Origin of the sequence: Streptomyces sp. BoleA5, from assembly GCF_000373665.1 — a bacterium.
In the GTDB taxonomy this organism is placed as follows: Bacteria; Actinomycetota; Actinomycetes; order Streptomycetales; family Streptomycetaceae; genus Actinacidiphila.
In genome coordinates, this window is the sequence record NZ_KB892095.1 from 56,079 (window position 1) to 113,070 (window position 56,992).

The 56,992-nt window shown below is 73.5% G+C and carries 49 protein-coding genes and 3 pseudogenes (2 of these 52 only partly in view); 25 read left to right on the plus strand and 27 right to left on the minus strand.

All coding sequences use genetic code 11. The features are described 5' to 3' along the window. The 8 genes from B085_RS0110805 to B085_RS0110845 all read left to right on the plus strand — a co-directional run. A protein-coding gene (locus tag B085_RS0110805) for an alcohol dehydrogenase catalytic domain-containing protein (protein WP_018558586.1) crosses the window boundary here: on the plus strand, positions 1-332 show its final stretch. It extends 688 nt beyond the left edge of the window; the window shows 332 of its 1,020 coding nt (coding positions 689-1,020); the start codon falls outside the window, past its left edge; its stop codon occupies positions 330-332. Then, the gene (locus B085_RS0110810) at positions 329-1,090 is read left to right on the plus strand and encodes an SDR family oxidoreductase (RefSeq protein ID WP_018558587.1); all 762 of its coding nucleotides are present in this window, start codon (positions 329-331) and stop codon (positions 1,088-1,090) included. Before B085_RS0110805 ends, B085_RS0110810 begins: the two co-directional genes overlap by 4 nt. A gap of 909 nt (positions 1,091-1,999) precedes the next feature. Beyond that, a complete protein-coding gene (locus B085_RS0110820; protein WP_026250904.1) occupies positions 2,000-3,370 on the plus strand; it encodes an ABC transporter substrate-binding protein in 1,371 nt (456 codons plus the stop codon). 1 nt (position 3,371) lies between these two features. Further along, entirely contained in the window at positions 3,372-4,325 is a 954-nt protein-coding gene (locus B085_RS0110825) for a carbohydrate ABC transporter permease (RefSeq protein ID WP_018558590.1), read from the plus strand. Positions 4,326-4,327: 2 nt separating this feature from the next. After that, positions 4,328-5,230 (plus strand): carbohydrate ABC transporter permease, encoded by a 903-nt coding sequence (locus B085_RS0110830; protein WP_018558591.1) that lies wholly within the window; start codon positions 4,328-4,330, stop codon positions 5,228-5,230. A gap of 31 nt (positions 5,231-5,261) precedes the next feature. Continuing rightward, positions 5,262-6,443 (plus strand): mandelate racemase/muconate lactonizing enzyme family protein, encoded by a 1,182-nt coding sequence (locus tag B085_RS0110835; RefSeq protein WP_018558592.1) that lies wholly within the window; start codon positions 5,262-5,264, stop codon positions 6,441-6,443. Next, on the plus strand, positions 6,440-6,778 hold the full coding sequence (locus tag B085_RS0110840; protein ID WP_026250906.1) for an L-rhamnose mutarotase: 339 nt from the start codon (positions 6,440-6,442) through the stop codon (positions 6,776-6,778). The genes B085_RS0110835 and B085_RS0110840 overlap by 4 nt, the downstream gene beginning before the upstream one ends. Beyond that, positions 6,775-7,611 (plus strand): amidohydrolase family protein, encoded by an 837-nt coding sequence (locus B085_RS0110845; RefSeq protein ID WP_018558594.1) that lies wholly within the window; start codon positions 6,775-6,777, stop codon positions 7,609-7,611. The genes B085_RS0110840 and B085_RS0110845 overlap by 4 nt, the downstream gene beginning before the upstream one ends. On the opposite strand, the gene B085_RS0110850 is transcribed toward B085_RS0110845, so the two are convergent. Together B085_RS0110850 and B085_RS50650 are read right to left on the minus strand one after the other, a co-directional pair. Continuing rightward, positions 7,596-8,378 carry a FadR/GntR family transcriptional regulator gene (locus tag B085_RS0110850; protein ID WP_018558595.1) on the minus strand — a complete coding sequence of 261 codons (783 nt, stop codon included), beginning with the start codon at positions 8,376-8,378 and terminating at the stop codon, positions 7,596-7,598. The genes B085_RS0110845 and B085_RS0110850 overlap by 16 nt on opposite strands. Positions 8,379-8,463: 85 nt before the next feature. After that, positions 8,464-9,036: a hypothetical protein gene (locus tag B085_RS50650; protein ID WP_018558596.1), complete on the minus strand. Its 573-nt coding sequence runs from the start codon at positions 9,034-9,036 to the stop codon at positions 8,464-8,466. A 36-nt stretch (positions 9,037-9,072) separates the two neighbouring features. On the opposite strand from B085_RS50650, the gene B085_RS0110860 reads away from it, so the two are divergent. Both B085_RS0110860 and B085_RS0110865 read left to right on the plus strand, forming a co-directional pair. Next, positions 9,073-9,783 carry a response regulator transcription factor gene (locus B085_RS0110860; protein WP_018558597.1) on the plus strand — a complete coding sequence of 237 codons (711 nt, stop codon included), beginning with the start codon at positions 9,073-9,075 and terminating at the stop codon, positions 9,781-9,783. After that, positions 9,780-11,141, plus strand: a complete 1,362-nt coding sequence (locus B085_RS0110865) for a sensor histidine kinase (RefSeq protein WP_018558598.1) — start codon at positions 9,780-9,782, stop codon at positions 11,139-11,141. The genes B085_RS0110860 and B085_RS0110865 overlap by 4 nt, the downstream gene beginning before the upstream one ends. Positions 11,142-11,180: 39 nt before the next feature. Here the strand turns inward: B085_RS0110865 and B085_RS51405 are convergent, their stop codons facing one another. Further along, positions 11,181-11,951 (minus strand): CAP domain-containing protein, encoded by a 771-nt coding sequence (locus B085_RS51405; protein WP_018558599.1) that lies wholly within the window; start codon positions 11,949-11,951, stop codon positions 11,181-11,183. 335 nt (positions 11,952-12,286) lie between these two features. Between B085_RS51405 and B085_RS0110875 the strand changes: the two genes are divergently transcribed. From B085_RS0110875 to B085_RS0110895, 5 genes are all read left to right on the plus strand, one after another. Then, positions 12,287-12,757, plus strand: a complete 471-nt coding sequence (locus B085_RS0110875) for a cation:proton antiporter regulatory subunit (protein ID WP_026250909.1) — start codon at positions 12,287-12,289, stop codon at positions 12,755-12,757. Positions 12,758-12,761: 4 nt separating this feature from the next. Further along, positions 12,762-13,979, plus strand: a complete 1,218-nt coding sequence (locus B085_RS41995) for a cation:proton antiporter (protein WP_018558601.1) — start codon at positions 12,762-12,764, stop codon at positions 13,977-13,979. A 70-nt stretch (positions 13,980-14,049) separates the two neighbouring features. Beyond that, positions 14,050-14,997 (plus strand): sensor histidine kinase, encoded by a 948-nt coding sequence (locus tag B085_RS0110885; RefSeq protein WP_018558602.1) that lies wholly within the window; start codon positions 14,050-14,052, stop codon positions 14,995-14,997. Between the two features lie 2 nt (positions 14,998-14,999). Further along, positions 15,000-15,659 carry a response regulator gene (locus tag B085_RS0110890; RefSeq protein WP_018558603.1) on the plus strand — a complete coding sequence of 220 codons (660 nt, stop codon included), beginning with the start codon at positions 15,000-15,002 and terminating at the stop codon, positions 15,657-15,659. After that, positions 15,656-16,048, plus strand: a complete 393-nt coding sequence (locus B085_RS0110895) for a hypothetical protein (RefSeq protein ID WP_018558604.1) — start codon at positions 15,656-15,658, stop codon at positions 16,046-16,048. The genes B085_RS0110890 and B085_RS0110895 overlap by 4 nt, the downstream gene beginning before the upstream one ends. A 41-nt stretch (positions 16,049-16,089) precedes the next feature. Here B085_RS0110895 and B085_RS42000 read toward each other — a convergent pair whose 3' ends face one another. After that, positions 16,090-17,409 carry an acyltransferase family protein gene (locus B085_RS42000; RefSeq protein ID WP_018558605.1) on the minus strand — a complete coding sequence of 440 codons (1,320 nt, stop codon included), beginning with the start codon at positions 17,407-17,409 and terminating at the stop codon, positions 16,090-16,092. Between the two features lie 158 nt (positions 17,410-17,567). Between B085_RS42000 and B085_RS0110905 the strand changes: the two genes are divergently transcribed. Continuing rightward, positions 17,568-18,572 (plus strand): methyltransferase, encoded by a 1,005-nt coding sequence (locus tag B085_RS0110905; RefSeq protein ID WP_018558606.1) that lies wholly within the window; start codon positions 17,568-17,570, stop codon positions 18,570-18,572. Between the two features lie 18 nt (positions 18,573-18,590). Here the strand turns inward: B085_RS0110905 and B085_RS0110910 are convergent, their stop codons facing one another. Continuing rightward, positions 18,591-21,428, minus strand: coding sequence for a poly(A) polymerase (locus tag B085_RS0110910; RefSeq protein ID WP_018558607.1), 2,838 nt, complete (start codon positions 21,426-21,428; stop codon positions 18,591-18,593). 1 nt (position 21,429) lies between these two features. Then, positions 21,430-23,205, minus strand: a complete 1,776-nt coding sequence (locus B085_RS0110915; RefSeq protein ID WP_018558608.1) for an RNA ligase family protein — start codon at positions 23,203-23,205, stop codon at positions 21,430-21,432. A gap of 236 nt (positions 23,206-23,441) precedes the next feature. Between B085_RS0110915 and B085_RS42005 the strand changes: the two genes are divergently transcribed. Next, positions 23,442-24,716 (plus strand): hypothetical protein, encoded by a 1,275-nt coding sequence (locus tag B085_RS42005; RefSeq protein ID WP_018558609.1) that lies wholly within the window; start codon positions 23,442-23,444, stop codon positions 24,714-24,716. Here B085_RS42005 and B085_RS0110925 read toward each other — a convergent pair. From B085_RS0110925 to cobF, 3 genes are all read right to left on the minus strand, one after another. After that, positions 24,662-25,213 (minus strand): hypothetical protein, encoded by a 552-nt coding sequence (locus tag B085_RS0110925; RefSeq protein WP_018558610.1) that lies wholly within the window; start codon positions 25,211-25,213, stop codon positions 24,662-24,664. The genes B085_RS42005 and B085_RS0110925 overlap by 55 nt on opposite strands. A 9-nt stretch (positions 25,214-25,222) precedes the next feature. Continuing rightward, the gene (locus tag B085_RS0110930) at positions 25,223-26,632 is read right to left on the minus strand and encodes an MFS transporter (RefSeq protein ID WP_018558611.1); all 1,410 of its coding nucleotides are present in this window, start codon (positions 26,630-26,632) and stop codon (positions 25,223-25,225) included. A 101-nt stretch (positions 26,633-26,733) separates the two neighbouring features. Then, entirely contained in the window at positions 26,734-27,501 is a 768-nt protein-coding gene (gene cobF, locus B085_RS0110935) for a precorrin-6A synthase (deacetylating) (protein ID WP_018558612.1), read from the minus strand. A 448-nt stretch (positions 27,502-27,949) separates the two neighbouring features. Between cobF and B085_RS46795 the strand changes: the two genes are divergently transcribed. Next, on the plus strand, positions 27,950-28,681 hold the full coding sequence (locus tag B085_RS46795) for a CAP domain-containing protein (RefSeq protein ID WP_026250911.1): 732 nt from the start codon (positions 27,950-27,952) through the stop codon (positions 28,679-28,681). A 66-nt stretch (positions 28,682-28,747) separates the two neighbouring features. Here the strand turns inward: B085_RS46795 and B085_RS0110945 are convergent, their stop codons facing one another. The 4 genes and pseudogenes from B085_RS0110945 to B085_RS0110960 form a co-directional block, all read right to left on the minus strand. Beyond that, positions 28,748-30,028 (minus strand): glycoside hydrolase family 18 protein, encoded by a 1,281-nt coding sequence (locus B085_RS0110945; protein WP_026250912.1) that lies wholly within the window; start codon positions 30,026-30,028, stop codon positions 28,748-28,750. Between the two features lie 133 nt (positions 30,029-30,161). Then, a pseudogene (locus B085_RS0110950) lies at positions 30,162-30,491 on the minus strand (glycoside hydrolase family 2 TIM barrel-domain containing protein); the annotation flags it as partial. A gap of 30 nt (positions 30,492-30,521) precedes the next feature. Further along, complete coding sequence (locus tag B085_RS0110955) at positions 30,522-33,641, minus strand: alpha-mannosidase (RefSeq protein ID WP_018558617.1); 3,120 nt, start codon at positions 33,639-33,641, stop codon at positions 30,522-30,524. 14 nt (positions 33,642-33,655) lie between these two features. After that, positions 33,656-34,999, minus strand: coding sequence for a 6-phospho-beta-glucosidase (locus B085_RS0110960; protein WP_018558618.1), 1,344 nt, complete (start codon positions 34,997-34,999; stop codon positions 33,656-33,658). Positions 35,000-35,142: 143 nt separating this feature from the next. On the opposite strand from B085_RS0110960, the gene B085_RS0110965 reads away from it, so the two are divergent. Next, positions 35,143-36,348 (plus strand): RNA-guided endonuclease InsQ/TnpB family protein, encoded by a 1,206-nt coding sequence (locus B085_RS0110965; RefSeq protein WP_018558619.1) that lies wholly within the window; start codon positions 35,143-35,145, stop codon positions 36,346-36,348. A 13-nt stretch (positions 36,349-36,361) separates the two neighbouring features. Here B085_RS0110965 and B085_RS0110970 read toward each other — a convergent pair whose 3' ends face one another. The 3 genes and pseudogenes from B085_RS0110970 to B085_RS0110985 form a co-directional block, all read right to left on the minus strand. Beyond that, positions 36,362-37,114 carry a DeoR/GlpR family DNA-binding transcription regulator gene (locus B085_RS0110970; RefSeq protein WP_018558620.1) on the minus strand — a complete coding sequence of 251 codons (753 nt, stop codon included), beginning with the start codon at positions 37,112-37,114 and terminating at the stop codon, positions 36,362-36,364. A gap of 535 nt (positions 37,115-37,649) precedes the next feature. Further along, positions 37,650-38,405 carry a DUF4097 family beta strand repeat-containing protein gene (locus B085_RS42020; RefSeq protein WP_158689718.1) on the minus strand — a complete coding sequence of 252 codons (756 nt, stop codon included), beginning with the start codon at positions 38,403-38,405 and terminating at the stop codon, positions 37,650-37,652. A 199-nt stretch (positions 38,406-38,604) separates the two neighbouring features. Then, a pseudogene (locus B085_RS0110985) lies at positions 38,605-40,968 on the minus strand (phosphoketolase); the annotation flags it as partial. A gap of 289 nt (positions 40,969-41,257) precedes the next feature. Here B085_RS0110985 and B085_RS46805 point away from each other — a divergent pair. Continuing rightward, positions 41,258-43,171, plus strand: a complete 1,914-nt coding sequence (locus B085_RS46805; protein WP_018558624.1) for a PAS domain S-box protein — start codon at positions 41,258-41,260, stop codon at positions 43,169-43,171. Here B085_RS46805 and B085_RS42025 read toward each other — a convergent pair. After that, on the minus strand, positions 43,146-43,556 hold the full coding sequence (locus B085_RS42025; protein WP_037731564.1) for a VOC family protein: 411 nt from the start codon (positions 43,554-43,556) through the stop codon (positions 43,146-43,148). The two genes, B085_RS46805 and B085_RS42025, sit on opposite strands and share 26 nt — an antisense overlap. A gap of 136 nt (positions 43,557-43,692) precedes the next feature. Here B085_RS42025 and B085_RS42030 point away from each other — a divergent pair, with 136 nt between their 5' ends. Further along, positions 43,693-44,424, plus strand: coding sequence for a class I SAM-dependent methyltransferase (locus B085_RS42030; protein ID WP_063741010.1), 732 nt, complete (start codon positions 43,693-43,695; stop codon positions 44,422-44,424). Positions 44,425-44,435: 11 nt separating this feature from the next. Here the strand turns inward: B085_RS42030 and B085_RS0111005 are convergent, their stop codons facing one another. From B085_RS0111005 to B085_RS0111020, 4 genes are all read right to left on the minus strand, one after another. Continuing rightward, positions 44,436-45,599 (minus strand): lactate 2-monooxygenase, encoded by a 1,164-nt coding sequence (locus tag B085_RS0111005; RefSeq protein ID WP_018558627.1) that lies wholly within the window; start codon positions 45,597-45,599, stop codon positions 44,436-44,438. Positions 45,600-45,673: 74 nt separating this feature from the next. Further along, positions 45,674-46,213, minus strand: coding sequence for a DoxX family protein (locus tag B085_RS0111010; protein WP_018558628.1), 540 nt, complete (start codon positions 46,211-46,213; stop codon positions 45,674-45,676). A 90-nt stretch (positions 46,214-46,303) separates the two neighbouring features. Next, the gene (locus B085_RS0111015) at positions 46,304-46,915 is read right to left on the minus strand and encodes an NAD(P)-dependent oxidoreductase (RefSeq protein WP_026250914.1); all 612 of its coding nucleotides are present in this window, start codon (positions 46,913-46,915) and stop codon (positions 46,304-46,306) included. 63 nt (positions 46,916-46,978) lie between these two features. Then, a complete protein-coding gene (locus B085_RS0111020; protein WP_018558630.1) occupies positions 46,979-47,854 on the minus strand; it encodes an Fpg/Nei family DNA glycosylase in 876 nt (291 codons plus the stop codon). 148 nt (positions 47,855-48,002) lie between these two features. Between B085_RS0111020 and B085_RS45555 the strand changes: the two genes are divergently transcribed. Both B085_RS45555 and lnt read left to right on the plus strand, forming a co-directional pair. Then, positions 48,003-48,713 carry a hypothetical protein gene (locus tag B085_RS45555; RefSeq protein ID WP_026250915.1) on the plus strand — a complete coding sequence of 237 codons (711 nt, stop codon included), beginning with the start codon at positions 48,003-48,005 and terminating at the stop codon, positions 48,711-48,713. A 948-nt stretch (positions 48,714-49,661) separates the two neighbouring features. Further along, the gene (gene lnt, locus B085_RS0111035) at positions 49,662-51,200 is read left to right on the plus strand and encodes an apolipoprotein N-acyltransferase (RefSeq protein ID WP_018558631.1); all 1,539 of its coding nucleotides are present in this window, start codon (positions 49,662-49,664) and stop codon (positions 51,198-51,200) included. Here the strand turns inward: lnt and B085_RS0111040 are convergent. Next, positions 51,172-52,086, minus strand: coding sequence for a Gfo/Idh/MocA family protein (locus B085_RS0111040; RefSeq protein WP_018558632.1), 915 nt, complete (start codon positions 52,084-52,086; stop codon positions 51,172-51,174). The genes lnt and B085_RS0111040 overlap by 29 nt on opposite strands. A 278-nt stretch (positions 52,087-52,364) precedes the next feature. Here B085_RS0111040 and B085_RS49245 point away from each other — a divergent pair. Then, a pseudogene (locus B085_RS49245) lies at positions 52,365-52,723 on the plus strand (TetR/AcrR family transcriptional regulator); the annotation flags it as partial. A 90-nt stretch (positions 52,724-52,813) separates the two neighbouring features. Here B085_RS49245 and B085_RS0111050 read toward each other — a convergent pair. From B085_RS0111050 to B085_RS0111070, 5 genes are all read right to left on the minus strand, one after another. Then, complete coding sequence (locus B085_RS0111050) at positions 52,814-53,494, minus strand: uracil-DNA glycosylase (RefSeq protein ID WP_018558634.1); 681 nt, start codon at positions 53,492-53,494, stop codon at positions 52,814-52,816. Between the two features lie 177 nt (positions 53,495-53,671). Continuing rightward, positions 53,672-54,433, minus strand: a complete 762-nt coding sequence (locus B085_RS0111055) for an SDR family oxidoreductase (RefSeq protein ID WP_018558635.1) — start codon at positions 54,431-54,433, stop codon at positions 53,672-53,674. Between the two features lie 22 nt (positions 54,434-54,455). Then, positions 54,456-55,217 carry a 3-oxoacyl-ACP reductase FabG gene (gene fabG / locus B085_RS0111060; RefSeq protein ID WP_018558636.1) on the minus strand — a complete coding sequence of 254 codons (762 nt, stop codon included), beginning with the start codon at positions 55,215-55,217 and terminating at the stop codon, positions 54,456-54,458. A gap of 119 nt (positions 55,218-55,336) precedes the next feature. Beyond that, positions 55,337-55,678, minus strand: a complete 342-nt coding sequence (locus B085_RS0111065) for a DUF3037 domain-containing protein (RefSeq protein WP_051102031.1) — start codon at positions 55,676-55,678, stop codon at positions 55,337-55,339. 47 nt (positions 55,679-55,725) lie between these two features. After that, entirely contained in the window at positions 55,726-56,544 is an 819-nt protein-coding gene (locus B085_RS0111070; protein WP_018558638.1) for a HipA family kinase, read from the minus strand. Positions 56,545-56,761: 217 nt separating this feature from the next. Here B085_RS0111070 and B085_RS0111075 point away from each other — a divergent pair, with 217 nt between their 5' ends. Next, positions 56,762-56,992, plus strand: the 5' portion of a protein-coding gene (locus tag B085_RS0111075; protein ID WP_018558639.1) for a Rieske (2Fe-2S) protein. The gene runs 252 nt beyond the window's last position; the window shows 231 of its 483 coding nt (coding positions 1-231); the start codon lies at positions 56,762-56,764; its stop codon lies off the right edge, out of view.

Genomic DNA, 56,992 nt, shown 5'->3' on the forward strand with positions numbered 1-56,992 from the left:
ACGTCGTCTTCGAGGTCTCCGGCTCGGCCGCCGCCGTGCTCGCCGCCACCGGCTTGACCAAGGTCCGCGGCACGCTCGTGGTGGTGGCCATCCACTCGCAACCGCGACCCATCGACCTGCACCGCGTGTTCTGGCGGGAGCTGAGGTTGCTCGGTGCGCGGGTCTACCAGCGCCACGACTTCGAGCGCGCCGTCGAGCTCCTGGCCGAGGGCGCCATCCCGGCCGGGAAGCTCATCACGGGCATCGTGCCCCTCAGTGAGGTCGCATCGGCCTTCGGTGTCCTGGAGGCCGGGCAGGCGATGAAGCTGCTCGTCGAGGTGAGCGCGTCATGAACCCGTTCGACCTGACCGGGCGCCTCGCCGTCGTGACGGGGGCCAAGCGTGGAATCGGGTTCGCCGTCGCCGAGGCGCTGGCCGCCGCCGGTGCCGACATCGTCGGGGTCTCCGCCACCCTCGATCCGGCGTCGTCGGCGATCGGCGACCGCGTGCGCGGGCTCGGCCGTGAGTTCTCCGGACACCGCGTCGACTTCGCCGACCGGCGGCAGGTGACCCGGTTCGGCGAGGAACTCGCCGCCGGTGACCGCCCGGTGGACATCCTGGTCAACAACGCCGGGACCATCCGCCGCGCTCCCGCCGCGGAGCATCCCCTGGAGTGGTTCGACGAGGTGCTCGAAGTCGATCTCACGAGCGCGTTCGTGCTCAGCCAGGCCCTCGGGCGGCGGATGCTGGACGCAGGGTACGGGCGCGTCGTCTTCACCGCCTCCCTGCTCTCGTTCCAGGGCGGGATCAACGTGCCGGGCTACGCGGCAGCCAAGTCCGGCGTGGCGGGACTGGTCCGGGCGCTGTCGAACGAATGGGCCGGGCACGGCGTGACCGTCAACGGCATCGCCCCGGGCTACATCGCGACCGACAACACGCAGGCGCTCCAGGACGACCCCGACCGGTCCCGCGCCATCCTCGAGCGCATTCCGGCGGGGCGGTGGGGAACGGCGGAGGACATCGCGGGCGCCGCTGTGTTCCTGGCGTCGGACGCCGCGCGCTACGTCTCCGGGACGATCGTGCCGGTCGACGGCGGCTGGCTCGGCCGTTGAGGGTCCTCCGGCCCCCGACGGTGGTGGCACCGCTCCTGCGGGGGGCGGTGCGGGAAGGCTGACGCGCGGGCACGCGCCGCCCCTCGGGGTGACGGCGGGGCTCTTCCGCGCCGCCGGCGTCGGCGACCTCACGGAGGTGGCCGACGCCCGCGCCTCGACCGGCGGGCGGCGTCTCGGCCTGTCCTTCGTCGCCGTCGTCGGGCGGCGACGTTGCCGTGGGCCTGCGCCCGCGCGGCATGAGCCGGTGCGGGTGGGAGGCGCCGGCGCCGACCCCCTCGGTCGGCGTTCGTCGACGGCATCGGAGGGCACGGTGCCGGCGCATCACCCGCTCGTTCCGCAGGCGCTCCCGGACCGCTTCGGGCTCCGTCAAGGACCCTTGACGTGGCGGGACATGGTCGTCGCGGTCGGCATGGGCGCGGTGCCGGCGCGGGGGAAGGCACCGCGGTCGAGGCCGAAGCGCCGGGTCGTGCGCGGCGGTTCACCGAGGGGGCGCCGGCCCGGCACGTTCCCTTCCCTCTCGCGGCTCGGCGCGCAACCGGACGTGACGTGGAACTCCCCCTCCGGCCGCCGATCGCGCCATCGGCGGAGGTCGCACGGACCCGGTCCCGGTCCCGGCGCGGGAAGTCGTGGCCGGTATCGCCCGGCGGCAGTACGCCTTTGGCCGCCCGCCCTTGCCGGGCACTCGATCACCGCATGATTCAGCCGAGTTGAACCGCGCCGGCGGAAGTACCCGCGGCGCGGCGGCGGCAGTTCCTCCCGGACCTCGTCCGGCTTCAAGACCCCGAACCACCAGGCCCCCGACGGCAACTGCTCAAGACGATGCGGCTCCAGCTCGTGACAAACATCATACGTATGCTCTACAGTCCTCGCGCGGAGTCGTCAAAGAAGTCGACAAGACAAGGACATCCCATGGCCGGAATTCATACTGTGGTGCGTTCACGCCGTAAGGCGTCGACCATCGCCGTGATATGCGCCGCAACGGCGCTGCTGACGCTCGCCGGTTGCGGCGGCCAAGGCAGCTCGGCGAACGGGTCGTACGGCTTTCCCGAGGCCAAGCAGGAGGCCTCCTCGACGATCACCGTCTGGGTGGACGCGGACAGACAGGCCGCCGCGAAGGCGTTCCAGACGGCCAACCCGGACACCAAGATCAAGGTCGTCACCTATGACGGCTCGGCGAACGGGTCCAACTCCTTCCGGACGAAGATGCAGCTCTTCGACCGCGCCGGTGACGGCTGGCCCGACGTCGTCTTCTCCAGCCAGAACAACGACGCGTCGTGGGCCAGCCAGAAGAGCGCCGGCAAGCAGGCGTTCGCGGCCGTGCTGGACAAGGGCCTGGTCCCGAAGGAGACGCTCGGCAACTTCACCCCGGGCTCGCTCAACCCGTGCACGGTGGAGGGCCGCGTGTACTGCCTGCGCAACGACCTCGCGCAGGCGGTGCTCTGGTACGACAAGTCCCTGCTGGAGCAGTTCGGCTACGCCCTCCCCACCACGTGGGAGGAGTACCAGGCCCTCGGGGAGAAGGTCGCCAAGGAGCACCCCGGCTACATCGTCGGGACGGCCGGGGACGCCTGGACGCCCGAGGTGTTCATGTGGGGGAGCAAGTGCCAGGCCAATGACGTGACCGGGCCCAAGTCCGTCACCGTGAAGACGGACTCGACCGAGTGCAAGCGGGCGGCCTCGATGCTCGACACCCTCCGCGGCAACGGGACGGTGCCGGTGGTCAGCGTGTTCACTCCCGAGTTCCTGAAGAAGTACACGGGCAAGGTGCTCATGATGCCGGGTCCGGCCTGGTACGCCGGCGCGATCTTCAACAACCCGCAGTCGCTCAATGTGAAGGCCGGGCAGCTCGGCGTCGCCGCGCCGCTGCCGTGGAAGGGCGAGAGCCAGGCCGCGACGGGCAACGTGGGTGGCGGAACCTGGTTCATCTCCAGCCACTCGAAGAACCTGAAGGCCGCCGAGAAGTTCGTCGAGTTCGCCACCACGGCCGACGAGTACCAGGTCGACGTCGCACCGGGTTACCCGGCGTACGCGCCCGCCGCGCAGAAGTGGGTCGCCAAGCAGGAGGCGAGCAAGTACTACGCCACCCCGCTGGAGCCGGTGGTGACCGCGGCGTCGCAGGTCTGGGACGGCTGGGGCTACCCCACGTTCAGCCAGGAGGCGATCTGGGCGAAGACGATCACCCCGGGGGTCACGGGCGGCAAGTCGATCGTGGACCTGCTTCCGGACTGGCAGACGGCGATCGAGAACCAGGCCAAGGTCAACGGATACCAGGTGAAGTGACATGACCCTCGCTCCTCCGAGTGGTGGGCCGGCCGTCGACCCCTCCGGGCGCCGGCGGTCGGGCCGGGGCGGCGGCCGGCCGCCCGGCCGCGCGTTCGCCCGCACTCCGATCGGCTATCTCTTCGTCTCGCCCTACGCGTTGCTCACCCTCGCCTTCGGGATCGTCCCCTCGCTCTACGCGGTGCTGCTGGCCTTCACCGACGCGGACGGCGCATTCGCGGGCTTCGACAACTTCACCAAGGTCGTCGGCGACTTCCGGTTCTGGCCAGCCGTGTCCCACGTGACCGTTTATCTCGTCATCTGGCTCCTCGGGCTGCTCGTCTTCGTCGTCGGCCTGGCGCTGGTCGTCCACGCCGTCAGTGTGCGGTGGTTGAGCACGACGCTGCGCTTCGTCTACTACCTGCCCGGCGCGCTCGCGGGCGCGTCCAGCGTCCTGTTGTGGCTCTTCGTCCTCGATCCGACGGCGAGCCCGGTCAGCGGTCTGCTCGGGGCGATGGGGTTCGACAGCTTCGTGCAGGTGATCCAGCCCGGGCACCTTCCGGTGATCTTCGCGATCATCGCGTTCTGGACCGGGGCCGGCGGATGGATCCTCATCATGTACGGCGCGCTCAACAACATCAGCACCGAAGTGATCGAGGCCGCCCGCATCGACGGTGCGAACGCCGTCCAGATCGCGTTTCGGATCCAGCTCCCGATGCTGCGCAAGTGGGTGGCGTACATGGGCGTCATGTCGCTCGCGGCCGGCACCCAGCTGTTCGTCGAGCCTCAGTTGCTCAGCCAGGCCAGCAACGCGGTGGTGCCCAACGACTACTCGCTCAACCAGCTGGCCTACCAGTACGCCTTCCAGCAGAACGACTTCAACGGCGCGGCCGCGATCTCGCTGATCCTGCTGGTCGTCGCACTCCTGCTGTCCTGGGTGTTCGTGACCCGCGGCGGCCTCTTCGAGAAGGAATGACCATGGCAGCACTCTCCGCCGAACGCCGCCGGCCGAGTCTGAGCGGGTGGAGCGGCCGGTCCATCATCGGCGTCCTGCTCGCCGTCTTCGTCCTGTTCTTCGCCGTCCCGATCGTCTGGCTGCTCCTCGCGGTCACGAAGTCCTCGAAGACGCTCGTCGTGGCCAACCCGTTCTCGATCGGGTCCTGGTCGGACCTCACCGCCAACTGGCACCAGCTGTTCGACTTCCAGGACGGCGCGGTGACGACCTGGATCGGCAACTCCGCGCTGTACGCGATCGGCGCTCTGGTGATCACGCTGCTCGTGAGCATCCCCGCCGGCTACGCGCTCGCGCTCACGGAGTTCAGGCTTCGGCAGGCACTGCTCGTGCTGACACTCGTCGTCATGCTGATCCCCAACACCGCGCTGGTGCTGCCCATCTTCCTCGAGCTGAACAGCGTCGGCCTGATCGGGAGCCCGCTGTCGGTGATCCTGCCCATGTCGTTCTTCCCGTTCGGCGTCTATCTCACCTACATCTACTTCTCCACCAGCATCCCTCGTGACATCCTCGCGGCCGCGCGCATCGACGGCTGCACCGGGTTCCAGGTCTTCACCAAGGTCGCCCTCCCGCTGGCCGCCCCGATCGTCGCCCTGGTGGCGTTCTTCAGCTTCGTGCAGAACTGGAACAACTTCTTCCTCCCGTTCGTGATGCTGCCGTCGAGCGACGGCTACCCGGTCCAGGTCGGGCTCACCTCGCTCCTGGCGTCAACCCCGGCTTTCAATCCCAGCTCCGCGGGATCCGACTCCGTTCAGCTGCCGACCTTGGCGCTGGGGACGATCGTGTCGATCCTGCCCGTCCTGGTCGTCTTCCTGTTCTCCCAGCGATTCCTGGTCGCGGGAATGACAGCAGGAGGAACCAAGGAATGACCTCTCGCACATGCAAGGAGAACCACCGCCGATGAAGATCACCGGGTACCGCAGTCTGAGCACCGTTCACGACTGGGGCAGAATCACCGGGGACGTCAACGGTGTCCAGTCCGGCCACACCACGCCGGTCCCCGTCCTCGTCATCGAGACCGACGCCGGAATCGAGGGAGTCGGCCTCGGGTCCCACGCCGACATCGCCCGCGTCTTCCCCGCGATCGAGGGCGGTGACCCGCGGTCGGTCGTGGCCCTGTACGACCGGATGCTCGACTGGGTGTTCAAGGCAGGTCACTCGGGATCCACCTTCGGCACCGTCGGCGCCGTCGACATGGCCCTGTGGGACATCAAGGCCAAGGCCGCCGACGAGCCGCTCTGGCGGACCCTCGGTGGCCGCGAGCGCTTCGTCCCCGGGTACGCGTCCGGTCTCGAGTACGGCCTGGACGACGACGACCTCGCCGGCCTCTACGGCCGGTTCGCGGACCGCGGGTTCAAGGCCGGCAAGCTCAAGGGCGGCCGCGACCTCGACCGCGACCTGCCCCGGCTGGAGATCATGCGCGATGTCCTCAGCCGCAACTCCCGCCGGCCGGGGCTCATGTTCGACGCCAACGAGTCGTGGAACCAGGCCCAGGCGGCCCGGTACGTCGCGGCCATCGAGGAGCGCATGGACCTCACCTGGGTGGAGGAACCGCTGCGCCGCTGGGACGCGGCCGGCATGGCCACGCTGCGCGGGAAGGTGCGCGCGGCGATCGCGACCGGCGAGAACCTCACCGGACTGGAGCAGTACCGTCCCCTGCTGGACGCCAACGCGGTCGACATCGTGCAGGTCGGCAACGTGTGGGGGATCACCCACTTCCTGCGCGTCGCGACGCTCGCGCACGCCCACGACCTGCCGGTGAGCCCCGTCGCTTACAACGCGAACCCGGTGGCGCACGCCGCCGCCGCCGTGCCGAACCTCCTGACCTTCGAAGTCCAGGATCTCCACTTTCCCGTCGGTCTCGACGTCGACCAGCAGTTCGACGACGGAGGCATCGTCCTGGGCGATCGCCCGGGCATCGGGATCGTGGTGGACGAGTCCCGGATGTCACCGGCAGGCGCCGCGGCGCCCCTGCCCGCGGCGACCGGACCGCACATCCGGCCCGAGCGCGCCGCCCTGCGCATGGTGGCCGAGCCGGACGTGATGGACGACCCGTTGCACACCGGAGGCCGAACCTCGTGACGCGTCGACCTGAGCGCAGGGCCCTCGTCGTGGGTGTGCGGCCCGAGAAGCGCGAGGAGTACCTCGCGCTGCACCGTGCCGTGTGGCCGGGCGTCGAGCGCAAGCTCACCGAGTGCAACGTGCGCAACTACAGCATCTTCATCTTCGGCGACATCCTGTTCGCCTACTACGAGTACGTCGGCGACGACCACGAGGCGGACATGCGCCGGATCGCCGAGGACCCGGTGTCGCAGGAGTGGTGGACGCACACCGACCCGTGCCAGATGAGGATCGCCGAGGAGCGTGATCCCGGGGCGCTGTGGCAGCCCCTCGAGGAAGTGTGGCACCTCGCATGAACGCAGGCATCGACGCCCATGTGCACCTGTGGGACCGGGCCGTGGACCCGCAGGACTGGATCGACGCGGAGACCATGGCGCCGATCGCCCGCGACTTCGGGCCCCGCGATCTGAGCGGGATGCTGGCCTCGACCGGACTCGGCGGCGCCGTGGTCGTGCAGTCGAGCAACAGCCTCGACGAGAGCATCCGGCTCGCCGGGCTGGAATCGTCCGCCATCGCCGGCCTCGTCGCGTGGGTCGATCTCGCGGCCGAGGTGGGACCTCAGCTCGACAAGATCCGCGAGAACGCCGCTGTCCCCGTCGTCGGAGTGCGGCATCCGGCCCACATCGACCCGGACCCGGAGTGGCTGACACGCGAGGAGATCAGCGCGGGCCTGGCCGAACTCGAGCGTCAGGGCCTCTGCTTCGACCTCGTCGTGCGTGAGTGGCAGCTCCCCCAGGCGACCCGCCTGGCCGCGCGCCACGGCGGGCTCCGCTTCGTGCTCGATCACCTGGGCGGTCCACCCGGGCCCGGGCAGGACAGGAGCACGTGGGCGTCGCACCTGCGGGAGCTCGCCCGGCGACCGAACGTCGTCGCGAAGGTCTCGGGACTCACGTCGGGCCTCGCCCCCGGATCGTGGCGTGCGGCCGATCTCGCCGCCCTGGTGGCGACCGCCCTGGAGTCCTTCGGCCCCGAGCGTCTGCTCTACGGCTCCGACTGGCCGCTGGCCGAGCTCGGCGGCGGAGCGGCGCCGTGGAAGTCCGCTCTGGAAGCCCTGCTCGACGGGCTTTCCGCCGCGGAACGCGCGCGGGTGTTCGGCGGCAACGCCGCCGGCGTCTACTCGCTCTTCTGATCGAGCGCCCGACCACGTGCCCGCGGCGCGTGGTCGGGCAGCCGGCGGCGCTCCCACGAGATGTGGATGTGGTCGTGCATCGCCTTCTGGGCCCCGGCGACGTCCTTCCTCGAGATGGCGTCGACGATCGCCGCGTGTTCCTTCATCGTCAGTGCGAACGCGTCAGGCGGGTCGATGCCCTGGTAGCGGCTGGACTCCACGGCTCGCTTGTACAGATGCTTGGCGATGTTCTCCGCCAGCCGGTTGCCGGAGATATCCATCAGCGCGTAGTGGAACAGCACATCCGCCTGCCGGAAGGAGTCCGTCTCGAACTCGCTCTCACGCATCGTGGTGAGGGCGTTCTCCAGCCTCCTCAACCCCTCCGCGCTGCGGGAGGCGGCAACCGCGCCCGCCATCGCCGACTCGAGGCTCGCCCGCACGATCGTCAGCTCGTCGAGAACACCGAGCGTCTCGTCGTTGTCGATCAAGGCGGAGAGCACCACCGGATCGAGCATGTTCCAGTAGCCCGGCGCCCGCACCTGGGTACCGCGGCCCTGGGCGACGATCACCAGGCCCTTCTCCTCGAGCCGCTTCACCGACTCACGCAGCACCGTGCGACTCACGCCGAAGTGTTCGCTCAGCGGACCCTCCGGGGGCAGCAACTGGCCTTCCTCCAACTGGCCCGTCACGATCAGGTCGACGAGCTCGGCGACGACGGCGACACCCAAGCGGCCGGCGGGCAGACGCGGCGGGAACAGACGGGTTGCGGGCTGCGGCTCGGCTGGCATACGTATGACCTTATCGCTCGATCCATCCGCGGTCGAAAGGTTCCGTCCACGACGTGTCAAGGGTCCGGTCGCCGTCCGCGCCCGGTCACCAGGACACCTCGCGGATGGTCGCCTTGCTCTGCGGGGTGGCGGTGGCGACGATCTCGGAGCGGTGCCGGTCACCGGAGAAGGTCACCGTCAGCTGCTGCGCCCCGTCGCGCCGGGTGGAGACGGTGAACCCGCTGGCGGGCACGGCCGAGACGAGGCAGACGGCGTCCTGTCCGAAGCGCACCGCGGCCTGGCCGCCCTGGGACTGCAGGGTGTGGACGCCGGCGCCGCCGGTCCCGCAGTCCACGGGCGTGGCGGACGGGCGGGGGGCGCGGGCGGGCGGCGCGGTGGTGGCCGGCCGGACGGGGGTCCGGGTGGGCCGGCGGACGGTGGTGGGGGTGGAGGCGGGGCCGGGGGTCTTCGCGGCGGGGGACGCCGGCGCGGAGCGCGAGGGGGACGGCTTCGCGGCGGACGGGGCGGCGGTGGCGAGCGCGTTCTCGGGGACGTCCCGCGCGACGGGCGGCGTCGGGCGCGTCGATCCCACCACGAAGCCCACGGTGAGCATGACCGCGGTCACGCTGACCGCGGTGCACGAGAGCCATATGACGACGTAGCGCAGGTACCGGGGCACCCCGTCATCCTTCCCGACCGGCTACTGTCCCTCCACATGGCATCCGTACTCCTGGTCGAGGACGACCCCGCGATACGCGCGAGGCTGGTCGAGGTGCTGACCGCGCACGGCCACATGGTGCACAGCTCGGCCTACGGCTTCGAGGCGTTGCGGCAGGCCGCGCAGCGTCCACCGGACGCCGTGGTGCTCGACCTCGGACTGCCGGACCTGGACGGGGTGGACGTGCTGCGGATGCTGCGCGGCATCTCGCGGGTCCCGGTCCTCGTCACCACCGCGCGCGACGACGACAGCGAGGTGATCCGGCTGCTCAACGCGGGTGCCGACGACTACCTGGTGAAGCCGTTCTCCGGGGGCCAGTTGGTGGCCCGGCTGACGGCGGTGCTGCGCCGGTCGGCCATGGCGCCCGCGCAGCCGCAGGGCCCGGCGGCCCCGGAGGGCGCGGCCGGCGCGCTGCGGGTGGGCGGTCTGCTGATCGACGTACCGGCCCGGGCGGCGTACCACGACGGGCGGGAACTGCGGTTGACACGCCGCGAGTTCGACCTGCTCGTCTATCTGGCGGAGCACGTGGACCGCGTGGTGGCGCGCAGCCGCATCCTCGCGGACGTGTGGCAGCAGGCCTACGTGGAGGACCAGACGATCGACGTCCATCTGTCGGCGCTGCGCCGCAAGCTGGGCGAACGGGCCTCGCAGCCGCGCTACCTGCACACCGTCCGGGGCGTCGGCATCAAACTGGTGACGCCGCGGTGAGACGCGCCCTGGCCGGGGTGGCGCTGGCGGTGACGTCGATGGTGGCGCTGTCCTTCCTGATCCCGCTGGCACTGCTGGTGCAGTCCGAGGCCCGTACGCGGGCGACCACGGTGGCCGAGCAGCGGGCCGCGGCGCTGGCGCCGGTGCTGGCCCTCACCACCCGTCCCGCGGACGTCCAGCAGGCGGTGGCCGGGCTGGACTCGGGGGACCACCTGAGCGTGCGCCTGCCCGACGGGCAGCTGGTCGGTACGGTGCACGCCTCCCAGGAGGCCCTGGACCGGGCGGCCGACGGGCGCCGGACCATGGCCTCGGACACCTCCGCCGGCTGGGTCTACCTGCAGCCGGTGATCCTGGCCCGGGACCGGGTGGCGGTGGTGGAGGCGTTCGTCCCCCGCGCCGACCTGGACCGCGGGGTGAAGGCGTCCTGGGCGATGATGGCGCTGCTGGCACTGGGCCTGGTGGCGGGGTCGGTGCTGGTCGCGGACCGGCTGGGCGCGCGCGTGGTGCGCGCCTCCCGGGGCCTGTCCCGCGCGTCGCGCTCACTGGGCGCCGGGGAACTCGGCATCCGGGTCGAGCCCGCCGGGCCGCCGGAACTGCAGGAGGCCGGGACGGCCTTCAACACGATGGCGGACCGGGTCGTCGAACTGCTCGCCATGGAACGGGAGCTGGTCGCGGACCTCTCGCACCGCCTGCGAACCCCGCTGACCCGTCTGCAGCTGGAGGCCGAACGGATCGCCGCCGAGGTCCCCGGTCACCGGGGCGAGGACCTGGAGGCCGCGATCGCGCACCTGGAGAGCGAGCTGGACTCGATCATCGACGCGGCCCGCACACCGCTGTCGGCCTCGCCCGAGGGCCCGGGCCGCCCGCAGGAGTGCGACGCGTCGGCCGTGGTGCGCGGCAGGGTCGAGTTCTGGTCCGTCCTGGCGGCGCAGCAGGGGCGGGAGTGCCGCCTGGAGGCCGCCGCCGAGGCGGCCGCGGTCCCGCTCGGCGAGGACGACCTCGCAGCGGTCGTCGACGCGTTGATCGGCAACGTGTTCCGGCACACCCCGCAGGGCACGGCGCTGGCGGTGACGGTGGAGCGGACCGACCGGGCGGTGCTGCTCACCGTGGACGACGCGGGGCCGGGGATCGGCGATCCGGACACCGCCCGGGCCCGCGGGGTGAGCGTCGGCGGCTCCACGGGCCTCGGTCTGGACATCGTGCAGCGGGCGGCGTCCGCCGCCGGAGGCGGCATGGAGATCACCGGGAGCCCGCTGGGCGGGGCGAGGGTGCGGGTGACACTCGGGCTCGCCGGCGGGCCGCCTGTGGGGGGAAGGAAAGCGGCCCGACGCGCGAGGCGTCACCCGCACCCCGCCTGAGGCCGACCGGCCGCCCCAGCTGACCGGCCGGTCGGCTGTTCAGCGGGGCGTGCCGAAGTCCTGGGTCCACCAGGGACCGTTGGACGACGTGTTCACGCCGACTCCGATCTGCTCGAAGCTGCAGTTGAGGATGTTCGCCCGATGGCCCTCGCTGTTCATCCAGGCGTCCATCACCGCGGCGGCGGTCCGCTGACCGACCGCTATGTTCTCGCCGAGCGTCGACCACCGGTAGCCGGCCGCCTCGACGCGACCGGCCATGGTGGACCCGTCGGGCCCGGTGTGGGAGAGCGCACCCGAGCGGGCCATCACGTCCGTGTAGTCCTGGGCGGCCTCGGTGAGCCGCTCCTCCAGCGTCACCGGACGGCAGCCGGCCGAGGCCCGTTCCTCGTTGACCAGCCGGACGATCTGCTCGACCACCGAATCCTCGCCGTCGTCGGACCGCGGGGGCTGCGCCGCGATCGTCGTCCTGGCCGGTGAGGGGACCACCGTGCGGGTCGGCGTGGCGGAGGGCCGGGGTGTGCGGGTGGGCCGCGAGGACGGCTTGCGCCGTTCCGGGGTGGGGGACGCGCTGGGGCTCGCGGTCGTCGGGCTCGGGCTCGCGGTCTCCGGGCGTACGTCGGAGGCGACGGGGTCGTCGCTCTCCCGGTCGCCGGCCGCCAGCGACGCCTTGTCCTTTCCGGCGTTGTTCCCGAACTGCGCACCGGCCCCGACCAGGGCGCCCGCGGCGACCGTCGCCACCGCGGCGGCCAGCGGCCAGGACCGCGCCGAGGGGGCGCGGCGGGCGCGGGGTCGTTTCCTGTGGGAACTCATGCGCGGGGTACCTCCGGACGACGGGAACTCCACCGGGCACGTCCGAACGTGACGTGCCGGGCACTGCGACCCTAGGCGCCCCGGGCGGAGAACTCCCCGGTCGGGAGCGGATCTTCAAGAACACATAAGGCTGCGCTCAGGTACGACCGCGGTTCCACCGGCCTTTTCCGTCCGGGGTGTGGGAACCGTCACACGGGCCCGCGATGGGTGTCAGCACCCATACCGGCCCGGTTCGACCGGATGAAAGGATGAGGATCCACAGGGGGCGAAACGGACAAGCAACCGGGCGGCTGCGCGCCGTCCGTGAAGGGATTCGAGCTGTGCCTGCTCCGCGGATGAGCACGACACCATTGCCGGGCATCGGTGTCCGGTACGACCTCACCACGCGGGACCGGCGCCATCTGTCGGTGGTCGCCCACCGCGACGGAACGCGGACGGTGAACGTGTACCGCGCCGACGACCCGGACGCGTGCGCGCAGTCGCTGCGCCTGACCGGGACCGAGGCGACATCGCTGATCGACGCGCTGATGCCGACGCACCACAGCCCGAACCTGCTGCACACGACCGACCTCGGCCTGGTCGCCGAGCGGATCGAACTGCCCGTCACCTCGCACTGGAACGGCCGCCTGCTCGGCGAGACGCGGATGCGCACCGACACCGGCGCCTCCATCGTCGCCGTGCTGCGCAGGGCCGACGCGATCCCCTCCCCCGCACCGGACTTCCGCCTGTCGGGCGGCGACACGCTGATCGTGATCGGCACCCGCGAGGGCGTCGAGGCCGCCGCCGCGATACTCGGGCGGGAGTGAGCCCTTGCACTCCGCGGTCTTCCTCATCGAATTCGGCGCCATCATCCTCGGTCTGGGCCTGCTCGGCAGGTTCGCCGGCCGGTTGCGCTTCTCCCCCATCCCCCTGTACCTGCTGGCCGGTCTCGCCTTCGGCGAGGGCGGGATCCTTCCGCTGGGCACCAGCGAGGAGTTCGTGGCGATCGGCGCCGAGATCGGCGTCATCCTGCTGCTGTTGATGCTCGGCCTGGAGTACACCGCCAGCGACCTGATCGGGAACCTGAAGACGCAGTATCCGTCGGGCCTGGTCGACCTCGCGCTCAACGCCCTGCCCGGCGCGGCGGCTGCGCTGCTGCTCGGCTGGGGCCCGGTGGCCGCGGTGGTCCTGGCGGGTGTGACGTGGATCTCCTCGTCCGGGGTGATCGCCAAGGTGCTGGGCGACCTCGGACGGCTCGGCAACCGCGAGACGCCGGTCATCCTGAGCATCCTGGTCCTGGAGGACCTGGCGATGGCGGTGTACCTGCCGATCCTCACCGCCCTGCTGGCCGGGGTCGGCTGGGCGGCGGGCAGTGTGACGCTGGCGGTGGCGCTGGGCGCCGCGGGCCTGGTGCTGCTGCTGGCGGTCCGCTTCGGGCGCGTGATCTCCCGGTTCGTCTCCAGCGACGACCCGGAGAAGCTGCTGCTCGTGGTCCTGGGGCTGACGCTGCTCGTGGCGGGTATCGCCCAGCAGTTGCAGGTGTCGGCGGCGGTGGGCGCGTTCCTGGTCGGCATCGCGCTGTCCGGGGAGGTCGCCGAGGGCGCGCACTCGCTGCTGAGTCCGCTGCGGGACCTGTTCGCGGCGGTGTTCTTCGTCTTCTTCGGTCTGCACACCGACCCGGCCAGCATCCCGCCGGTCCTGCTGCCGGCGCTGGCGCTCGCGGTGGTCACCGCCCTGACCAAGATCGCCACCGGGTACTGGGCGGCCCGCCGTGCCGGGGTCGCGGTGCGCGGCAGGTGGCGGGCGGGCGGGGCACTCGTCGCACGCGGCGAGTTCTCCATCGTCATCGCGGGCCTGGGGGTCACGGCGGGGATCGAGCCCGCGCTGGGCCCGCTGGCCACGGCGTACGTCCTGCTGCTGGTGGTCTTCGGCCCGCTGACGGCCCGCTACACCGAGCCGCTGGCGCGCGCCCTGACCCGGCGCCGCGCCCCGGCGCCCACGAGCAAAGCCGAGCTGGAACGGACCCCGTCCCCCGTCGCCGGGGACTGACCGCCCGGCCCCCCGGCGGGCACCCGTTCGACCCGTTCCCGCGCGTCACCCGGAGAGGAGTCCCTGGGCCGTGTCGCTGTTCTGGCGGATCTTCCTGCTCAACGCCGTCGTGCTGATGGTGGCGACGATGCTGCTGCTGGGGCCGGTCACGGTCTCGTCCCCCGTCCTGCCGGCCGAGGCGGCGGTGGTCGTGGCGGGCCTGGTCGCGATGCTGGTCGCCAACGCCGTACTGCTCCGGGTCGGGCTGGCGCCGCTGCGCCGGCTGTCCCGGGCCATGGCGGCGGCGGACCTGCTGCGGCCTGGGAGCCGGCCGGCGGCCACCGGGCACGGGGAGATCACCGAGCTCATCACGGCGTTCAACACCATGCTCGACCGGCTGGAGAGCGAGCAGGCCGCGGGCAGCGCCCGTGTGCTGTCCGGCCAGGAGGCCGAGCGCCAGCGCGTCGCGCAGGAACTCCACGACGAGGTCGGGCAGACGCTCACCGCCGTGCTGCTCCAGCTCAAGCACGTCAGCGAACTGGCGCCCGGCCCGCTGCGCGAGGAGCTGCACCAGGTCCGCGAGACCACCCGCGGGAGCCTGGAGGAGATCCGCCGCATCGCGCGCCGGCTGCGGCCCGGGGTGCTGGAGGAACTCGGGCTGCACAGCGCGCTGCGGGCGCTGACCGCCGAGTTCACCTCCCCGGCGCTGGCGGTGGCGCTCCGTCTCGACCCCGGTCTGCCCGCCCTGGACGAGCAGACCGAGCTGGTCCTGTACCGGGTCGCGCAGGAGGGCCTGACCAACACCGCGCGTCACGCGGGCGCGGGCCGGGTGGACCTCCGCCTGGAACGCACCGACGGCGGTGCGCGCCTGACCGTCCGCGACGACGGCAAGGGCCTGGGCGGGGCCCCGGAGGGCGCCGGCATCCGGGGGATGCGCGAACGCGCCCTGCTGGTCTCGGCGCGGCTCACGCTCGGTCCCGGTCCCGGCGGCGGCACCGAGGTGCGGCTCGACGTCCCCGTGCGCGAGGAGGACCGCTGACCGTGACCGAGGCGGCGAAGACCCGGATCCTGCTCGCCGACGACCACGCGCTGGTGCGCCGCGGCGTGCGGATGATCCTCGACGACGAACCGGACCTGACCGTCGTGGCGGAGGCCGGGGACGGCGCCGAGGCCATCGAGCAGGCCCGCGCCCACGAACTCGACCTGGCCGTCCTCGACATCGCCATGCCCCGCCTCACCGGCCTCCAGGCGGCCCGCGAACTGTCCCGGCTGCGGCCCGGGCTGCGCATCCTCATGCTGACGATGCACGACAACGAGCAGTTCTTCTTCGAGGCGCTGCGCGCCGGGGCCAGCGGCTACGTCCCGAAGTCCGTCGCCGACCGCGACCTGGTGGAGGCCTGCCGGGCAGCGGTGCGCGACGAGCCGTTCATCTATCCGGGCGCGCTCACCGCGCTGGTGCGCAACCTCCTGGAACGCGCCCGGCAGGGCGAGCCGCTGCCGGCGCGGGCCGTCACCGACCGGGAGGAGGAGATCCTCAAACTGGTCGCCGAGGGCCACACCTCCAAGGAGATCGGGGACATCCTCTTCATCAGCGCCAAGACGGTCGAGCGCCACCGTGCCAACATCCTCCAGAAGCTGGGCCTGCGCGACCGGCTGGAACTCACCCGGTACGCGATCCGGGCCGGGCTGATCGAACCGTGAGCGGAGGGGCGACGGGCGGCTGGGGCAGCGGCGACTTCGACGAGGACACGGCGGCCGACCATCTGTCGCTGGTCACCGGGCGGCTGGTCCGCGAGGTCGAGAACGCCGTGGCCGGCGCCCCGGGGACGCTGGAGCCGGACGAGTACCGGGGCGTGGCCGTGCCCCGCAACGTGGAGCTGCTGCACCTGATCGCCTCCCGGGGCTGGGCGGGCGCGGTGCTCCCCGCCGCGGCGAGGGTCCGGGAGTGGAAGGCCGCCTTCCTCGCCGCCTGGGACGGGGCGATCGACGGCCTCGACCCCTCGCCGGAGTACCGCGCGCAGCGGCGCGGGGTCCTCGTCGCCACCTTCGACGCGCCGGCGGAACTCGCCGAGCGCGGGGCGCGGTCGTGACCGGGCGCGCTCGGTCACGGGCCGGCGCGCGGAGGATCGCGTCAGGCGGCCTCCCGCACGGGCGCCGCGGTCCCGCCGTCGCGGGGCGTGCCCGCCGCGGGGCGGTGGGGCAGCGTCACCAGTGCCGTGCCGACGGCGAAGGCCAGTGCCGGCAGGGTGGGGAAACGGCCGTCGGGGGCGAGGCCGTGCACCGACCAGTAGGCGAGGGCCGTCACGCAGCAGGCGAGGCCCGCCCACAGGAGGCCGGGGCGGTCGTGGCGAGCGCCGGGCGGCGGGGCCAGGGCTCCGGACAGACGGGCCAGTGCGCGTTCGAGCGGGCGCAGTACGGCCAGCACGCCCGCCAGGAGCACCGCGAGCACGAGCAGCCAGGGCACCCGCAGCGCCCACCACGCGGCGCTGCCGAAGGGGGCGCCGGGGGCGAGACCGGCCAGGTAGAACACGGCGGCGAGCAGCACGGGCAGCATGTGCCACAGATACAGGGTCATGCTCGCGCCGCCCAGGAAGGCGACGGCCCGCCCCACGCGTACGCCCCGCAGGGCCCGGCGGGCGGCGGGCGCCGCCAGCAGGCATCCGCCGGCCTGGGCCACCACCCAGGCCAGCATGGCCGGCGACGGGGGGTCGGTGTTGCCGACGGTCTCCCCGGTGACCCTGATCAGGCTCACCGGATACGGCCCGAGGGTGATCAGCGCCGCGAAGGCCAGCGCACCGCCGACCGCCATCGCGGCGGCGAGCGGGCGTCTCAGTTGCCCGTCGCGCCAGCAGAACCCCAGCTGGTAGGCCACGCCCCAGACCAGCACGTAGTTGACCGGCCCGAGGGAGGCGGGGGCGCCCGCCGTCACCAGCGTGCCCGCCGCCACCGCGACCGCGCCCATCGCCGCCGGGACCCGCAGCCCCCAGCGCCGGTGTGCCGCGTGCAGCACCGGGGTGAGGGCGCTGAGCAGCAGATAGACCGGAAGGAACCAGAACTGCATGGCCATCGCCCATCCCGCGAGCCGGAGCGTGCTCCGGTCCACTCCGGCCGCCGAGCAGATCCCGACGGCGAGCAGCACCAGCCCGCAGTAGGCGGCCACGGGCAGCAGCAGACGCAGGGCCCGTCGCGCCAGCCAGGGCGCCGCCGTGCCACCGGCCGCCCGGGTGCGGGCCCAGGAGCCGCCCGCGGCATGGCCGCCGGCGAGGAAGAACAGCGGCATGATCTGAAAGCCCAGGGTCAGCCACTGCGTCCAGGGGATCTCCGCGAGGAGCTCGGGAGCCGCGATCCCGCCGCCGGGCTCGCGGACGAGGGCGGTGATCAGCCAGTGGCCGAGCACGACCACGCAGATCGCCAGGGCGCGCAGGAAGTCGACGTACCGGTCTCGCTCCATGCCGGGTCATGCTGCCCGACCCCGGCGCGCCGCGCCGCGATTGGCGCCGGCCGCAATCGATTCGTGGCCGCGGCGCAACCTGCCCGGGGTAAATCGCTTGCAGGGCCCACGCTTCGGGGCAAGGCTGGCCGGCCGGTCGCGAGGAGAGGAAGGCGCGGATGACGGTCAAGGAGCAACGGGACGTGTCCCTTTGGCGGTTGGCGGATCTGGTGACGCCGATGGCGCTGCGCACCGCGGCGACGCTCGGGCTGGCGGACCATCTGGTGGAGGGGCCCCGTACCGCCACCGAGCTGGCGCAGGACACCGGGGCGGAGTCGGGCGCGCTGGACCGCCTGCTGCGGCACCTCACCGGTGTCGGGGTGGTCGCCCGGGACGGCGGCGGGCGGTACGCGCTGACGGCACGGGGCGAGGAACTGAGGTCGGGCCATCCGGGCGGGCTGCGGGAGTGGCTGGACACCGAGGGCGGCCTCGGCCGGGCCGAGCTGGCCTTCGTGCAGCTGCCCCACAGCGTCCGCACGGGCACGGCCGCCTTCCCGCGCCAGTACGGCCGCGGGTTCTGGGAGGACCTGGCGGCCGACGAGGAGCGGACCCGCTCGTACGACCGGGCGATGGGGGCCGACGTCGCCGGGTGGGCGACCGCGCTGGTCCCGGCGTACGACTGGGGCGCCCTCGGGCACGTGGTCGACGTGGGCGGCGGCGACGGGACACTGCTGGCGGCGCTGCTCACCGCCTTCCCCGGGCTGCGCGGCACCGTGCTGGACCAGCCCGCCACGGCCGGCGCGGCCCGCGCGACGCTGGCCGCGGCCGGGCTCGACGGGCGCGGTGACGCGGTCGGGGGCAGCTTCTTCGACGCGCTGCCCAAGGGGGCCGGCGGCTACCTGCTCTGCGCGATCCTGCACGACTGGGACGACGACGCGGCGCGGACCGTCCTGCGCCGTTGCGCCGAGGCCGCCGGGGAGCACGGCCGGGTGCTCGTCGTGGAGAAGGTGGGCGCCGACCGGGAGTCGACCGTGGCCGCCATGGACCTGCGCATGCTGGTGTACTTCGGTGGCCGGGAGCGCGGAGTGGCCGCGCTGACCGCGCTCGGCGCGGACGCCGGGCTGCGGGTGGCCTCGGTGCGCACGGCGGGGGACATCGGGATCGTGGAGTTCACGGCCGCCTGACCGCGCCGCGTTCCCCCTTCACCGCAGCGTCGGTACGGCACCGCCCTCCGACCAAGTCACCTCGACCCCGGGAAGGCCGCGGCTCCACGCACCCGTGATCCGTGCGAGGCCGGCCGCGTCCGGCGGGGTGGGGCCGAGGCCGATGGCGTAGTGGGCGGCACGGGTGCTGGTACGGAAGGGACGGGGCCAGGCGTGGACGCCGCCGGTGCCGGCGTCCTCCAGCGCGGTGAGAAGTGCGCGGACCCGGCCCCGGACCCGGCCGAGGGTGGCCTCGAACTCCGCCTCCGTGGCCGCCTGGACGGCCAGTACCGCCCAGGCCGCGTGGCGGCGGTGGAGCGGCGGCGGGGCGGTGAGGGCCGGCCGGGGATCGGCGCCCTTTCCGGCCGCGGACTCCAGCAGTTCCCAGGCGCGGTACAGCTCCTGGACGAGCAGGTCGCGTCCGTCCGGGCCGACCTGCGCGCTGCACGGGCGGACGGGCTCGGTGGGGGTCGCGATGGAGACCGCCGGGCCCGGCTGCCCGGCGGCACCCACCGGTCGACGCCAGTCCCAGGCCGCCCAGGTGGCGAAGAAGTGCCGGAGCAGTTCGGCGCCGGCCAGGCCCGGGGCGTCGTGGACGGTGCGGGCGGCGAGCAGCGCCCAGGCCAGTCCGGGCAGGCCGCCGAAGGGGGCGGAGTCCAGGCCGCGTGCCCGGGCCCACGCCTTCACCTCCCGGGCCAGGCCCGCGAAGCGGTCGTGGTCACCAGCGAGTTCGAGGACCGCGTCGGCGTCGCTGACGGCGCTCAGCGCGACGGCGGCGGCCTCGCCGAGTCCGGCGCGGCGGGCCACGGCCTCGACGGGGTCGAGGCGGCCGGTGGCGACGACCACCAGGTCGACGTCGAGCGCGCCGACACGGAAGCGCAGTCCCGGCACGCGGGCTCCGGCCACCTCCCGTACGCGGGCGGCCTCCGGCAGCGCGGCCGTCACCCTGGCCGTGACCGCGCCCATGTCGGCGGGGCCCGGGAGCGCCGCGACGAGGTCGAGGTCGGCGCCGGGCAGCGCGCAGCCCATGCGGCGGGAGCCGGCGAGGTGGACCACGCCGTCGCCCAGGGCGCCGGCGACGCGCCGCGCGGTGTCCTCGGCGTGCGGGAGGTCGTCCTCGCCCGCGACGGGGTCCGCCTCGGCGGCGTCGGGCACCCAGCGCAGCTCCCCCGTGCCGAGTGCGACCGTGGCCCGGACCCTCATCGGTTCGTCCCCCCGCCGGGAGAGCAGGGCGAGTTCGCCGACCTGTGCCGTGCTCCCGCGCAGCCGGGCCGCGCAGTCGGCGGCCACCCGCAGGGGGTCCCGGGTGCGGCCGAGCGACAGGTGCGGGGTGAAGCCCTCGGCGCGGCCCCGGCAGCGGGGGAAGCGGCGCGCGAGGGCGTGCCGGAGGGCCGCCCAGGAGGTGCCGCCGTCGGCCGCCGGGTCGAGCCAGACGGTGGCGTCCTCGCGGTGCCCGAAGGTGTGCACCCCGTCGAGGCGGGCGGTGAAGGGCGGGACGCCGGCGGCGGCCTCGGACAGCAGGGGTGCGGCGCGCTCGAAGGCGGACTCCGGCACGAAGCCGAAGAGCAGGTTGACGTGCGGCGGCCAGCGGTGGATCTGCGGATCGTGGTCGCGGCGGACCGCCTGGACGGCGGGCCACAGCTCGTCCGGTGGCAGCCAGGCCACGGCGGTGCGGACGGTGGGCGGCAGGTCCAGGACGTCTTCGGCCTCGTCCTGCGCGCCCGCCGTGAGGGCGAGGGTGGCCTCCACGCCGTAGTGGTCGGAGATGTACAGGCCGTCCTCGGCCGGGGTGTCGCCGCGCAGCCGGGCACCCGTGACGCGGGGTCCGCCGCCGCGCAGCAGGACGCGGTCGAGCCGGGAGGCGCGGCCGCTGAGCGAGGAGACCGCCGCCAGCGGATTGACCGTCGGGTCGAAGGTGGGGGTGCGGTCGTGCGGCCCGTGCGCCTCGGTCCACGCGTCGTGCAGGCCGAGGGCACGCGCCGGCCCGTCGCCGCCGTCGTTGAAGTCGCCGAGCAGCAGCAGACCGCCCTCGATACCCGCGAGTCCCTCGGCGAGCCGGGCGAGTTCGGCCCGCCTGCGGGCCGGGCCGTCGTCGGAATGGTCGCTGCTGAGGTGGGTGGCGGCGACCACCAGCGGTCCGGCGGACGTCTCGACGGTGACCGCGGCGACGGCCTTGTGCGGGCCGAGGGCGTGCTGGGCGGCCTCCCGTACGGGCAGCCGGCTGAGCAGCAGGACCCCGGTGTCGTCGGTGTCGGGTCGGGCCGGGTCGGTGCCCAGGGTGTAGCGCGAACGCACCCAGCCGGTCCGCAGCAGCATGTCGAGCAGCGCGGGCTCGACCTCCTGCAGGGCGATGACGTCGGCGTCCGCCTCCTCCAGTGCGCGCAGCAGCAGGGGGCGGCGGCGGGCGGTGCCGATCCGGTGGCCGTCGTACCTGTCCCACAAGGTGTTCCAGGTCAGGACGCGCAGCCGGCCTCCGTCCGCCGGTCCGGTCCGGACGGCGGCCGGCCGCTCGGCCGGTCGCCAGGTCTGCCCGTCCTCGTCCCAGGCGTGCGGGACACGGGCGGCGAAGAACGGCGGGCGCAGCAGGCGGGGGTCGCGGACCCGCCCCGCGCCGGTGGCGTCGATGCGGTCGGTGCCGGTGGCCCGGTCCCAGACGAGTTCTCCGTCCGCCTCGACGAACAGCACGCGGTGCCAGGGGATGTCGCCGCCCGGCACGAAGGCGGGCAGCGGGATCCGCTTGGGCGCGGCGTTGCGCTGGTGCACGCCGATCACGAAGCGCGCCGGGTCGAACCGGGCGTCCCAGCGGACCCGGTGGTAGATCTCCTCGCTGGTGCGCATGTCACGCCTCCTGTCCGGTCGCGGTGCCGCCGAGCGAGCCGTCGGTGTCGCCGACGGCTCCGTCCGCGCCGACGTACCAGGTGCGGTGGGCCTCGCCGGGGTACGGCGGGGCGAACCGGCGGGCCTGCGCGGTCAGTACGGCCGGCGGCACCGGGTGGGCGCGCCGGGCGTTGCGCCGGGCCAGCTCCTCCTCGCCGGCCAGGGTCACCACGTGCGTGACCAGGGCGTCGCGGCGGCGGGCCACCGCGTGCACCAGGGAGCGCTGGTGCGGGGTGAGGGACGTCGCGTCCCACACCACCGTCGCACGCCCGGCCAGAGCGGCGTCGAGCCGGCGCAGTCCCTCGCGCAGGACGCCGGCGTTGGCGCGCTGGTCGGCGCGGGAACCGCGGGCGAGGCGCAGGTCGTCGAGGGCGATGCGGACGACGCCGGCGGGCAGGGTGCCGGCGAAGGTGCTCTTGCCGCTGCCCGCGGGTCCCGTCAGGTGGATCAGGCGGGGGAACTCCCCGGTACGCCACCGCCAGGTCGCGGCCACGGCCTCCTGCGCGCCGCCGATCCGCCCGGCGGCGTACGCCGCGCGGGCCTCGGCCCAGCAGCGGTCCGCGGCCTCGTGGTCGAGGTCCGCGAGGGCCGCGCGCAGTCCGTGGCGCAGCGGGCCGAGCGGGTCGGGGCCGAGCAGGCCCGCCTCCTCGGCGTGCAGAGCCGACCACTCGGTCTGCTCACGGGCCTCGCGGTCGGGCGCCGCCGCGGCCGCCACGGCGTGCAGGACGCCGAGGTCCGCGGCGAGCGCCATGCGGGCGAGACCGGCCGCCCGGTCCTCGTCGGGGTACGGGCGCTGCAGCGCCGGGTGGAGTCCGGCCAGGTCGGCCACGCGCCGGGCCTGCGGCATGCCGAGCGGTCCGGCGAGGCGGGCCGCCAGGCGGGCGCGTGGGATGTCGTGCAGCAGGGCGGCGAGGACCCCGGACAGGCGGGCGTCCCCGGTGCGGCGAAGGCCGTCCAGCCGGGCGGAGACGTCGGCGGCGCGGTCGGCGGAGCCGGGGTCGCAGTAGGCGTCGGCGTGGGAGCCGGAGCCGGAGCCGGAGTCGGTGACGGCGAGGCCCACCGCAGAGGCGAGCGCTCCGGCGTCGGGGGCCGCGCCGGAGCGCACCGCCCACAACGGGGCGGCGGGGCCCAGCCCGTTCTCGACGACGGGGGCGTGCATCCAGTGGGTGCCGGTCGTCACATGGCCGGCCCGCACCCACTTGGCGACACGGCGGCCGAACTCCTCGTAGGGGAAGCCCTCGACGGTGCGGACGACGTAGCCCTCCTGGCGTGCGGTGTCCAGGCGCAGGGCGCGCAGCGCGCGTTCGTCGTACGTGCCGCGCCACAGCACGGGCGGCACCGGGATCCCGAGCCCCCTCAGGAAGCGGACCGTGCGGTCCCAGTCCAGGCACCGGTCGCCGTCCCAGACGGAGAAGCCGTGGAACCAGCTGTCCAGGCCCTCGTAGGCGAGGGAGTGCCGGGCGTACAGATTCTCCCCGCACACCCGCAGGCCGGGCGGGAGGAGCGGGCCGATCCGTCCCTGGAGCGCCTTGACCCACGCCCGGGAGGGGTGGTGGGCGGAGTCGAGCGACCGGGCGTGCATCCCGTCCCGGTAGAGGGTGGTGTTCTCGCCGTCGAGCTTCTCGGTGACGACGACCTCGCGGCCCCGCAGCGCGCCGGGGTCCCCGGCGCGTACGTCGTCGGGAGTGGCCCCTGGCGACCAGGGCAGATGCGGTGTGCGTGGATAGTGCGTGCGCATGGTGCCGGAATCCCCCGTGACGTTCTGGTGCGCGCTCACTGTAGAAGCGCGGGAACCAGCGGAGCCATCGCTTAATCGGGGGCGCCCGCGCGGAGCGGGAGGACTCCTGGACGCGACGGTCGATGCGGGCGCGGCGCTTTCGCGTCCCGCGCACGATGTCGCCGTCCTCGCGACGGATGCCGGGAGGGGCCGCAAAATGCGTGGTGGCGAAGGGGGGCGGACGCGATGATGGGCGCGTGACGTTCCTGGAGGTCGCCTGCGACGAGTCGGGCTCGGACGGCGAGAACCTGATCAGCGGGAACACGGATGTCTTCGCCCACGCGGGTGTGTGCGTCGCGGGAGACGCCGCCGCCGGGGCGCTGCGGGAGATACGGGAGCGCATCAGGTCGCCCGCGGAGGAGTACAAGGCCAACCACCTGCTGCGGGAGAAGCACCGGGCGGTGCTGGAGTGGCTGCTGGGACCCGCGGGCCCGTTGCACGGTCATGCGTCCGTGCACCTCGTCGACAAGTCGTACTTCGTGCTCCTGGCGGTCCTCGACGTGCTGGACGGCGGCCCTGCCGCGGCGGCCACGGCGGCGGCGCTCTACCGCGAGGGGCGCGGCGCCGTGGAGCCCTCGGGGTGGCGGGCGTTCCTCCGGGCCGGCAACGACCTGGTGCGCCGCAGGAACCACGAGGACGGGGAAGCGCCCGTCGACGCCTTCTACCGGGCGCTGGAGGAGTTGCGTCCGGCACCCGGCGGGGACCCGGGTTCGTCCGGGGTCCTCGCGGTGCTGCGGCGGGCGAGGCCCCGGGCGGAGGCGTTCCGGGCGCGGCTCGCGGCCGAGCCGGGGGCGGTGGAACCGCTGGATCCGCTCTTCCCCGCACTGGAGCGCACGGTCGCGCGCTGGGGTGAGGGCGGCGCGCCGGTGCACATCGTGCACGACCGGCAGAACACGCTCACCGAGGAACGGATCACGCGCCTCGGCGCGTCGCTGCCCGCGGGCCGTCGTCTGGCGGGGCTCCGGCTGGCCGAGTCGCGTCATGACGCGCGCATCCAGCTCGCCGACTTCCTCGCCGGGGTGGCGCGGAAGCTGGCTTCGGACGAACTCGCGGGCCGCGGTGACCCGGTGCTGACCGGTCTGCTGCGCCCCTACGTCGATCCGCTCTCGGTGTGGGGCGACGAGCGGAGCTGGTCGCGCCTGGGGCCCGCGCCGTCGGCGACCGGGGTCCGGCCGGCGCCGCCCGAGCCGGCGCCGCTGAGCCTCGTCGCACGGTACACGGGCACGGCACCGCTCCCGGCCTCACCGGTGCCCGTGGTGACGTCCTCGGGCGACCGGCCCTCCGCCCGGAGTCGACCGCGCGAAGGCGGGGACCGTTCCGCGCGGCCGGAACCCGGCGACGGCCGGGGAGCCACCGTTGACGCACACGATCCCGTGGCGGGGTTCCGGCCGGGGCAGGACACGGCGGAGGGCCGCGTTCAGCACTGCCAGAGGAAGGCGGCCTCGCCGCAGGGCCGGCAGGCGAAGACGTAACCGCGGCCCCCGCCGCCGAAGTTCGCCGAGGTCGTGTGGTCGGCTCCCTCCTCGAGCTGGGCCGTGAACGTCATCGGCGCGGCGCAGGAGGGACAGTGCGGGGTCTCGTCGCCCTGCAGCCAGCCGGGCTCGCCGCCCAGCCGCCCGAGCGCCCGCTCCGGGGCGGGACCGCCGTCCGGGACGGCGCGCAGCGCGGTGACCGCGCCCAGCTGCGTCTCGCCCTCCACGGGGACGGCGGCCGGGGTCAGCGCCCCGATGAACGCGTACGCGCGGTTGCCGCCGGCCGCGGGGTCCCAGTCCTCGCACGTGCCGGGATCGTTCTGGCAGAGGAAGACCGCCACGGCGCTGTCCCCGGCGGGCAGGTGCGCGAGGAACTGCAGCGCCCCCTCGCAGGTCCGGCACCGCGGCCAGACGAAGCCCTCCGGCACGAGCGGGACACCGCCGGTACGGAGGACGGGCGCGTCGGGGGCGGTCCCACCGCCGTCGATCAGGTGCACGGGGGCAGTCTAGGACTTCCGGGGGACGCACCGCAGGGCCAGGGCGGCGGCGGTCAGGTAGGCGAGGGCGCCGGCGGCCATGGACAGGCGCAGGCCCCTGCCCTGGTCGGCGGCGGTGGCCAGGAGGGTGCCGCCGAGGGCCACACCTGCGGCACTGCCGATCTGGCGGGCGGTGTTGAACAGCGCGGAGGCCGTGCCCGAGCAGCCGGGGGGTGCGGCCGCCATCACGGTGGTGGTCGTGCCGGTGAGGGCGAAGGAGGTGCCGAAGCCCGCGGCCATCATGGGGGCGACGAGCAGCGGGTAGGCCGGGGCGGGGCCCGCCGCGGCCCAGCCGGCGAGCCCCAGTGCGCCCAGCAGCATGCCGCTGACGACCAGCGGGCGGTCCCCTGTCCTGCGGGCCAGCCGCCCGGACAGGACGGAGGCGAACATCGTCGTCGCCACGGCCGGGAAGAGGGCGAGGCCGGTGCCCAGCGCGCTGTAGCCGCGCTGGTGCTGGAAGGAGAGGCTGGCGGTGAACACCATGCCGTAGAAGGCGAAGTTGAACAGCAGCCCGGTCAGCGAGCCGCCGCCGACCGCCCGGGAGCGCAGCATGCGCGACGGGATCGCGGGTGCGCGGGCCAGCCGCTCGCGCACCGTGAACGCCGCCGCGGCGAGGAGGGCGAGGCCGGCGCCGGCGAGGACCGCCGGATCGGTCCACCCGCGCCGCCCGGCCTCGTTGAGCACGGCGGTCAGCAGGGCGACCGCGGCCACGACGGCGCACTGCGCGGGCCAGTCCAGCGCCCGGTCGGCCCGCCGGGGCGAGGGCGCCACGTGCCGCAGCGTCAGCACCAGGCAGGCGACGCCGACGGGGAGGTTGACCAGGAAGACCCACCGCCAGCCCACCGTGGACACGAGCAGCCCGCCGAGCAACGGCCCCGCGGAGGCGGCGATGCCGGCCATCGAGCCCCACAGCCCGACGGCCCGCGACCGCGCGGCGGGGAGCGGGTAGGCCTGCTGGAGCAGCGCCAGGGAGCCGGGCACGACGAGTGCGGCGCCGAGTCCCTCGGCCAGCCGGGCGGCGACCAGGGCCGGGGCGTCCCGTGCGAGCGCGCACGCCGCGGAGGACACGGTGAACACGGCCACGCCGGTGCAGAAGACCCGGCGGTTGCCGAGCCGGTCGCCGAGCGCCCCGCCGGTGAGCAGCAGGCCCGCGAACACCATCGTGTACCCGTCGGTGATCCACTGGATCCCGGTGAGGGAGGCCGACAGCTCGCGGCCCACCACGGGCACCGCGACGTTGATGACGGTCACGTCGAGGATGACCATGAAGTAGCCGGCGCACACCGCGAGCAGCGGCGCCCGCGACCACGGCCCGGCACCGGGGCCCGGCACGGCGGCGGACGCGGGCCCGCCACCGCCGGCCCCCTCCGCGAACGGCACGTCCTCGACCTCATCCCGTACACAGGGGCTCAGTACCGGATGTCACAGTAAGGGCTGGTACACCCGTATCGCAGGACCGTACGCCGCGCGCTGCGCATGGCTCAGCCCGGCTCGTCGGTGCGGCGGCGCAGCAGGTAGGTGTCCATGATCCAGCCCTTGCGCTCCCGGGCCTCGGTACGGGCGCGGAGGATGCGTTCGGAGGTCTCGGCGAGCGGTCCGGACAGGAGGATCTCGTCCTCGGTACCGAGGTAGGCGCCGTAGTGGATGTCGAGGCCCTCGGGGTCGATCCCGGCGAAGGCGGCGCGGCCGTCGAGCATCACGACCACGTCGTCGGCGTCCTCGGGAAAGCCCTCGGCGAGGCGGCGTCCGGTGGTGATCTGCAGCGGGCGGCCGACCCGGGTGAGGGTCAGGCGGTGGCGGGCGGCGAGGGCGGCGACGCTGCTGATGCCCGGTACGACCTCGTGGGTGAAGGAGCCGGGCCGGCGGGCGAGCACCTCCTCGACGACGGCGATCACGCTGTCGTACAGGGAGGGGTCGCCCCAGACCAGGAAGGCGCCGGTCTCACCGGGGCCGAGGTGGGCGTCGAGGAGGCCCGCCACCAGGTCGGCGCGGCGGCGGCGCCAGTCCTCGACGGCCTCCGCGTAGCCGGGTGCGCCGCGGTCGCGCTCGGCGTCGGGGACCTCGACGAGCCGGTGGCCGGGGCGGGCGTGCTCGTCGAGCATCCGGCGGCGCAGGCGGATCAGGTCCTGGCGCTCCTCCGGTTTGCCGAGGACGAGGAAGACGTCCGTACGGCCGATCGCCTTGACCGCCTGAAGGGTGAGGTGTTCGGGATCGCCCGCGCCGATGCCGATGACGAGGATGTGTCGCATGCGGTGATTGTGCCCTGCGGTGCGTCCGTGACGGCCACCGCGGCAACTGTTCCCGGGAGGCCCTGTGAGGTCCCTCACGCTGGATTGGGTGGTTACGGTGCGACTTAGTAGCCGGCTCCCACGCGGCATATAACCTCTATCCGGAACGGAATGGGGCATTATTCGCACAGGGGAGCGACGGTATCCGATCCGTACGGCGTCATGGGCCGCTTCCGGGGCGGGAAAAGCGAACTGAGGGCCCATCAGGTCTTGTCCGGGACAGGGACACGAAGGCGCGGCACGCCCACCCGCCGGGCGCAAGAGCCGTCGCGGCTACGAGTCCGCGTAGTACCGATCTTTCATTGCCCGATGTTCGGGACGGTCCACACAATGGGCGGGCCCGCCAGCCGTCATGGCAGCTCAGGCGGGTCGTGAACACGCACACCGAACCTTCGAGTGAGGTCACGCAATGACGAAGCACCGCCGGACGATGCGCTTCCGGAAGACAACGGTCGCAGCCCTCGCCGTCGCCGCCGTGGGTGTGCCCTCGGTGGCCATGGCCTGTGTCGGCGGCCAGCAGGGCCCGCGGTACGACGGGTCCCAGGCGCAGGGCCAGGGCCGCTGGAACCACGGCTCGTGGGGCGGGTCCTGGAACGGATCCGCGAACGGCTCCTCCGACGGGACGTGGACGAAGGGCGGCCAGGGGGGCGGGAAGCCGTCCTGGGCTCCCTCCGCCGCGCCCTCGGCCCCCGCCTCCGCGCCGTCGTCGGCGCCCTCTTCGGCACCGTCCGCCGCACCGGCCGCGGGTTCGGGCGCCACGCTGACGGGAGCCTCGGCCACCGTGCTCGACCTGGTGAACCAGGAGCGGGCCAAGGCCGGCTGCACGGCCCTGAAGGTCAACGCCAAGCTGAACGAGGCCGCGCAGGACCACAGCAAGGACATGGCCTCGCACCGGAACATGTCGCACACCGGCTCCGACGGTTCGTCACCCGCCGACCGTATCTCCTCGGTGGGCTACGACTGGAGCCGCTACGGCGAGAACGTGGCCTACGGCTACTCCTCCGCCTCCAGTGTGATGAGCGCCTGGATGGCCAGCCCCGGCCACAAGCGGAACATACTGGACTGCTCCTTCAAGGAAATAGGGATCGCGCTGGCGCAGCCCGGCGACTACTGGACGCAGGACTTCGGCGCCGGTCGCTGAAGCAGAACGCCGTGAGGCCCGGCCGCCCCCGTGGCGGCCGGACCTCACGACGTGCGTGCGGTGGGATCAGCGCAGGCCGCGGCCGAGCGCGTTGATCAGCTCACCGTCGGCGGTGTCGCCGCTGAGCTCCCAGAAGAAGGCGCCGCCGAGTCCCTGCGACTTCGCCCAGGACGCCTTGCCGCGGAGGGTGAGCGGGGTGTCGTAACTCCACCACTCGTCGCCGCAGCGGCCGTACGCGGTGCCGGCGACCACCCGCGTGGCAGGGCAGCGGGTCTTGAGGACCTTGTAGTCCTCGCTGCCCGCCTCCCAGGTGCCGGGCGCGGGGCCGGTGGCGTCGCCGCCGGGCGCCGTCCGCGTCACACCGGTCCAGCCGCGGCCGTAGAAGCCGAGGCCGAGCAGGAGCTTGCGGGCCGGGATGCCGAGGCCGCGCAGCTTGTGGACGGTCGCCGCCGCGTTGGCGCCCTTCGCCGGGATGCCGCGGTAGGACGTGAGCGGCGAGTGGGGGGCGGTCGGGCCGGTGGCGGACCAGGTGCCGAAGTAGTCGTAGGTCATGGGGTTGTACCAGTCGACGTACTTCGCCGCGCCCGCGTAGTCGGCGGCGTCGATCTTGCCGCCGTCCGAGGCGTCGGCCGTGATGGCGGCGGTGACCAGGTTCTTCTTGCCGAAGCGGTGGCGAACGGCGGCCATCAGGTCCTTGTACGCGCTCGGGCCGCTGGTGTCGCACGACATGCCGCAGGCGTTGGGGTACTCCCAGTCGAGGTCGATGCCGTCGAAGACGTCGGCCCAGCGCGGGTCCTCGACCACGTCGTAGCAGGAGTCGGCGAAGGCCTTCGGGTCGGCCGCGGCCTGGGTGAAGCCGGGCGACCAGGTCCAGCCGCCGAAGCTCCAGAGGATCTTGATGTGCGGGTACTTCTTCTTCAGCTTGCGCAGCTGGTTGAAGTTGCCGTGCAGCGCGCCTTCCTCGGTGCCGTCGGCGACGCCGTCGACGCTGCCCGCCGCGTCGTAGGGCTTCTGGTGGTCCGCCCAGGGGTCGCCCACGGCGCACTTTCCGTCCGTCACGTTGCCGAAGGCGTAGTTGATGTGGGTGAGCCGGGAGGCGGCGCCCGAGGTGACGATGTTCTTGACGTGGTAGTCGCGGGCGTAGACGCCCCAGTCGATGAAGTAGCCGACGACTTTCGGCGAGGCTCCCGCGGTGTGCGGGGCGTGGTGGCCGTGGGACGCCGCCGCCGCGGGGGCCGGCTGGGCCACGGCGGGACCGGTGACCGGGCCCGCGGTGAGCAGCGCGGTGCCGGCGGCGACGAGGCCGACCATGGCTCTGCGGAACCGTGATCCCTGCTGTCTGGGCATGGAGTCACCTCTGGTGAGGAAGCGGTCGTGAGCGCGCGTGGGTGCGGGGACACCCTAGAAGGACTAGACCAATGAGGTCAATGGTCTGCACCAATCCGGAAGTCCCCGCTCCCCACGTGCCGGTGACCGCCATGATGTCGCTCGCGGACTGCGGCTCCTCCCAGGCGTCCTTGATCGCGCCCTCGTACTGCACGGGCCGGGAGGGGTCGGTGCGCCGCAGCCGGCCCGCGGCGGCGTCGTGGTTGGCGCCGTAGTCGCTCTCGTTGCCCGGCGACCACACGACGACACTGGGGTGGTTGCGGTCGCGCAGCACCATCCGGGCCACGCGGTCGGTGAACGCCCCCAGGTAGCGGGGGTCGTCGGCCGGCTCGTGGGCGTGGTCGTGGGTCTCGATGTCGGCCTCGTCCACGACGTACAGGCCGAGTTCGTCGGCGAGGCGGAGCAGCGCGGGGTCGGGTGGGGGGAGGCAGGACCGTTCCGGGCGGTGGGGCGGTCACGCGCGCGGCGTGAGACGCACGGTGAGGATCTGGAAAGGCCGCAGGGACACCCGGACGCCTCCGTCGGGCCCGAGCTGCGCGCTCTCCCCCTCCAGCGGGCGTTCCAGCAGGTCGGTCACCCGCACCCGCTCCACCGGGAACGAGGCGCGCAGGGTGGTCGCGGCGCGCCCGCCCAGCGATTCGTACAGCCGCACGACCACGTCGCCGGACCGGTCGTCGGCGAGCTTGACCGCCTCGATCACGGCCCGCGTGCCGTCCAGGGTCACCAGGGGCGCGACCGGCCCGGTGCCCGCCGTCCCGGCGGTGACGCGCAACGGCAGGTTGAGCTCGTAGCCGCCCGCCACGGCGTCCTCCACGGCCGCGCCGGGCAGCAGCGCGTACGTCATCCGGTGCGTGCCCTGGTCGGCGTGCGGGTCGGGCACGCGGGGCGCCCGGACGAGGCTGAGCCGCAGCGTCGTGGTGGTGCCACCGTCCTCGCGGGAGGCGCGGGTGACGTCGTGGCCGTAGGTGGAGTCGTTGAGCACGGCCACGCCGTACCCGGGCTCCGCGACGTGCACCCACCGGTGGCAGAAGACCTCGAAACGGGCCGCGTCCCAGCTGGTGTTGGTGTGCGTGGGCCGGAAGACGTGCCCGAACTGGATCTCGGCGGCACTCCGGTCGGCGTGCACGTCCAGCGGGAAGGCCGCCTTGAGGATCTTCTCGCTCTCGTGCCAGTCGATCTCCGTCTCGAAGTCGATCCGCGGGCTGCCCGCGCGCAGCCGTACGGTCTGCGCGAGGCGGGAGCCGCCGAAGGACCTCTCGACGCGGATGGCGCCGACCAGCGGGCCCTCCTCCACGACGGTGATCGCGTCCGCGGACGTCAGGTCGGTGTACTGCCGCCGGTAGTGCCGGTCGATGTCCCAGGCGTCCCACTGGTTGGGCAGGTCGGTGTGGAGCCGCAGCAGGTTGCCGCGCGCGCCGGGGGCCAGCACCTCGCGGCCCGCTGTCAGGTCGAACACCGAGGTGAGCAGGCCGTCGTCGTCGAGTTCGACCCGGACCAGCCCGTTGTCCAGGACACGGCCGGTGACGGTCACCTTGCCGCCCGGCTCGGCCGCCACGACCGGCCCCGCCCCGGAGGCGGGCAGCTCGGCGAAGACCGCCACCCGGCCGTCGGCGAGCGGCTGGCCCCCGGCCCCCTCCGGCGCCGCCGGTACGGCGACGACCTCCGCCCGGGGCCGGGGTGAGGTGTTGAACACCCACGGCGCCGACGGCCCGGTGCCGGGGTCGCCGGCCACCACCGCTGCGGCGGTCGCGGTGATCGCCTCCAGCTCCTCCTTCAGGCCGGCGTAGGTCGCCTCGGCCTCGCGATGCACCCAGGCGATGGAGGAGCCGGGCAGGATGTCGTGGAACTGGTGGAGCAGGACCGTCTTCCACAGCCGGTCGAGGTCCTCGTACGGGTACGCGTACGAGGGGTCGCGCAGCGCGGCCGTGGCCGCCCACAACTCGGCCTCGCGCAGCAGGTGCTCGCCCCGCCGGTTGCCGGACTTGGTGCGGGCCTGGCTGGTGTAGGTGGCGCGGTGCAGCTCCAGGTAGAGCTCGCCGGACCACACCGGGGCGTCCTCGTACTCCGCCCGGGCCTCGCGGAAGAAGGTGTCCGGGTCCTGGACGACGACCTTGGCCGAGCCCTCCAGGTCGCGCAGGCGCCGGGCCTTCTCCAGCATCTCGCGGGTGGGGCCGCCCCCGCCGTCGCCGTGCCCGAAGGGGACCAGGGAGCGCGTGCCGCCGCCCTTGTCGGCGTAGTTGCGCACGGCGTGGGCCATCTCCTCGCCGGAGAACACCGCGTTGTAGGTGTCGACGGGCGGGAAGTGCGTGAAGATGCGGGTGCCGTCGATGCCCTCCCACCAGAAGGTGTGGTGCGGCATCTTGTTCGTCTGGTTCCACGAGATCTTCTGCGTGAGGAACCACTCCATCCCGGCCAGCCGGGCGATCTGCGGGTACGCGCCGGTGTAGCCGAAGGAGTCGGGCAGCCACACCCCCCGGCACTCGACGCCGAACTCCTCGGCGAAGAAGCGCTTGCCGTGGATCAGCTGGCGGGCCATCGCCTCGCCGCCCGGCAGGTTGCCGTCGGCCTCCACCCACATGCCGCCGACCGGCACCCAGTTGCCGGCCTTCGCCGCCTCCTGCATGCGCCGGTACACCTCGGGGTTGCGCTCCTTGACCCAGGCGTACTGCTGGGCCTGGGAGCAGGCGAAGACCAGCTCCGGGTAGTCGGCGGCGAGCGCGGTGACGTTGGAGAAGGTGCGGGCGGTCTTGCGCTTGGTCTCGCGCAGCGGCCACAGCCACGCGCTGTCGATGTGGGCGTGGCCGACCGCGGACAGCGTGTGGGCGCTGGCGTGGGCGGGCCGGGACAGCACCCCGGCGAGTTCGGCGCGGGCCGCGGCGGCGGTGCCGGCGACGTCCGCGATGTCGAGGGCGTCGAGCATCCGCTCCAGAGCGCGCAGCAGTTCGTGGCGGCGCGGCTCGGCCGTGGACAGCTCACGCATCAGCTCACCCGCGACCTCGATGTCGAGGACGAGGTGCCACACGTCCTCGTCGAGGACGGCGAGGTCCGCGCGGGCCATCGTGTACAGCGGTTCCGCGGGCGCGGTGAGCCGGTCGCCGAGCGGGGTCGGCAGGAAGCCCTTCGCCAGGATGTCGGGGTTGGCGGCGGCCTCCAGCAGCAGTTCCACCGGCTCGCCGCCGGCCGCGGGGTTCGCGACGGGCACGTACTGGTTGCGCGGTTCGATGCCCTTGACCGGGGTGCCGGAGGCGTCGTGCACCAGGGCCTCGGCCTGGCCGCCGGGCCAGTCGCCGATGAAGCCGAGGTCGAAGACGGCCTCGACGCGCCGGCCGGCCCACTGCTCGGGGACGGTGCCCAGGGCGCGTATCCAACTGGTCGACCAGGGGGTGCCCCAGCGGTCGCCGACCGCGAAGGGCTCGTACCCGGCGGCCAACGCCTCCGCCACGGGTACGGGTTCGCCGTCCACGTGCCACGCGGTGAGCGTCAGCGGCACCGACGCGGCGTACACCGCGGGGCGCAGGCGCTGTTCGAGGACGCGGTCGAGGCGCGCCTCGACCTGCTTGCGGTCGTCGTGCATGGGTGCTGGTCCCCTCAGTCCCGGAGGTAGGCGAGTTCGGATACGTGCTTGCGGTAGCCGTCGAGCAGACGCCGGCCGACGGCGACGGAGTCGACGAGCGGGTGCAGCGCGAAGGCGCGCAGGGCGGCGGCGCGCTCGCCGGTGGTGGCGGCCAGGATGACGTCGCGCTCGACGGCCTTGACGGAGCTGACCAGGCCGACGGCGTGGCCGGGCAGCGGATCGCCGACGATCGGGCGGGCGCCGTTGGCGTCCACGTGGCAGGGCACCTCCACGACGGCCTCGGCGTCGAGCGGCTCCAGGGCGCGGCGGTTGCGGACGTTGAGGATCAGCGTGGTGCGCTCGTCGAGGGCGATGGCCCGCATCAGGGCGAGGGCGACCTTCTCGTAGCCGCCGGACTCCAGGTCGCACGAGTCGCGTTCGCCGGCTCCCGCGGCCTCGCGCACGTCGGCGCCGTAGGTCGTCTCGCGCTCCAGGCGGGTGGCGTCCCAGGCCGCGAAGGGCTCGGTGCCCGGGGCTCGCATCGTCTCGTAGAAGCGCTGCTGCTGCTCCAGGAGGAAGGCGCCCCGGGTGTGCTCGGCGTCGCGCGCGGCGGCCACGGTCTCGCGGTTGGAGTAGTAGTAGTTCAGGTACTCGTTGGGGACCGAGCCCAGGGTGCGCAGCCATTCGGCGCCGAAGAGCTTGCCCTCCTCGAAGGAGGTGAGCGCCGTCTCGTCGGCCAGCAGGCGCGGGAGCAGGTCGACCCCGTCCACGCGCACCGCGCGCAGCCAGCCGAGGTGGTTCAGGCCCGCGTAGTCGAACCAGGCGCGGTCCGGGTCGACCTGCAGGGCGCGCGCCACCCTCCTGCCGAGGCCGACGGGCGAGTCGCAGATGCCGATGACGCGGTCGCCGAGGTGGTGGGACATGGCCTCGGTGACCATCCCGGCGGGGTTGGTGAAGTTGATGACCCAGGCGTCGGGGGCGAGCCGCGCGATGCGGCGGGCGATGTCGACGGCGACGGGGATGGTGCGCAGCCCGTAGGCGATGCCGCCGGGGCCGACCGTCTCCTGGCCGAGGACACCCTCGTCGAGGGCGACGCGCTCGTCGACGACGCGTCCGGCGAGGCCGCCGACGCGGATCGCGGAGAAGACGAAGTCGGCGCCGGTGACCGCCTCGTCGAGGTCGGTGGTGATGGTGATCCCCGGCGCGTCGGGGTACCCCTGCGCCTGCTGCCGCAGCACCCGGACGATGGCGTCCAGGCGTGCGGGGTCGAGGTCGTGCAGGGTGACGTGGGTGACCCGGCCCGCCGCGCGGTCCTCCAGCAGGGCGCGGTGGACCAGCGGGACGCGGAACCCGCCACCGCCGAGAATCGTGAGCTTCATCGCAAACTCCTTGCGTGGGAGCCCCCGGCTGTAACCGGGCTTGGAAACGCATCCATGAATCGGAGTCGCGAAATGGCGGAGCGCACTACCGCGATCGCGCAACAAATCGCATGCGTTCTAGCTGAATTGATAGAGTACGTCGCGTGACGCAGGTCAAACGGGCCTTCAAGTACCGCTTCTACCCCACGGACGAGCAGGCTGCAGAGCTGTCCCGCACGTTCGGCTGCGTCCGCCTCGTGTACAACAAAGCACTGGAGGAACGTACCGCCGCTTGGAACAGCGAACGGCTCCGCATGTCGTACGGCCAGTCCTCGACCCGCCTGACGGAGTGGAAGAAGACCGAGGAATTCGCCTTCCTGTGCGAAGTCTCCTCCGTCCCGCTCCAGCAGACACTGCGTCATCTGCAGACCGCGTTCACGAACTTCTTCGCCGGCCGGGCGCGGTACCCGCGCCTCAAAACGCGCAAGCGGTCGCGCGCCACGGCGGAGTACACCCGCAGCGCGTTCACGTGGCGCAAAGGTCATCTGACGCTGGCCAAGATGACGACACCACTTGACATTCGCTGGTCCCGCCCCCTGCCTGCGGAGGCAGAGCCGACGACGGTGACGGTGTCCCGCGACCGTGCGGGACGATGGTTCGTGTCCATGCTGTGCGAAGACGCGATTGCCCCGGGACCCGACACTGATCTCTCGGTCGGCGTCGACATGGGAATCACCTCCCTCGTCGCCCTCTCCACGGGAGAGAAGATCCCCAATCCCCGACACGAGCGCCGGGACCGAGCGCGCCTCGCGAGGGCCCAACGAGAGCTCGCCCGCAAGGCCAGAAGTTCCCGCAATCACGACAAGTGCCGACGCAAGGTGGCCAGGATCCATGCACGGATCACCGATCGCAGGCGCGACTTTCTCCACAAGCTCACCACTCGACTCGTCCGCGAGAACCAAACGGTCGTGATCGAGGACCTGACCGTCCGCAATATGCTGAAGAACGGCACGCTCGCGCGCGCCATCTCCGACGCTTCGTGGGCGGAACTGCGCTCCATGCTGGAGTACAAGTGCGCCTGGTACGGGCGTGACCTCATCGTCGTCGACCGCTGGTTCCCCAGCAGCAGGATGTGTTCCGCATGCGGAGCCCTGACGGCGAAGATCCCGCTGCACGTCCGGACCTGGACGTGCGGGTGCGGCGCGACGCATGACCGCGATGTGAACGCTGCAAGGAACATCCTGGCCGCCGGACTGGCGGTAGCTGCCTGTGGAGCGGACGTAAGACCTCAACGGGAGTCCTCCCGGACGGGGCGGTCGGCGACGAAGCAGGAAACCCGACGGGCGACCGCTGGAATCCACTGCCTGTAGGCGGTCGGACAAGTCAAACCTCGACCACCTCCACCCCCGCCTCGCGCAGCGAGGTCCGGGTCGTCGCGTCCGCCGGGGCGTTGGTCACCACGACGTCGATGTCCTCGGGCCCGCACACGCGGGCCATGCCGGTGCCGGGGAACTTCCCGGCGTCCGCCGCGAGCACCACCTGGTCGCTCGCCGCGATCATGGCCCGTTTGACGGGCACCTCCACGGCGGTCGTGTCCAGTATCTGCCCGCCCGGGCGGATGCCGCTGGTGCCCAGGACCAGCCGGTCGGCGCGAACCTGGCGCAGGTTGTCCTCGGTGAGGAAGCCGACCAGGGATCGGTACTCTCGGCGCACGACCCCGCCGAGCAGCACCAGCTGGACGTCCTTCTCGTCCTGCAGCTCCTCGTAGACCGCGAGGTTGCTGGTGATCACCGTGAGCGAGCGGCCGCGCAGGTGCCGGGCGACCCGCAGGGCGGTGGTCCCGATGTCCAGCAGCACGGTCTCGCCGTCCTTGATGATCTCGGCGCAGCGGACGGCGATGGCGTCCTTGGCCTCGACGCGGACGGCGGCGACGTCCGGGAACGGATCGTCCTCGCCGGTCAGCGGGACCGCGCCGCCGTAGACCCGCTTCAGCAGGCCTTCGTCCTCGAGCTGGATGAGGTCGCGGCGGATCGTGGCCTGGCTGGCGCCGATCCGCTCGGCCAGCACGGTCACCGAGGTGGGGCCGTCCGACCGCAGTGCGCGGAGGATCAGCCCATGTCGTCGGTCGGGGAGCATGGCACGAACCCTACTCGGTCGCTCTGCAAAGTCAATCAAAGTCGAGCAGGTTTGTGATTGATCCTTGTCAAACCACTGCACAGCATGCAAGCTCTTGCGTACTTCAGGCCGGGCGTCCCCCCGTCCGGGCCTGCACCGGGGGGACACGAAGCACCGGGCGCCCCGCGCCGGTGCCCCTGGAGAGCTAGGTCGCAATGCCGCGGTCGGTACAGAGGGGCAGCACCCGGGAGGAGGCAGCCGATGTCTTCCTGTCAGGGCTGCTCTTCTTCGACCTGGGTTTCACCGGGCCTGATCGGCGAACCGCCGCCCCGAGCACATCACCCTCCAGGTCGCCCTGGCCCGGCTCAACGTCGGCCGCTCCACGGACTACAGCGTCGTGATGGCCGCCGTGCCCCTCGCCTCGGCGCCCCTGGTGCTGGTGTTCGCGCTCTTCGCCCGGGGCTTCATCGCGGGCGCGACCGAGGGGGCCGTCCGGGGTTGACCGCCCGGCTCACGGGGCACCGCCGTTCGCCGCGGTGCCCCGTGAGCCGGGCGGTCAGCCCGTCTGCACCGTGACCATGCCGTTCCCGGTGGTGGCGGTGATCCTGCGCGACGAGGACGCATCGGTCGGCACGCTGACCTGCCTCATCCCGACGCCGGTCCGGGCCCGCACGTCGTAGGCGGTTCCGGGGGGCACGGTGACGGTGACCATGCCGTTCCCGGTCGTGGCGGTGACCTCCTCCGGTGCGGCCTCGAAGCTCGCCTCGACCGTGCCGTTCTCGCTCGTCAGGGACGCCCGGCGGGCGCCGAGGGCGGTGCCGGTGACGCTGCCGTTGCCCGTGCCGAGGTCGACCGCGCCGGTGACGCCGTCCGCCTCGGCCTCCCCGTTGTCCACCCTGACGGTGACGGGCGTCGCGGGGGGAACCCTGACGACGTAGTCGACCCTGCACGGCCGGCTGTTCCCGCACCCGGAGCCGACCAGCCGCAGGGTGCCGCCCTCGACCCGATGGCGGGTGGCCGGCTTCACGGCGCCGTACTCCAGCGTCTCGGTCACCGACATCGGCCCGCTGCCCACGGTGATCCGCACCGAACCGCTCTCGTTGCGCACGTCGAGCGCCTTCGCGCCGGAGATCTCGTAGGAGCGCGGGGAGGACCCGTCGGTCGCGCCGCCGGATGACGTCTGACTCGAGGGGACGACGGACCCGGTGGCATCGGCACCGGGCGCTCCGTCGCCGCCCGTGTCGCAGGACGCCAGGAACCCCGCGGCCGCAAGTGCCAGGACGATCGCCATCGCGCGCCAACTCTTCACCACTGCCTTCTCCTTGTACGTCGTCGACCATCGCCCCATGTGGAGCATAACGCCGCAAAGGAGGCATTCCCGATCCTCCGAAGGGGTGACTGGCCCGTCCGCGCGCGGGCGGCGGATGACGCGTGGCGGTCGCGCGGGCCGCCCGCGCCGCCCGCGTCGGCCGCGGGCGGCGCACCGTGAGGCACGGCTGCCGGTCAGCCGGTCACCGGCCCGGCCACGTCCACTCGGTGACCTCGGGCAGGTCCGTGCCGTGCTCGCGGATCCACGCGTGGTGCCGCAGCCGGGAGTCCTCCATCAACTGCCGTACCGGCGCGGCCCGCACGGCGAGCCCCGGTACGCGGTCGATGACGTCCATGACCAGCCGGAAGCGGTCGAGGTCGTTGCGGACGACCATGTCGAAGGGCGTGGTCGTGGTGCCGATCTCCTTGTAGCCGCGCACGTGCAGGTGGGCGTGGCCGGTACGGCGGTAGGCGAGGCGGTGGATGAGCCACGGATAGCCGTGGTAGGCGAAGATCACCGGCTTGTCGCGGGTGAAGAGCGCGTCGTACTCCGGGTCGGCCATGCCGTGCGGGTGTTCTTCCTTGGGCACCAGCCGCGCGAGGTCGACCACGTTGACCACCCGTACGGCCAGCTCCGGCAGGTGACGGCGGATCAGCGAGGCTGCGGCCAGCACCTCCTGGGTGGGGACGTCACCGGCGCAGGCGAGGACGACGTCCGGTTCGCGGGTGCCGTCCTCGGTGCCCGCCCACTGCCAGACGCCGGCGCCCCGGGCGCAGTGGGCGCGGGCGGCGTCGAGGTCGAGCCAGTCGAAGCAGGGCTGCTTGCCGGCGACGACGACGTTGACGTAGTCGCGGCTGTGCAGCACGTGCTCGGCGGTCGACAGCAGGGTGTTGGCGTCCGGCGGCAGGTAGACCCGCACGACCTCGGGCGCCTTGTTGAGGATGTGGTCGATGAAGCCGGGGTCCTGGTGCGAGAAGCCGTTGTGGTCCTGGCGCCACACGTGCGAGGTCAGCAGGTAGTTCAGGGAGGCGATGGGACGGCGCCAGGGCAGCGCCCTCGTCGTGCGGAGCCACTTGATGTGCTGGTTGACCATCGAGTCGACGATGTGGACGAAGGCCTCGTAGCAGGAGAACAGCCCGTGCCTGCCGGTGAGGAGATAGCCCTCCAGCCAGCCCTGGCAGGTGTGTTCGGACAGGATCTCCATGACGCGGCCGTGCCGGTCGAGGTTCTCGTCGACGGGAAGGACCTCGGCCTGCCACGCCTTGCCGGAGGCCTCGTAGACCGCCTCCAGCCGGTTGGAGGCGGTCTCGTCGGGGCCGACGAGCCGGAAGTCACGGCGCCCGGCGGTGTCGGCCATGACGCGCTCCAGCAGGCCCCCGAGGATCCGGGTGGGCTCGTGCAGGGTGACGCCCGGCTTGTCGACCTCGACGGCGAACCGCTCCAGCGGCGGTACGGGCAGGTCGCGCAGCAGCAGCCCGCCGTTGGCGTACGGGGTGGCGCCGAGCCGCAGGTCGCCCTCGGGGACGCAGGCGAGCACCTGCGCGGTGGGCGCGCCGTCCTCGTCGAACAGCTCCCGGGGCCGGTAGGAGCGCATCCACTCCTCGAGCTGCCGCAGGTGCTGCGGGTTGTCCCGGACCGCGGCCAGCGGCACCTGGTGGGCGCGCCAGGTGCCCTCCACGGGCAGGCCGTCGACCTCGGCCGGGCCGGTCCACCCCTTCGGCGTGCGCAGCACGATCACCGGCCAGCGCGGACGCCCGCGCTCCCCGCCCTCGCGCGCGGCGGCCTGGATCCCGGCGATCCGGTCGAGGGCGGTGTCCATCGCCTCGGCCATGGCGGTGTGCACGGCCAACGGGTCGTCACCGGTGACGTGCAGCGGTTCGTGGCCGTAGCCCCGCAGCAGTTCGTCGAGCTCGCCCTCCGGGACGCGGGCGAGCACGGTGGGGTTGGCGATCTTGTAGCCGTTCAGGTGCAGCACGGGCAGGACCGCCCCGTCGTGGACGGGGTCGAGGAACTTGTTGGAGTGCCAGGACGCGGCGAGCGGCCCCGTCTCGGCCTCGCCGTCGCCGATCACACAGGTGACGACGAGATCGGGGTGGTCGAAGGCGGCACCGTAGGCGTGCGAGAGGGAGTATCCGAGCTCACCGCCCTCATGGATCGAGCCGGGGGTCTCCGGCGCGACGTGGCTCGGCACGCCCCCCGGGAAGGAGAACTGCCGGAAGAGCCGGCCCATGCCCGCGGCGTCACGCGAGACGTCCGGGTAGGTCTGCGCGTACGTGCCCTCCAGCCACGCGTTCGCCAGGACGGCCGGGCCGCCGTGCCCCGGTCCCCAGACGGCGAGCTCCCGCTGCCCGCGGGCCTTGATCACCCGGTTCAGATGGGTGTACACGAGGTTCAGGCCGGGCGAGGTGCCCCAGTGGCCCAGCAGCCGCGGTTTCACGTGTTCGGGGCGGAGCGGTTCGGCCAGGAGCGGATTGCCCATCAGGTAGATCTGGCCGACCGCCAGGTAGTTCGCGGCGCGCCAATGGGCGTCGAGGGCACGGAGCTCCTCGTCGTGCATGGCTTCCTCCGAAGCGTCGGGTACAGGAGACCTCTCCTTCCCAGACTCGCCATGTGCGACAACCGTCCGCTAGGGCCGGATGGGGCCTCTTCCGCCGGTCCGGACGACGGGGGGGGATGTCCGACACGGGCCGTGATCTGGAGTTCCCGTGCCGGAGGAGGACGCAGGGAAGATCGACCGTTGAGCGGTTCCGGGCGAACCGGACCGCTTTCGGCGCATCCCCGGCACGGCCCGTCCCCAGGCCCTACGGTCCCGGAACCGGCCCCGTAAGGACGCCCGGATCGACAGGGAGACCACGATGCACGAGACCCGGACCGACTCGGCGGCCCCGGCGGTCGGCGACCCGGCCGCCGAGGAGATGTTCCGCGCGCTGCTCGAGGCGGCCCCGGACGCGATGGTCATCGTGGACGGCACCGGTGTCATCAGACTGGTCAACGCGCAGACCGAGTCCCTGTTCGGCCACACCCGGCAGGAACTGCTGGGCCGCCCCGTCGAGGTGCTGGTCCCCGATCGCTTCCGCGGCCACCACCCCGACTACCGGCACGGCTACGCGCACAACCAGCAGGTGCGCCCGATGGGCGCCGGACTGGAGCTGTACGGACTGCGCAAGGACGGCCGGGAGTTCCCCGTCGAGATCAGCCTCAGCCCGCTGCAGACCGCCGACGGCCTGCTGATCTCCGCCGCGGTGCGCGACGTCAGCGAGCGCAAGGCCGCGGAGGAGCGCATCAACGAGCTGGCGGTGCTCGTGGAGTCGTCCCAGGACGCGATCCTCGCCAAGACCCTCGACGGCCGCATCACCTACTGGAACGCCGCGGCGCAGCGGCTGTACGGCTACTCGGCGGAGGAGGCGATCGGCCGGCACGTGTCGATGCTGGCCCCGGAGCACCTGAAGGAGGAGATCGCGACCCTGCTGGAACGGCTCGCCCGCGGCGAACGGGTGGAGCACTTCGAGATGCTGCGGGTGACCAGCGCCGGGCGGCTGCTGGACGTCGACGTGACCCTCTGGCCGATCCGCGGCCGGGACGGGGACATCGTGGGCGCCTGCTCCATCGTGCGCGACATCGCCGACCTCAAGCGTGCCGAGGAGGAGCTGACGGAGCTGTACCGGCAGCAGCGGCACATCGCGCTGACCCTGCAGCGCAGCCTCATGGGGTCACCGCCCGAGCCGCCCGGCATGCGCACCGCGAGCCGCTACTTCCCCGCCACTCAGGGCGCGGGCGTCGGCGGCGACTGGTTCGACCTCGTCCCGCTGGGCGGAGGCCAGGTGGGCGTGCTCATCGGCGACGTGATGGGGCGCGGCCTCGAGGCCGCCGCGGTGATGGGGCAATTGCGGTCGGCGGCCCGCGCGCTGGCCAAGACCGGGATACCCCCGCGGCAGTTGATACAGGCCCTCGACGCCTTCGTCGCCGACCTGCCCGACCAGCTCGTCACCTGCTGCTACCTGGTGGTGGACCCGGACGCGGGCGAGGTGACGGTCTGCTCGGCGGGCCATCTGCCGGTACTGCTGGTGGATCCCGGTCCCGACGCCGCCGTGCGGGAGCTGCCCGCGCCGATCAGCGTGCCGCTCGGTGTCGGCGACGTGCCGCACCAGCAGGTGTGCCTGCCCGTGGCGGCGGGGTCGACGCTCGTGCTCTACACCGACGGGCTGGTCGAGACGCCCCGCTCCGACATCGACGAGCAGCTGCGCCGCCTGGGCGCGGTGCTGCGTACCGCCTTCGCCCGCGCCCCCGGGCTGGAGGAGGCCGCCGACATGGTGCTGGCCTCGCTGCGTCCCGACGCCGACGGCCACGCCGACGACGTCACCCTGCTGCTGGCCCGGCTGCCCGAACCACCGCTCGCCTCGACCGCCATGGAGGTGACGGCCGTCCCCTCGGCGGTCGCCGACGGGCGCGGCTTCGTCCGCGAGACCCTGGCGCAGTGGGGCTGCGCGGACGTCTCGGACGCCGCCTGCCTGCTGGCCTCGGAGGTCCTCACCAACGCCGTCCGGCACGCCCAGGGGCCGCTGCGACTGCGGCTGCACCGTACCGACCGGGAGATCACCGTCGAGGTCACCGACCACAGCACCCACATCCCGCAGCGCCGTCCGGCCGAACTCGGCGACGAGTCGGGGCGCGGCCTGCTGCTGGTGGAGGCGCTGGCCACGGGTTGGGGCACGCGGCCGTCGAGCGAGGGCAAGACGGTGTGGTTCACCCTCCGGCTGGCGCAGGGGTGACGCCGGGGGGCGCCGCGGCCATCTCGGCGAAGTGCGGGTTGTACATCACGCCGAGCAGGTTCCCGAAGGGGTCGACGGCCGCGCCCGCGACGAAGCCGTGGCCGTGGTCGCGCGGCGCCTCGCGCGAGCGGGCCCCCAGGGAGAGCAGTCGCTCCCAGACCGCCCCGACGTCGTCGACGTGCCAGTAGGCGACCACGCCGGCGGGCGCCGAGGGCGTACGCGAGACGCCCAGCTCCTGGCTGTGGTCGCCGAGACGGAACTCGACGTAGTCCGGGGTGTCGAAGTAGGGCTCGACGCCGAGCAGTTCGGAGTACCAGGCCTTCGCGGCCGCGAGGTCCTCGGCGTGGTGGCGGATGGTGGCCAGGCCGCGGAATGTCGATGTCACACCGTCATGCTCGCGCGGCTCGCGGTCAGTTCCGGTCCGCATTGCGCGAGTCCCGGCGCCCGGACGGCGGTGCGGGCCCGCCCCAGGGCCGCGCGCCGCCGGTCCCGCTCCGGGGCCCGTCCGTAGCATCGGGTCCATGGCAACCCTGTGGGAGCTCATGCGCGACTGCATCCCCGACGACCACGCCCGCCAGGTCACGTCGCGCTTCTACCTCGACGAGGCCATGACCTCCCCCCGGGCACCGGACCGGGTGGTGGACCTCGGCTGCGGCCGGGGCGGCTCCGCCGCGCACTTCCGCCGGCACAACCCGCGGGTGCGCTGGGTGGGCGTCGACATCAGCGGCTCCCCCGAGGCACGGCAGCGCACCCCCGGCGACGACCCCGTCCTGTACTACGACGGCGTCCGGCTGCCCTTCCGCAGCGGCGCCCTCCCGCTGGTCTACTCGCACCAGGTGTTCGAGCACGTCTCCCGCCCGAGGGAACTGCTGGCCGAGATCGGACGGGTGCTGCGGCCGGGCGGGGTCTTCATCGGCAGCACCTCGCAGTTCGAGCCCTACCACTCCTTCAGCCTCTGGAACTACACGCCGTACGGCTTCCGGGTGCTGGTCGAGGAGGCCGGGCTCGTCATGGAGGAGATCCGGCCCTCGCTGGACGGGGTGACCCTCATCATGCGCTCGTACCACGGGCGGCCGCCGGAGTACGGCCGTTACTGGGACGAGGCGTCACCCCTGAACGCCGAGATCGACACCTGGGCGCATCGGACCGAGCGCGGCGCCGCCCTGGCGAACCTGCGCAAGCTCACCTACTGCGGGCAGTTCGCCTTCCGCGTCCGCAAGCCCGAGGACGCCGGTGCGAAGGCGCCTGCCTGAGGCCCCGCCGCCTACGGGACCTGCTGCAGCGACTGCGGGCCGAGTTCCCCGGGGCGGGAGTGGCCCGACAGGGCGAGGGTGAGGTCGAACTCGGCGAGCAGGCAGCGTACGACGTGCTCGACGCCCGCCCTGCCGCCGAGGCCGAGGCCGTAGGCGTAGGGGCGGCCGAGGAGCACGGCGGACGCGCCGAGCGCGAGGGCCTTGAAGACGTCGTCGCCGGTGCGGATGCCGCTGTCGAAGAGGACGGCGAGGCGGTCGCCGACGGCGCGGGCCACCGCGGGGAGGGCGTCGGCGGCGCCGATCGCACCGTTGACCTGGCGGCCGCCGTGGTTGGAGACGACGACGCCGTCCATGCCGGCGTCGGCGGCCAGGCGGGCGTCGTCGGGGTGCTGGACGCCCTTGAGGACGATGGGGCCGTCCCAGTTCTCGCGCAGGAAGGCGAGGTCGGGCCAGGTCTTGCCGGGGTCGGCGAACATGCCGACGAAGTGCAGTACGGCGGCGTTCAGGTCCTCCTCGACGGGCTTGGCGAGTCCGGCGAGGAAGGCGGGGTCGGTGAAGTAGTTGGCGGTGCCGATGCCCTTGAGGAAGGGCAGGTACGCCTGGTCCAGGTCGCGGGGCCGCCAGGCGAGCAGCGGGGTGTCGAGGGTGACGAGCAGCGCCGTGTACCCGGCGGCCTTGGCGCGGCCCAGGAAACTGCGCGTCACCTCGCGGTCCTTGGCCCAGTACAGCTGGAACCAGCGTTCGGCGTCGCCCATGGCCTCGGCGACGTCCTCCATGGGCGTGCTGGACGCCGAGGAGAGCACGAACGGCACCCCCTGCGCCGCGGCGGCCCGGGCGGCCGCGCACTCGGCGTCGGGGTGCACGATCGACAGGACGCCGACCGGGCCCAGCGCGAGCGGGGCGCTCAGCGTGCGGCCGAGGACCTCCACCGACAGGTCGCGCGACGACACGTCGCGCAGCATGCGCGGCACGATCCGCAGCCGGTCCAGGGCCTCCCGGTTGGCGCGTTCCGTACGGCCGCTTCCCGCACTGCCGGCGACGTACCCGAAGGGGCCGGGGGCCAGGCGCTCGGCGGCCAGTGCCTCCAGCCGCGTCAGATCCGTGGGGAGCGCGGGCAGCACGCCGGCGAGCCCGTTGAGGTAGATCTCGTACTGGTGGTCCGCCCGGTCGCCCATCCCTGTCCCTGTCCCGTCTGTCGGTGCCGAGAGCAGGACTGTGTCAGGGCCCGGCCGCCGCGTCCACCGTCCGGTCAGGCTTCTTCCGGCAGCTCGGCCGCCATGTCGGCGCGTACGGCGGCGTTTCGGCGGGAGATCACCAGCGCGGCGGCGGCGGCGCTGGCAGCGAAGGAGGCCGCGACCGTCCAGGGGCAGTCCAGTACGCCGCCGGTCAGGTGGTCCAGGGAGTACCGGCCGGGTCCCGCGAGGCCGATCGCGGCCGCCGTGAAGCCCAGGAAGGCCGGGAACTCGAAGCCGCCCGAGGCGGAGAAGAAGCCCGCCGGCAGGTGAACGGAGACCGCGCCGGCCATCCCCCCGGCGGCGGCCGCGCCCGCGGCCGGGGTGGCCAGCCCGAGCGCCAGCAGGGTTCCGCCGCCCGCCTCGGCGAGGCCCGAGGCGAGCGCGCTGCGCCGGCCGGGCCGGAAGCCCATGGACTCCATCGCCTCGCCGGTGCCCTCCAGGCCGTGACCTCCGAACCAGCCGAAGAGCTTCTGGGAGCCGTGCGCGACGAGCACCGCGCCCGCCCCGAGGCGCAGCGCGAGCAGTCCGAGGTCCTTGCGGCGGCTGTTGAGCATGACGGGGTCCTTCCGGGGCGGTGCGGACGCGTACGGCCAGTCTCGGCGCCCGCCGCGGGGCACGCCGCCCGCGATGGGCCGTCCGGGCGGTCAGGAGGCGATGGCCACGGCCTGCCGTACGCAGTCCTCGGAGCCCAGGGCGCGGAGCATGAAGTCGGCGAGGTCGGCCCGGCTGACCCGGGAGACGAGGCCGAGCCGAAGATCGGGTCCGGTGCGGTAGACGCCGGAGTAGCGGCCGCCGGTGATGACCGCGGGACGCACGATCGTCCACAGGTCGCCCTCGGCGCGGATCACCTCCTCCTGACGGTCCTTGTCCCGCATGATGGCCGGGATGACCAGCGAGGTCGCGACCCGGTACGCGCCGCGCCTGCCGGGTCCCGACCCGTACGCCCCGACGGCCACCAGCCGCCGTACGCCGAGTGCCCGCATGGCGGGGAGGATGCGCCGCATCGCGTCGGCGCAGACGGTCCCGCCGCGCGGGGAACGCGTGCCGAGGGCGCTGAGCACCCCGTCGGCGCCCGCCACGACGCGGCCGACGGCCTCGGGGTCCCGGACGTCGCCGGGCACCACCGTCAGCCGTTCGTGCGGGGGGAGCGCGGCGGGGTCGCGGGCCAGGGCGGTGACCTCGTGGCCCGAGGCGAGCGCCTGCGCGACGAGTTCGCGTCCCACATGGCCGGTGGCTCCGAAGATCGCGATACGCATGTCGGCACGGCTCCGGGTCGGGGACGGGTCACCGGCCATCCTGGTCCACCGCCCGCCGGGCGGCTACTTCAGCAGCCGCGACATCCTGCGGTCGGCGAGCGGCTTCCCGCCGGTCTGGCAGGTGGGGCAGTACTGCAGGGATGAGTCGCTGAAGGAGACCTCGCGGATCGTGTCGCCGCAGACGGGGCACGGTTCGCCGGTGCGCCCGTGCACCCGCAGCCCGGTCTTCTTCTCGCCCTTCAGGTCGCCCGCGGCAAGACCGTGGGAGCGTTCGACGGCGTCCTGGAGGGTGGTGCGCAGCGCTTCGTACAACCGGCTGACCTCCTCCTCGGAGAGGTTCGCGGCGAGCGCGTACGGCGACATCCGGGCGGCGTGCAGCACCTCGTCCGAATAGGCGTTGCCGACACCGGCGATGACGCCCTGGTCGCGCAGGACGCCCTTGATGCGGCGGCGTTCGCCGGAGAGGAGGGCCGCGAAGACCTCGCGGGTGAAGGCGGGACCGAGCGGCTCGGGGCCGAGCCGGGCGATGCCGGGGACGTCCTGGAGGTCCCGGACGCAGTGGACGGCCAGCCGCTTCTGGGTCCCCGCCTCCGTCAGGTCGAAGCCGGCTCCCTCCGGTTCCGCCATCAGCAGCCGCAGCGCGAGCGGGCCCTTGCCGGGGCGGGGCGCCGTCGTGGGCAGGTCGTCCTTCCAGCGCAGCCAGCCGCCCCGGGCCAGATGGACGGCGAGGTACGGGCCCGCGCCGTCGTCGGTGGTGAGGACGAGGAACTTGCCGCGCCGCCCCACGGAGGTCACGGTTCGGCCGTGCAGCGCGTCCAGCGGCGGGTCGTAGGTCTTGAGGACGCTCACCGCCACGGGCAGGATCCGGGCGATGGCGTGCCCGGCCATGCGGTCGGAGAGGAACCCGGCCAGGGCCTCGACTTCGGGCAGTTCCGGCATGCGACCAGTGTGCGCCCCGGGGCTGCGGGGTGCGAGCGGCGTCCGGACGGCCCCACCCGGTATCGGCGTTCAATACCGCGCCGTGAGCGGACAGTTGGATCTTCGGGAGAACTGGACATCGGGCCGCCGGATGTGAATGATCGCAGCCATGGCCGATTCTCTCCCCCTGCCCGCCGAGGCACCGAGCCACCCGGACCCGGGTGCGCTGGACCCCACCGAGGTGATACCCCGGCCGCAGCCGGTGGAGGCTGGTGAGGCCTCGGAGGTCCGGGTGATCAGCGGAGAGGTCGTCGGCGGCCGCCACCGCGGGCAGCGCCGCGGGCCCGGCCGCAGCTCGGTGGGCACGGCCGTGCTGACGGCGACCGGCGCCGTCGCGGGGCTGTCCATGCTGATGCCGCACGGCGGCTCCGGCGACGTCGCGAAGGCCGCCCAGGAGCCGGTCAGGACCGTACCGGACGGGGTCGTCGGGGAGACCATGGTGCCGACCGCGGCGGGCGCCGCCGTCGCCGCCGAGACGCCGAAATCCAGCCCCGAGGCGGTCACGAAGTCCGCGTCGAGCGGCACGGACACCGGCGCCCCCACGAGCGGCACGGGTACGGGATCCGGCACCCGCGACGCCGCGCGCGCGGACGTCCCGGACGGCCCTCCCGCCCCGGGACGCCACGCCCGCGTCAGCGGCGACTGGGACAGCCAGGACTGGCAGGAGGCCGTGGCCCGCGCCGTCGCCGCGCACCGCTCCGGCGAGCAGGGACACCTCGGCGGCCGGCACCGCGCCGGCGGCGGCTCCGGCCGGCACGGCGATTCCGGCGGTGACCGGTGGGGCGGCGGCCGGCAGGGGGACTGGTCCCGGGGCGGCTGAGCCGCTTGCGGGCTGACACGGCTTCAGTGCGGCGCCGCACCGAGGCGGGTGACGCACCGGGGAGGGGTTCCGCAACGGGGCCGGGCGCGCTCAGGGACGTCAGGGCAGTGCCTGCTCGGCCCGGATCGTCTTGCCGGTGGGCGTCCGCCGGGATCCCCCAGCGCTTCGTGAGCTGGGCGACGAGCGGCAGCCCGCGGCCGCCCTCGTGGAAGCTCCGGGCACGGCGCAGGTGCGGGGCGGTGCTGCTGGTGCCGGAGACCTCGCAGATCAAGGTGGCGTCGCGGAGCAGCCGGAGCTGGATCGGGCCGCCGCCGGCGTAGCGGATCGCTTCGGTCACCAGCTCGCTGACGACCAGTTCGGTGATGAACACGGCCTCCCCGAGCCCCCGTTCCCCGCGGTTGCTCCCCGGCCGCGCCGCGGCGACGACGACGACCGGGGCGTCGGGCAGTTCCCATGTGACGACCTGACGCGCGTCGAGCGCCCGGGTACGGGCGATCAGCAGGGCGATGTCGTCGCCGGGCCGGTCCCGCAGCGGCCCGTACAGCACGTTGTCGCGCAGTTCCTCCAGGCTCCCGGCGGGCCGGGTGGGCGTCCGGCGAGCAGCGTGAGCCCCGCGTCGACGTCGTGTCCGGCCGACTCGATCAGGCCGTCGCTGGAGAGGGCCGGCAGGCTGCCCTCGGGCGGTTCGAGCTCAGCCGACGCGAAGGGCGGTCCGCCCGTGGCGCTCCTCCCCTCCCCGTGCTCCCCGGGGCCGGTGCGCCTTCCCATGGGTACGTCCTCGTCCTCATGGCCGTTCCCCCCTCAGCACGGTCCCCCGCAGGGGCACTCTCGACCGGCGTGCGCCGCGGGGCGGCGGCGCGCACCGCACGGGACCGCCGGCTCACGCGCTGTCGCCCTCTGGGCAACGCCGTCCCGACGAAGGAGACTGAGGCCAGGCGAGTGTGAGGAGTGGCGCAGGTGACGCTGAAGGTCGATGACCCGCTGACGGCCTCCCCCCGGCCCGCCGCCTCGCCGTGGACGCGCGGCGCTGCGGCCGCGGCGGCGGGGGCGCTGCCCGCGCTGGCGTTCCCCACGCCGTCGCTGTGGTGGCTGGCGTACGTCGCCCTGGTGCCGTGGATGCTGCTGGCGCGCGCCGCGCCGACCGGCCGGCGGGCCGCCCTGGACGGGTGGCTGGGCGGGGCCGGGTTCATGGTGGCCGTGCACCACTGGCTGATCCCGAGCCTGCACGTCTTCATCGTGCTGATAGCGCTGCTGCTGGGGGCCTTGTGGGCGCCCTGGGGGTGGCTGGTGCGGCGGCTGCTCGGCGGCACGCCCGGCCGCCGCTCGGTGGTGGCGGCGACGGTCCTGGTGCCGTGCGCCTGGCTGCTGGTCGAGCTGGTGCGGTCGTGGGAGTACCTGGGCGGGCCGTGGGGCCTGCTGGGGGCGAGCCAGTGGCAGGTCGCGCCGGCGCTGCGGCTGGCCTCGATCGGGGGCGTGTGGCTGGTCAGCTTCCTGGTGGTGGCGGTCAACACGGCGCTGGCCGCGCTCCTCGCCGTGCCCTCGTCCCGGGCGGCCGCGGGCTCGGTGCTGGCGGCCGCGGCGGTGGGCACGACGGCGGTGTGGGCCTGGGCACCGGTCCCGACCCGTGGCGGGGAGTCCGTGCGGGTGGCGGTGGTGCAGCCGGGGGTGATCGACGGGCCGCAGCCGCGCTTCGACCGTGGGGAGCGGCTGACCCGTGCCCTCGCGGGCAAGGGCGTGGACCTGGTGGTGTGGGGGGAGAGCAGCGTCGGCTTCGACCTGTCGGCGCGCCCCGATCTGGCGAACCGGCTGGCCGCGCTGTCCCGGGACGTCGGCGCCGACATCCTGGTCAACGTCGACGCCCGGCGGACGGACGGCCTCGGGATATCCAAGACCTCGGTGCTGATGGGCCCGGACGGGCCGGCCGGCCCGAGCTACGACAAGATGCGGCTGGTGCCCTTCGGCGAGTACGTCCCGGCCCGCACCGTACTGGGCTGGGCCACGTCGGTGGGCAGGGCGGCCGGTGAGGACCGGATCCGGGGCGGGCACCAGGTGGTCATGGACGCGGGCCCCGTGCGGCTGGGCCCCCTGGTGTGCTTCGAGTCGGCCTTCCCGGACATGAGCCGCCACCTCGCGGACGACGGGGCGCAGCTGCTGGTGGCGCAGTCCTCCACGTCCTCCTTCCAGGGCAGCTGGGCGCCCGCGCAGCACGCCTCGCTGGCGGCGCTGCGCTCCGCGGAGTCCTGGCGGCCGATGGTGCACGCGACGCTGACGGGGATCAGCGCGGTCCACGACGCCCGCGGCGAGCGGCTCGGCCCGGTGCTGGGAACGTCGCGCAGCGCGGCGCAGGTGTACGACGTGCCGCTGGACTCCGGGCGCAGCCCGTACGACCGGCTCGGGGACTGGGTGCCCCGGCTGGCGGTGCTGCTGCTGGCCGGGGCGGGGGCCTACGAGGCGGCGCTCAGGAGGTCTGCTCGGTCACGGCGGTGACGACGCGCTCGCACAGCTCGTGGGTGAGCAGCGCGTCGCGGGCGTCGAGGGGTCTGCCGTGCCGTACGGCGTCGAGGAACGCGAGGGCGATCCCCTCTATGCCGCGCTGACGGGCGACGGGCACCCAGTCGCCGCGGCGGCGGACGGTGGGCTGACCCTTGTGGTCGACGACCTCGGCCAGGTTGAACACCTGGCGCTTGCTGTCCTGGCCCATGACCTCCAGGACCTCCTCGCTGGAGCCGCTCATGCGGTTCATCACGCCGATCGCGGTGAAGCCTTCGCCGGACAGCTGCAGCGTGACGTGGTGGAGCAGCCCGCCGCGGACCCGGGCCCGGACGTCGGTGTGCTCGACGGGGCCGGGGAGGAGGAAGCGCAGGGTGTCGACGACGTGGATGAAGTCGTCGAAGACGACGGTACGCGCGGTCTCCGGATGCCCGATGCGGTTCTTCTGCATGAGGATCAGGTCGCGCGGGTGGTCGGCGCACTGCACGTAGCCCGGCGCGTGGCGGCGGTTGAAGCCGACCGTGAGCCCGACGCCGCGCTCCTCGGCGAGCCGCACCAGGTGCTCGGCCCCGGCCAGGTCGTAGGCGAGCGGCTTGTCGACGTAGACGGGGACGCCCGCGGCGATGAGGCGTTCGGTGATCTCGACGTGCGTCTCGGTGGGGGCGTGCACGAACGCCCCGTCGAGCCCCTGGTCGAGCAGGGCGTCGAGGGTCTCGTGGCGGTGCGCGACCGGGACGCGGTGCGTGTCGCCGACGGTGTCGAGGGTCGCGCGGGTGCGGGTCTGCAGGTGCAGCTCCACCCCCGGCTGGGCCGTGAGCACCGGCAGGTACGCCTTGCGCGCGATGTCGCCGAGTCCGATGACCCCGATCCTGAGGGGTTCCATGTGCCGCTCCCGCCTACGCCTGCCGTGCCTGACCAGTGCCGTCGGCAGCATACGGGCCGGTCGGCGGGCGCCAGTCGGCGATCCCGTCGAGGCTGCGCAGGGTCAGGCGCGGGCCGGCGGTGTCGTCACCCCGGAGGGCGGACCGATCATCGGCCGGGCCGTCCGGCCGGCGCCCGGGGCCGAGTGCACCCGGCCACGCCGGGACCGGTCGGCGGCCCACGCCGCTCAGCCCTCGCGGTCGGGACGGGGCGGGATGCCGGGGCCGGTAGGTTGCCGTCATGAGCACCGCGCAGACGTCCCGGGCCGAGCTGATCGCCGACACCGCACTCGCGCCGCTCGCCGAGCGCGGGATGCGGGGCCTGAGCCACCGTGCGGTCGACGAGGCGGCCGGTCTGCCGCAGGGCTCGACGTCCGACCACGCCCGGACCCGGGCGGCCCTGCTGGAGGCGGCGGTCCACAGGCTGGCCCTCCGCGAGTCGCAGACCGCCGACGCCTCCGGGACCCCCGCACCCGCACCGGGCCCGAAGGCCTGGCGGCGCTGCTCGCGTTCTTCCTGCACCGCTCGGTCACCGAGGCCCGCGACCTCACCCGCGCCCGGCTGGAAATCGCCCTGGAGGCCACCCGGCGCCCGCGCATCGACGGGGTCACGGGCGACTGACGTCCTGAGCGCCCCCGTCGGTCCGGGCCGGGCGACGACCCCCGTGCGCCGCCCGGCCCGGACCGGGCCTCACTTGCCCAGGTCCGGGATGCGCCAGTCCACCGGGTCGTGGCCCTGTGCCTTGAGCGCCTCGTCGATCTGGGTGAAGGGGCGGCTGCCCAGGAAGAGCTTGGCCGACAGCGGCGACGGGTGGGCGCCCTGGACGACCGCGTGCCGCTCGGTGTCGATCAGCGGCAGCTTCTTCTTGGCGTAGTTGCCCCACAGCACGAAGACCGCCGGGTCCGGCCGGGACGCGACGGCCTTGATGACCGCGTCGGTGAACTTCTCCCATCCCTTGCCCTTGTGGGAGTTGGCCTCCGCCTCGCGCACCGTCAGCACCGCGTTGAGCAGCAGTACGCCCTGCTCGGCCCACGGCATCAGATAGCCGTTGTCGGGGACCGGGTGGCCGTACTCCTCCTTCATCTCCTTGAAGATGTTCCGCAGCGAGGGCGGCGTCCTGACACCGGGCTGCACGGAGAAGCAGAGGCCGTGCCCCTGGCCCTCGCCGTGGTACGGGTCCTGGCCGAGGACCAGCACCTTCACCTTGTCGTAGGGAGTGGCCTCCAGAGCCGCGAAGACCTGCTCGCGCGGCGGGAAGACCTTGTGCTTCCCGCGCTCCTCCTCCACGAACTCGGTCAGCTGGGTGAAGTAGGGCTTCTCCAGCTCCTCACCGAGGACGGCCTGCCAGGACTCGGGCAGCGTGATGGGCACGACGGGAACCTCCGGTACGCGATCCGTTACTGGGGACGAACGTACCGTTCCGCACTGACAATCCGCCCGGCCGGGGGTCCGCCGAGCCGGACGGCGCCGCGCACCCCCGGTGTCTGCCGCCGAAGCGACGGCAGACACCGGGGACGGTGAGCGTCGACGTGCGGACGAAGCCGAACCTCAGGCGCCGACACCGGCGTTGAGGAAGATGCCGCCGTCCACGACCAGGGTCTGGCCGGTGATCCAGGCCGCCGCGTCCGAGAGCAGGAAGGCGGCGGCACCGCCGATGTCCTCGGGCACGCCGAGCCGGCCCAGCGGGTACGCGGACGCGGCCTGCTCCTCGCGGCCCTCGTACAGGGCGGAGGCGAACCTGGTCTTGACGACCGCGGGCGCGATGGCGTTGGCCCGGACGCCGGGCGCCATCTCGGAGGCGAGCTGCAGCGTGAGGTTGACCATCGCGGCCTTGCTCATGCCGTACGCGCCGATGAACGGGGAGGCGCTGATGCCCGCGATGGAGGCGATGTTGACGATCGCGCCGCCGTTCTCCTTCATCCACGCCTTGTAGGTCTGCTGGGCGAAGCCGAGCGCGGAGACGACGTTGGTCTCGAAGACCTTGCGGGCGACGCCGAGGTCGAGTTCGGCGAGCGGGCCGAAGACCGGGTTGGTGCCGGCGTTGTTGGCGAGGTAGTCGACGCGGCCGAAGGCCTCCATCGTGCGCTCGACGACCTCGGCCTGGTGCGCCTCGTCGTGGGCCTTGCCGGCCACGCCGAGGGCCCGGTCGGCGCCGAGGCGTTCGACGGCCTCCTTCAGCGCCTCCTCGTTGCGGCCGGTGATGACGACCCGGTCGCCGCGGGCGACCAGGGCCTCGGCGATGCCGTAGCCGATGCCGCGGCTGGCTCCGGTGACGATCGCGACGCGGCCGTTGTCGGGCTGGGTGCTCATGATGCGGGTCTCCTGTCGCGGGTCAGTCGAGCGGGCCGCCGGCCACGTACAGCACCTGTCCGGAGACAAAGCCCGCGGCGTCGCCGGTGAAGAAGGCGATGGCGTTGGCGACGTCGTCCGGGTTGCCGACGCGCTGCACCGGGATCTGGGTGGCGGCCGCGGCCTGGAACTCCTCGAATCCCATGCCGATGCGGGCGGCGGTGGCGGCGGTCATGTCGGTGGCGATGAAGCCGGGCGCGACGGCGTTGGCGGTGACGCCGAACTTGCCGAGCTCGTGCGCCAGGGTCTTGGTGAAGCCCTGCAGGCCGGCCTTGGCGGCGGAGTAGTTGGCCTGGCCGCGGTTGCCGAGGGCGGAGGAGGAGGACAGGTTGACCACGCGGCCGAACTTCGCGTCCACCATGTGCTTCTGGACGGCGCGGGTCATCAGGAAGGCGCCGCGCAGGTGCACGTTCATGACCGTGTCCCAGTCGGCCGCGCTCATCTTGAACAGCAGGTTGTCGCGGAGCACGCCGGCGTTGTTGACGAGGATCGTCGGCGCCCCGAGCTCCTCGGCGACACGCGCGACCGCGGCCGCGACCTGCTCCTCGTCGGAGACGTCCGCACCGACGGCGACGGCCCGGCCGCCCGCCTTGGTGATCTGCTCGACGGTGTCCTTGCACGCGGTCTCGTCGAGGTCCAGCACGGCCACGGCGCGGCCCTCCGCGGCCAGGCGCACGGCGGTGGCGGCGCCGATGCCGCGCGCCGCCCCTGTCACGATCGCAACGCGCTGCTCGGTGGTCGACATCTGCTCTCCTCAGCCCTGTGGGGAGCGGTCGCGCAGGTGAGCGACCGCTTAGTACGTCCCGTAGCCGAAACCGTAGGAGCGCAGTGACCCTGTGTCAACGCCCACCGCGCCGATGTGGCTCAGCGCACCAGAAGATCCAGCAGACGGTCCACCTCGGCCTCCGGGTCCTCGGTCAGCCCGGTGTGGATGGGGCCCGGCTGCACAATGGTGCTGCGCGGCGCCGTCAGCCACCGGAAGCGCCGCCCCGGATCGTCCTCCGCCGCCTGCCCGGCCCGGTCGCCGCCCGCGCAGATGCCCTCGTAGCCGCGCAGCGCGGCCCGCACCCCCGCGACGTCAACGTCGGGGTCGAGGCAGCGCAGCCGCGTCTCGTCCAGGTGGACGCGGGCGCCCACGAAGGACTTGGCCCGGCAGTAGACCAGCACGCCCGCGTTGATCAGCTCGCCGCGCTCGATCCGCGGCATCACACGCACCAGCGCGTACTCGAACACATCGCGCCCGCTCGCCGTGCTCACTTGGCGGCCTTCCCCTCGACCCAGGTGCGCAGCCACTCCGGCGGCGCCTGCTTCTCCTGCTGCTTCGGGGCGAGGACGATCCGCTCGCCCACGGTGCCGGCGCGCGCCAGCAGCACCCGCTCGTAGGCGCGCCGCACCTCGTCGGGGCCCGCGAAGCCGGGCTCGTCCACCAGCCACTCGTCGGGGATCTGGGCGGTGACCTCGCGCAGCAGCGCCTCGTCCACGCGCGGGGCGAGGTCGCGGGCGGCGGACTCCACGTCCGGGGCGAACCGGGCGAGCGCGTGGTCGGCGGCGTCGTACGGCTTGTCGGCGGCCTGGTCGGCGCCCTTCCAGTTGTGGTGGAAGATCAGCGAGGCGCCGTGGTCGATCAGCCAGAGATCCTGGTGCCAGACCAGCATGTTCGGGTTGCGCCACGAGCGGTCGACGTTGCCGACGAGCGCGTCGAACCACACGATCCGCCCCGCCTCGGCGGACTCCACCTCGAAGACGAGCGGGTCGAAGCCGAGCGCGCCCGGCAGGAAGTCCATGCCGAGGTTGAGGCCGCCGCTGGCCTTCAGCAGGTCCTGGATCTCCTGGTCCGGCTCGCCCAGCCCGATCACCGGGTCGAACTGGAACCGCACCAGCAGCGGCACCCGCAGCCCCAGCCGCCGGGCCAGCTCCCCCGCGATCACCTCGGCCACCAGCGCCTTGCGGCCCTGTGCGGCACCCACGAACTTCACCACATACGTCCCCAGGTCGTCGGCCTCGACGACACCGGGCACCGATCCGCCCTCACGCAACGGCGTGACGTAGCGGATACCTGTCACTTCCTCCATGGACGCATCCTAATGACCGGTCTCCGGCGGCCGCGGACCGCCGTCACCCGGTCCCGGCCCTGGTCCCTGCCCCCGGGGGGAATTTTCGAGGGTGGAACTTTCAGGGGATGGCTGAACGGCCCACCCATCTCGTCCGTACGACAGGGCAGGGCGTGACCCACGCTCCCGGGCCCCGGCAGGCGGTCCGGAACGGACGAGGCAACAGGATGTGTGACGCATGGCCGAGACGACTGGCATCGCAGGGGCTCCGACCCGCCGCGCCGTGGTCGCCGGAGTGGGTGCGGCGGGGCTCGCGGCCGCGCTGGCCGCCTGCGGCGACTCCAACGACTCCGCGGGCGCCTACAGCCCCGCGGCGCCCCCGCAGGGCGGCGACCAGGGGGCCGGCGGGTCGGCGCCCGCCGGCGGCGGGGCCGAGGCGGCGCTGGCCAAGACCTCGGAGATCCCGGTC

Bases quoted from the DNA above. Each gene is read 5' to 3' on its own strand.
- B085_RS0110810 (WP_018558587.1), top strand. From the start codon at position 329: ATGAACCCGTTCGACCTGACCGGGCGCCTCGCCGTCGTGACGGGGGCC.
- B085_RS0110820 (WP_026250904.1), top strand. From the start codon at position 2,000: ATGGCCGGAATTCATACTGTGGTGCGTTCACGCCGTAAGGCGTCGACC.
- B085_RS0110825 (WP_018558590.1), top strand. From the start codon at position 3,372: ATGACCCTCGCTCCTCCGAGTGGTGGGCCGGCCGTCGACCCCTCCGGG.
- B085_RS0110830 (WP_018558591.1), top strand. From the start codon at position 4,328: ATGGCAGCACTCTCCGCCGAACGCCGCCGGCCGAGTCTGAGCGGGTGG.
- B085_RS0110835 (WP_018558592.1), top strand. From the start codon at position 5,262: ATGAAGATCACCGGGTACCGCAGTCTGAGCACCGTTCACGACTGGGGC.
- B085_RS0110845 (WP_018558594.1), top strand. From the start codon at position 6,775: ATGAACGCAGGCATCGACGCCCATGTGCACCTGTGGGACCGGGCCGTG.
- B085_RS0110850 (WP_018558595.1), bottom strand. From the start codon at position 8,378: ATGCCAGCCGAGCCGCAGCCCGCAACCCGTCTGTTCCCGCCGCGTCTG.
- B085_RS0110860 (WP_018558597.1), top strand. From the start codon at position 9,073: ATGGCATCCGTACTCCTGGTCGAGGACGACCCCGCGATACGCGCGAGG.
- B085_RS51405 (WP_018558599.1), bottom strand. From the start codon at position 11,951: ATGAGTTCCCACAGGAAACGACCCCGCGCCCGCCGCGCCCCCTCGGCG.
- B085_RS0110875 (WP_026250909.1), top strand. From the start codon at position 12,287: ATGAGCACGACACCATTGCCGGGCATCGGTGTCCGGTACGACCTCACC.
- B085_RS42000 (WP_018558605.1), bottom strand. From the start codon at position 17,409: ATGGAGCGAGACCGGTACGTCGACTTCCTGCGCGCCCTGGCGATCTGC.
- B085_RS0110905 (WP_018558606.1), top strand. From the start codon at position 17,568: ATGACGGTCAAGGAGCAACGGGACGTGTCCCTTTGGCGGTTGGCGGAT.
- B085_RS0110910 (WP_018558607.1), bottom strand. From the start codon at position 21,428: ATGCGCACCAGCGAGGAGATCTACCACCGGGTCCGCTGGGACGCCCGG.
- B085_RS0110915 (WP_018558608.1), bottom strand. From the start codon at position 23,205: ATGCGCACGCACTATCCACGCACACCGCATCTGCCCTGGTCGCCAGGG.
- cobF (WP_018558612.1), bottom strand. From the start codon at position 27,501: ATGCGACACATCCTCGTCATCGGCATCGGCGCGGGCGATCCCGAACAC.
- B085_RS46795 (WP_026250911.1), top strand. From the start codon at position 27,950: ATGACGAAGCACCGCCGGACGATGCGCTTCCGGAAGACAACGGTCGCA.
- B085_RS0110945 (WP_026250912.1), bottom strand. From the start codon at position 30,028: ATGCCCAGACAGCAGGGATCACGGTTCCGCAGAGCCATGGTCGGCCTC.
- B085_RS0110955 (WP_018558617.1), bottom strand. From the start codon at position 33,641: ATGCACGACGACCGCAAGCAGGTCGAGGCGCGCCTCGACCGCGTCCTC.
- B085_RS0110960 (WP_018558618.1), bottom strand. From the start codon at position 34,999: ATGAAGCTCACGATTCTCGGCGGTGGCGGGTTCCGCGTCCCGCTGGTC.
- B085_RS0110970 (WP_018558620.1), bottom strand. From the start codon at position 37,114: ATGCTCCCCGACCGACGACATGGGCTGATCCTCCGCGCACTGCGGTCG.
- B085_RS46805 (WP_018558624.1), top strand. From the start codon at position 41,258: ATGCACGAGACCCGGACCGACTCGGCGGCCCCGGCGGTCGGCGACCCG.
- B085_RS42030 (WP_063741010.1), top strand. From the start codon at position 43,693: ATGGCAACCCTGTGGGAGCTCATGCGCGACTGCATCCCCGACGACCAC.
- B085_RS0111005 (WP_018558627.1), bottom strand. From the start codon at position 45,599: ATGGGCGACCGGGCGGACCACCAGTACGAGATCTACCTCAACGGGCTC.
- B085_RS0111010 (WP_018558628.1), bottom strand. From the start codon at position 46,213: ATGCTCAACAGCCGCCGCAAGGACCTCGGACTGCTCGCGCTGCGCCTC.
- B085_RS0111015 (WP_026250914.1), bottom strand. From the start codon at position 46,915: ATGCGTATCGCGATCTTCGGAGCCACCGGCCATGTGGGACGCGAACTC.
- B085_RS0111020 (WP_018558630.1), bottom strand. From the start codon at position 47,854: ATGCCGGAACTGCCCGAAGTCGAGGCCCTGGCCGGGTTCCTCTCCGAC.
- B085_RS45555 (WP_026250915.1), top strand. From the start codon at position 48,003: ATGGCCGATTCTCTCCCCCTGCCCGCCGAGGCACCGAGCCACCCGGAC.
- B085_RS0111040 (WP_018558632.1), bottom strand. From the start codon at position 52,086: ATGGAACCCCTCAGGATCGGGGTCATCGGACTCGGCGACATCGCGCGC.
- B085_RS0111055 (WP_018558635.1), bottom strand. From the start codon at position 54,433: ATGAGCACCCAGCCCGACAACGGCCGCGTCGCGATCGTCACCGGAGCC.
- fabG (WP_018558636.1), bottom strand. From the start codon at position 55,217: ATGTCGACCACCGAGCAGCGCGTTGCGATCGTGACAGGGGCGGCGCGC.
- B085_RS0111065 (WP_051102031.1), bottom strand. From the start codon at position 55,678: ATGCCGCGGATCGAGCGCGGCGAGCTGATCAACGCGGGCGTGCTGGTC.
- B085_RS0111070 (WP_018558638.1), bottom strand. From the start codon at position 56,544: ATGGAGGAAGTGACAGGTATCCGCTACGTCACGCCGTTGCGTGAGGGC.